Source organism: Pseudomonas sp. NBRC 111143 (assembly GCF_001320965.1).
In the GTDB taxonomy this organism is placed as follows: domain Bacteria; phylum Pseudomonadota; class Gammaproteobacteria; order Pseudomonadales; family Pseudomonadaceae; genus Aquipseudomonas; species Aquipseudomonas machongensis.
In genome coordinates this window covers 57,672-114,904 of the sequence record NZ_BCBT01000015.1, presented here as the reverse complement: position 1 = coordinate 114,904, position 57,233 = coordinate 57,672, and the positions used below count along the sequence as shown (strand labels likewise).

At 64.0% G+C, this 57,233-nt stretch carries 46 protein-coding genes and 3 tRNA genes (1 of these 49 only partly in view); 19 read left to right on the top strand and 30 right to left on the bottom strand.

Annotation, left to right across the window (positions count from 1 at the left end):
- Positions 1-37: 37 nt before the first annotated feature.
- Positions 38-1,198, bottom strand: coding sequence for an acetylornithine deacetylase (gene argE / locus APH44_RS11175; RefSeq protein WP_054892749.1), 1,161 nt, complete (start codon positions 1,196-1,198; stop codon positions 38-40).
- Entirely contained in the window at positions 1,191-1,868 is a 678-nt protein-coding gene (locus tag APH44_RS11170) for a DUF1028 domain-containing protein (protein ID WP_054892748.1), read from the bottom strand. The genes argE and APH44_RS11170 overlap by 8 nt, the downstream gene beginning before the upstream one ends.
- A gap of 281 nt (positions 1,869-2,149) precedes the next feature.
- Between APH44_RS11170 and APH44_RS11165 the strand changes: the two genes are divergently transcribed.
- The 4 genes from APH44_RS11165 (at position 2,150) to APH44_RS11150 (ending at position 12,155) form a co-directional block, all read left to right on the top strand.
- On the top strand, positions 2,150-3,469 hold the full coding sequence (locus tag APH44_RS11165; RefSeq protein WP_054892747.1) for an NAD(P)/FAD-dependent oxidoreductase: 1,320 nt from the start codon (positions 2,150-2,152) through the stop codon (positions 3,467-3,469).
- A complete protein-coding gene (locus APH44_RS11160) occupies positions 3,469-3,879 on the top strand; it encodes a RidA family protein (protein ID WP_054892746.1) in 411 nt (136 codons plus the stop codon). Before APH44_RS11165 ends, APH44_RS11160 begins: the two co-directional genes overlap by 1 nt.
- A gap of 224 nt (positions 3,880-4,103) precedes the next feature.
- A complete protein-coding gene (locus APH44_RS11155) occupies positions 4,104-11,810 on the top strand; it encodes an RHS repeat-associated core domain-containing protein (RefSeq protein ID WP_082420963.1) in 7,707 nt (2,568 codons plus the stop codon).
- 132 nt (positions 11,811-11,942) lie between these two features.
- On the top strand, positions 11,943-12,155 hold the full coding sequence (locus APH44_RS11150; protein ID WP_054892744.1) for a cold shock domain-containing protein: 213 nt from the start codon (positions 11,943-11,945) through the stop codon (positions 12,153-12,155).
- 165 nt (positions 12,156-12,320) lie between these two features.
- On the opposite strand, the gene APH44_RS11145 is transcribed toward APH44_RS11150, so the two are convergent.
- The 4 genes from APH44_RS11145 to APH44_RS11130 all read right to left on the bottom strand — a co-directional run bounded on the left by APH44_RS11145 (position 12,321) and on the right by APH44_RS11130 (position 17,298).
- Complete coding sequence (locus tag APH44_RS11145; RefSeq protein WP_054892743.1) at positions 12,321-13,226, bottom strand: LysR family transcriptional regulator; 906 nt, start codon at positions 13,224-13,226, stop codon at positions 12,321-12,323.
- A 151-nt stretch (positions 13,227-13,377) separates the two neighbouring features.
- The gene (locus APH44_RS11140) at positions 13,378-15,771 is read right to left on the bottom strand and encodes a TonB-dependent receptor (RefSeq protein WP_054892742.1); all 2,394 of its coding nucleotides are present in this window, start codon (positions 15,769-15,771) and stop codon (positions 13,378-13,380) included.
- A gap of 67 nt (positions 15,772-15,838) precedes the next feature.
- Positions 15,839-16,786 (bottom strand): FecR domain-containing protein, encoded by a 948-nt coding sequence (locus tag APH44_RS11135; protein ID WP_054892741.1) that lies wholly within the window; start codon positions 16,784-16,786, stop codon positions 15,839-15,841.
- Positions 16,783-17,298: a sigma-70 family RNA polymerase sigma factor gene (locus APH44_RS11130; RefSeq protein WP_054892740.1), complete on the bottom strand. Its 516-nt coding sequence runs from the start codon at positions 17,296-17,298 to the stop codon at positions 16,783-16,785. The genes APH44_RS11135 and APH44_RS11130 overlap by 4 nt, the downstream gene beginning before the upstream one ends.
- A gap of 212 nt (positions 17,299-17,510) precedes the next feature.
- Between APH44_RS11130 and APH44_RS11125 the strand changes: the two genes are divergently transcribed.
- Together APH44_RS11125 and APH44_RS11120 are read left to right on the top strand one after the other, a co-directional pair.
- Entirely contained in the window at positions 17,511-18,635 is a 1,125-nt protein-coding gene (locus tag APH44_RS11125) for a mechanosensitive ion channel family protein (RefSeq protein ID WP_054892739.1), read from the top strand.
- A gap of 190 nt (positions 18,636-18,825) precedes the next feature.
- Positions 18,826-19,314, top strand: coding sequence for a DUF1097 domain-containing protein (locus APH44_RS11120; RefSeq protein WP_054892738.1), 489 nt, complete (start codon positions 18,826-18,828; stop codon positions 19,312-19,314).
- Between the two features lie 84 nt (positions 19,315-19,398).
- Here the strand turns inward: APH44_RS11120 and APH44_RS11115 are convergent, their stop codons facing one another.
- From APH44_RS11115 to APH44_RS11075, 9 genes are all read right to left on the bottom strand, one after another.
- Positions 19,399-22,074, bottom strand: coding sequence for a TonB-dependent receptor (locus APH44_RS11115; RefSeq protein WP_082420838.1), 2,676 nt, complete (start codon positions 22,072-22,074; stop codon positions 19,399-19,401).
- Positions 22,075-22,169: 95 nt separating this feature from the next.
- Positions 22,170-23,111, bottom strand: coding sequence for a DUF4880 domain-containing protein (locus APH44_RS11110; RefSeq protein WP_054892737.1), 942 nt, complete (start codon positions 23,109-23,111; stop codon positions 22,170-22,172).
- Positions 23,108-23,617 carry a sigma-70 family RNA polymerase sigma factor gene (locus APH44_RS11105; RefSeq protein ID WP_054892736.1) on the bottom strand — a complete coding sequence of 170 codons (510 nt, stop codon included), beginning with the start codon at positions 23,615-23,617 and terminating at the stop codon, positions 23,108-23,110. Before APH44_RS11105 ends, APH44_RS11110 begins: the two co-directional genes overlap by 4 nt.
- Positions 23,618-23,700: 83 nt before the next feature.
- The gene (locus APH44_RS11100; RefSeq protein ID WP_054892735.1) at positions 23,701-24,579 is read right to left on the bottom strand and encodes an alpha/beta fold hydrolase; all 879 of its coding nucleotides are present in this window, start codon (positions 24,577-24,579) and stop codon (positions 23,701-23,703) included.
- Positions 24,572-25,783 (bottom strand): LLM class flavin-dependent oxidoreductase, encoded by a 1,212-nt coding sequence (locus APH44_RS11095; protein WP_054892734.1) that lies wholly within the window; start codon positions 25,781-25,783, stop codon positions 24,572-24,574. The genes APH44_RS11100 and APH44_RS11095 overlap by 8 nt, the downstream gene beginning before the upstream one ends.
- A gap of 8 nt (positions 25,784-25,791) precedes the next feature.
- A complete protein-coding gene (locus APH44_RS11090) occupies positions 25,792-27,411 on the bottom strand; it encodes an ABC transporter ATP-binding protein (protein WP_054892733.1) in 1,620 nt (539 codons plus the stop codon).
- Entirely contained in the window at positions 27,408-28,256 is an 849-nt protein-coding gene (locus APH44_RS11085) for an ABC transporter permease (protein WP_054892732.1), read from the bottom strand. The genes APH44_RS11090 and APH44_RS11085 overlap by 4 nt, the downstream gene beginning before the upstream one ends.
- Positions 28,253-29,245 (bottom strand): ABC transporter permease, encoded by a 993-nt coding sequence (locus APH44_RS11080; protein ID WP_054892731.1) that lies wholly within the window; start codon positions 29,243-29,245, stop codon positions 28,253-28,255. Before APH44_RS11080 ends, APH44_RS11085 begins: the two co-directional genes overlap by 4 nt.
- Positions 29,242-30,858, bottom strand: a complete 1,617-nt coding sequence (locus APH44_RS11075) for an ABC transporter substrate-binding protein (RefSeq protein WP_082420836.1) — start codon at positions 30,856-30,858, stop codon at positions 29,242-29,244. The genes APH44_RS11080 and APH44_RS11075 overlap by 4 nt, the downstream gene beginning before the upstream one ends.
- A gap of 300 nt (positions 30,859-31,158) precedes the next feature.
- Here APH44_RS11075 and APH44_RS11070 point away from each other — a divergent pair, with 300 nt between their 5' ends.
- The gene (locus tag APH44_RS11070) at positions 31,159-32,523 is read left to right on the top strand and encodes a tetratricopeptide repeat protein (protein ID WP_054892730.1); all 1,365 of its coding nucleotides are present in this window, start codon (positions 31,159-31,161) and stop codon (positions 32,521-32,523) included.
- Between the two features lie 52 nt (positions 32,524-32,575).
- Here the strand turns inward: APH44_RS11070 and APH44_RS11065 are convergent, their stop codons facing one another.
- Complete coding sequence (locus APH44_RS11065; RefSeq protein ID WP_054892729.1) at positions 32,576-33,574, bottom strand: P1 family peptidase; 999 nt, start codon at positions 33,572-33,574, stop codon at positions 32,576-32,578.
- A gap of 362 nt (positions 33,575-33,936) precedes the next feature.
- Between APH44_RS11065 and APH44_RS11060 the strand changes: the two genes are divergently transcribed.
- The 7 genes from APH44_RS11060 (at position 33,937) to APH44_RS11030 (ending at position 42,902) form a co-directional block, all read left to right on the top strand.
- Complete coding sequence (locus APH44_RS11060; RefSeq protein ID WP_054892728.1) at positions 33,937-36,372, top strand: TonB-dependent siderophore receptor; 2,436 nt, start codon at positions 33,937-33,939, stop codon at positions 36,370-36,372.
- A gap of 61 nt (positions 36,373-36,433) precedes the next feature.
- The gene (locus APH44_RS11055) at positions 36,434-37,771 is read left to right on the top strand and encodes an LLM class flavin-dependent oxidoreductase (RefSeq protein ID WP_054892727.1); all 1,338 of its coding nucleotides are present in this window, start codon (positions 36,434-36,436) and stop codon (positions 37,769-37,771) included.
- A complete protein-coding gene (gene surE / locus APH44_RS11050; RefSeq protein ID WP_054892726.1) occupies positions 37,768-38,706 on the top strand; it encodes a 5'/3'-nucleotidase SurE in 939 nt (312 codons plus the stop codon). The genes APH44_RS11055 and surE overlap by 4 nt, the downstream gene beginning before the upstream one ends.
- Positions 38,703-39,716 carry an LLM class flavin-dependent oxidoreductase gene (locus APH44_RS11045; RefSeq protein WP_054892725.1) on the top strand — a complete coding sequence of 338 codons (1,014 nt, stop codon included), beginning with the start codon at positions 38,703-38,705 and terminating at the stop codon, positions 39,714-39,716. The genes surE and APH44_RS11045 overlap by 4 nt, the downstream gene beginning before the upstream one ends.
- Positions 39,713-40,744: an LLM class flavin-dependent oxidoreductase gene (locus APH44_RS11040; protein ID WP_054892724.1), complete on the top strand. Its 1,032-nt coding sequence runs from the start codon at positions 39,713-39,715 to the stop codon at positions 40,742-40,744. Before APH44_RS11045 ends, APH44_RS11040 begins: the two co-directional genes overlap by 4 nt.
- Before the next feature lie 36 nt (positions 40,745-40,780).
- Entirely contained in the window at positions 40,781-41,776 is a 996-nt protein-coding gene (locus APH44_RS11035; RefSeq protein WP_054892723.1) for an LLM class flavin-dependent oxidoreductase, read from the top strand.
- Position 41,777: 1 nt separating this feature from the next.
- Entirely contained in the window at positions 41,778-42,902 is a 1,125-nt protein-coding gene (locus tag APH44_RS11030; protein WP_054892722.1) for an LLM class flavin-dependent oxidoreductase, read from the top strand.
- Here APH44_RS11030 and APH44_RS11025 read toward each other — a convergent pair.
- Positions 42,880-43,956 (bottom strand): sigma-54-dependent Fis family transcriptional regulator, encoded by a 1,077-nt coding sequence (locus tag APH44_RS11025; RefSeq protein ID WP_054892721.1) that lies wholly within the window; start codon positions 43,954-43,956, stop codon positions 42,880-42,882. The genes APH44_RS11030 and APH44_RS11025 overlap by 23 nt on opposite strands.
- 498 nt (positions 43,957-44,454) lie before the next feature.
- Between APH44_RS11025 and APH44_RS30675 the strand changes: the two genes are divergently transcribed.
- Entirely contained in the window at positions 44,455-44,865 is a 411-nt protein-coding gene (locus tag APH44_RS30675; RefSeq protein WP_177339341.1) for an autoinducer binding domain-containing protein, read from the top strand.
- A 182-nt stretch (positions 44,866-45,047) separates the two neighbouring features.
- Here APH44_RS30675 and APH44_RS11020 read toward each other — a convergent pair.
- From APH44_RS11020 to APH44_RS10965, 12 genes are all read right to left on the bottom strand, one after another.
- Positions 45,048-45,123, bottom strand: a tRNA-Gly gene (locus APH44_RS11020).
- Positions 45,124-45,127: 4 nt separating this feature from the next.
- A tRNA-Glu gene (locus tag APH44_RS11015) sits at positions 45,128-45,203 on the bottom strand.
- A gap of 92 nt (positions 45,204-45,295) precedes the next feature.
- Positions 45,296-45,371: transfer RNA gene (locus tag APH44_RS11010), tRNA-Gly, on the bottom strand.
- Positions 45,372-45,435: 64 nt separating this feature from the next.
- Entirely contained in the window at positions 45,436-45,996 is a 561-nt protein-coding gene (gene pgsA, locus APH44_RS11005; protein ID WP_054892720.1) for a CDP-diacylglycerol--glycerol-3-phosphate 3-phosphatidyltransferase, read from the bottom strand.
- Positions 45,997-46,029: 33 nt separating this feature from the next.
- Positions 46,030-47,853: an excinuclease ABC subunit UvrC gene (gene uvrC, locus APH44_RS11000; protein ID WP_054892719.1), complete on the bottom strand. Its 1,824-nt coding sequence runs from the start codon at positions 47,851-47,853 to the stop codon at positions 46,030-46,032.
- 6 nt (positions 47,854-47,859) lie between these two features.
- Complete coding sequence (gene uvrY, locus APH44_RS10995) at positions 47,860-48,498, bottom strand: UvrY/SirA/GacA family response regulator transcription factor (RefSeq protein ID WP_054892718.1); 639 nt, start codon at positions 48,496-48,498, stop codon at positions 47,860-47,862.
- Between the two features lie 63 nt (positions 48,499-48,561).
- Positions 48,562-48,951 carry a helix-turn-helix domain-containing protein gene (locus tag APH44_RS10990; protein ID WP_054892717.1) on the bottom strand — a complete coding sequence of 130 codons (390 nt, stop codon included), beginning with the start codon at positions 48,949-48,951 and terminating at the stop codon, positions 48,562-48,564.
- Between the two features lie 143 nt (positions 48,952-49,094).
- Positions 49,095-49,553 carry an N-acetyltransferase gene (locus tag APH44_RS10985; RefSeq protein ID WP_054892716.1) on the bottom strand — a complete coding sequence of 153 codons (459 nt, stop codon included), beginning with the start codon at positions 49,551-49,553 and terminating at the stop codon, positions 49,095-49,097.
- Between the two features lie 7 nt (positions 49,554-49,560).
- Entirely contained in the window at positions 49,561-49,959 is a 399-nt protein-coding gene (locus tag APH44_RS10980) for a DUF488 domain-containing protein (protein WP_054892715.1), read from the bottom strand.
- A 145-nt stretch (positions 49,960-50,104) separates the two neighbouring features.
- Positions 50,105-50,800, bottom strand: a complete 696-nt coding sequence (locus tag APH44_RS10975; protein ID WP_054892753.1) for a glutathione S-transferase N-terminal domain-containing protein — start codon at positions 50,798-50,800, stop codon at positions 50,105-50,107.
- 151 nt (positions 50,801-50,951) lie between these two features.
- Positions 50,952-51,449, bottom strand: coding sequence for a PaaI family thioesterase (locus tag APH44_RS10970; RefSeq protein ID WP_054892714.1), 498 nt, complete (start codon positions 51,447-51,449; stop codon positions 50,952-50,954).
- Between the two features lie 106 nt (positions 51,450-51,555).
- Positions 51,556-52,941 (bottom strand): amino acid permease, encoded by a 1,386-nt coding sequence (locus tag APH44_RS10965; protein WP_054892713.1) that lies wholly within the window; start codon positions 52,939-52,941, stop codon positions 51,556-51,558.
- 289 nt (positions 52,942-53,230) lie between these two features.
- Between APH44_RS10965 and gcvA the strand changes: the two genes are divergently transcribed.
- Positions 53,231-54,127, top strand: a complete 897-nt coding sequence (gcvA, locus tag APH44_RS10960) for a transcriptional regulator GcvA (protein WP_054892712.1) — start codon at positions 53,231-53,233, stop codon at positions 54,125-54,127.
- 110 nt (positions 54,128-54,237) lie between these two features.
- A complete protein-coding gene (locus APH44_RS10955) occupies positions 54,238-55,488 on the top strand; it encodes an aspartate aminotransferase family protein (RefSeq protein ID WP_054892711.1) in 1,251 nt (416 codons plus the stop codon).
- Between the two features lie 3 nt (positions 55,489-55,491).
- On the opposite strand, the gene APH44_RS10950 is transcribed toward APH44_RS10955, so the two are convergent.
- Positions 55,492-55,794, bottom strand: a complete 303-nt coding sequence (locus APH44_RS10950; RefSeq protein ID WP_054892710.1) for a hypothetical protein — start codon at positions 55,792-55,794, stop codon at positions 55,492-55,494.
- A 207-nt stretch (positions 55,795-56,001) separates the two neighbouring features.
- Between APH44_RS10950 and APH44_RS10945 the strand changes: the two genes are divergently transcribed.
- On the top strand, positions 56,002-56,430 hold the full coding sequence (locus tag APH44_RS10945) for a hypothetical protein (RefSeq protein WP_054892709.1): 429 nt from the start codon (positions 56,002-56,004) through the stop codon (positions 56,428-56,430).
- Between the two features lie 71 nt (positions 56,431-56,501).
- Positions 56,502-57,233, top strand: partial view of an elongation factor G gene (gene fusA, locus APH44_RS10940; protein WP_054892708.1) — the beginning only. 1,380 nt of this gene lie beyond the right edge of the window; the window shows 732 of its 2,112 coding nt (coding positions 1-732); its start codon is at positions 56,502-56,504; its stop codon lies beyond the right edge, outside the window.

The window sequence follows — 57,233 nt, the reverse complement described above, 5'->3', positions numbered from 1 at the left end:
CGATCTCATGGACGCTGAAAATCTTTCGGCAAGCACCTCAATTACCAACGAGATAATCACGCAAGCGCAGCAACATCGCATCACAACCCTGCAGTTGCACGACGCTGACAAACTCGTCCGGCTTGTGCCCCTGATCCATGCTGCCCGGCCCGCAGACCACGGTCGGGATCCCCGCCTGATCGAACAGCCCACCTTCGGTGCCAAAGGCCACGGTGCCAAAATCTTCAGAGCCACTGAGCAGCGCCACCAGGCGCGCCGCTTCGCTGTCTTCGGGCGTTGCCAGCCCAGGGTAGGCACTGAGCGGCGTGAGACGGATCTCGCTGGCATCACTGACGGCCCGCATGCGTGGCAGCAGGTCGGTTTCGGCGTAGGTCTGCAGGCGCTCGGCCACGACCTTGGCCTCGAAACCCGGCAAGGCACGCACCTCGAAATCGAACTCGCACTCCTCAGGCACGATGTTCAGCGCCCGCCCGCCCTTGATAACACCGGTCTGGACCGTGGAGAACGGCGGATCGAAGCGTGCGTCATGGTGCTCGGGACGGGCCAGTTCGCCGCCGATCTCGCCCAGCTTGCCGATCAATTGCGCTGCGTACTCGATGGCATTGACGCCATAGGGTGCATAGGCCGAATGACAGGCGGCGCCGTGCACCTGGCAGCGCATGGCCAGCTTGCCCTTGTGCCCGAGCACGGGTTTGAGCTCGGTGGGTTCGCCGATCAGGCACAGGCGTGGCTTGTTCGGGCGCTGTTCGAGCGCCTCCAGCATCGAGCGCACACCGAGGCAGCCGACCTCTTCGTCATAGGAGAATGCCAGGTGCACCGGCGTCTTCAGCGGCTGGGCGAGAAACGCCGGCACCGCCGCCAGCACCGAGGCGATGAAGCCCTTCATGTCGGCCGTGCCACGGCCATACAGGCGGCCATCGCGCTCGCTCAGGCGAAACGGCTCGACGCTCCAGGCCTGGCCGTCCACCGGCACCACATCGGTATGCCCGGACAGCACCACGCCGCCACGATCGGTCGGGCCGATGGTGGCGAACAGGTTGGCCTTGGTGCCCTCCTCGTTGAGGAACAGTTCGCTCTCGACCCCCAGCCCCGCCAGGTAATCGCGGATGAAACCGATCAGTTCGAGGTTGGAGTCGCGACTGACCGTGGCAAAGCCGATCAGGCGCTCCAGCACGGCGCGGCTAGTGAGATCACTCATCGCCCGGCACCCCGTAGCTGGGTGCGGTGGTCGGGTTCAGGGCGCGGGTGACGTAGTCCTGCATCTGTGGGCGATAGGCCTGCCACAGGCGGTCGAGTTCGCCGATCGGGTCGTGCTCGGCCCAGTCCACACGCAGGTCCACCAGCGGCCAGGTCAGCTCACCGGCGATCTTCAGGGCGGCCGAGTGCACAGGGCCTGCCTCGCCACCGGCGGCCATGGCCGCGTGCATCGCCGCCAGCAAGCGATCGGCCAGGTGCCCACCAGCCTGCTCGAACGCGTGCACCATCGCCTCGATCACCTGCGGCGAGGCCAGCAGGTTGCCCGCGGCTGCACACTGCTCGCCGGCGACCGCGTTATGTACGCCGAGTGCTTCTTTGCCGGTGAACAGCGCGACCTGGCCGTGGCTGTCGATCACCGTCACCTGGCGGTACTCGCTCCAGCCGTTGGCGCTGAGCACCCGGTCCAGCGCTGCGGCAGGCGGCAACTGGCCCTGCTCGAGGGCGTCGAGGATCTGCGGGCCGAGGGCCGGCAAGGTGATGTTCTGCGTCGCCACCGCCCCTACCCCGGCGCGCACCCACGGGCAGCGGGCACCGACGGCGATGCTGGACGAGCTGATGGCGATGCCGACCTGGCCGGTTTCCTGGCAGCGGCCGATGATGGAGAAGGTCATGGTGCAGCTCCTTTCTGGGTTTACCGGCATTCTCGGCAAGCCCTGGCGGCGGCGAAACGAGCATTTTGCTTGGCAATGGCGAGGAAAAAACTGGGCACCGCGGGTTTGCTGGGCAAATCTGCCGGGCTGCTCGCTGCAGCGCTGCCACCCTTCGCCAATTTATCGGCAAGCCCCAGCTAAATACTATTTTCGCGAAATTCCGTGCATCCCTAGTCTGGCCCCAGGTAACGGCGGTCCTCCAAAACCGACCTGACAAAAACCGCCTGAACAAGGGCTCGGACATGACACTGAACAATCTCGAAATCGACACCCTCGTGGTCGGCGCCGGCCAGGCCGGCGTGGCCATGAGCGAACACCTGAGCAAACTCGGCGTGCCGCACCTGGTGCTGGAACGCAACCGCATCGCCGAGGCCTGGCGCACTGGACGCTGGGACTCGCTGGTGGCCAACGGGCCAGTCTGGCACGACCGCTTCCCTGGCCTTGAATTCGACCTCGATGCCGACGCCTTCGCCGGCAAGGACCAGGTCGCCGACTACTTCGAGCGCTACGTGCGCAAGTACAACCTGCCCGTGCGTACCGGCATCGAAGTCAAGCGCGTGGTGCGCAACAGCGACCGCCCGGGCTTCACCATCGAAACCAACGAAGGCGTGATCCGCGCCAACCGCGTGGTCGCCGCCACCGGGCCGTTCCAGAAACCGGTGATCCCGGCCATTGCGCCAAAGGATGAACGCCTGCACCAGATCCACTCCGCCGCCTACTACAACCCGCAGCAATTGCCTGACGGTGCGGTGCTGGTCGTCGGTGCCGGGTCTTCCGGGGTGCAGATCGCCGAAGAGCTGATGCGCGCCGGGCGCCAGGTCTACCTCTCGGTCGGTGCCCACGACCGCCCACCACGCGCCTACCGCAACCGCGACTTCTGCTGGTGGCTGGGCGTGCTGGGTGAATGGGACGCGGAAATCGCCAAGCCAGGCCGCGAACACGTGACCATTGCCGTCAGCGGTGCCCGTGGCGGCCATACCGTGGACTTCCGCGCCCTCGCCCACCAGGGCATGACCCTGGTCGGCCTGACCCAGTCGTTCGAAGACGGCGTGGTGCGTTTCCAGGACAACCTGGCCGACAACATCAACCGCGGCGACGAGAACTACCTGGCCCTGCTCGATGCCGCCGATGCCTACATCGAGCGCAACGGCCTGGACCTGCCCGAAGAGCCCGAAGCGCGCCAACGCCTGGCCGACCCGGACTGCGTCAGCAACCCGCTGCTGGAACTGGACCTGGCCAAGGCTGGTGTCACCAGCATCATCTGGGCCACCGGCTACGGCGTGGACTTCAGCTGGCTGCAGGTCGACACCTTCGACGCCAACGGCAAACCCCAGCACCAGCGCGGCGTGGCCCGCGAGCCGGGGGTGTATTTCCTCGGCCTGCCCTGGCTGTCGCGCCGCGGCTCGTCGTTCATCTGGGGCGTATGGCACGACGCCAAGCACGTCGCCGGCCATATCGCCACCCAGCGCACCTACCTGGCCTACCGCGACCGCGACCAGCGCGCAGCGGATGAACAGCCACACACCTCGATCAGCAACGTCAGCACCCTCGGAGCCCACTGATGCCTACCCATACCCGCATCCGCATGTTCAACACCAAGGCCACCTACCCCAACCAGACCCTGGACAACGACCTCTGCCAGGCCGTGCGCGCCGGCAACACCATCTATGTGCGCGGCCAGGTCGGTACCGATTTCGAAGGCCGCCTGGTCGGTCTGGGTGACCCGCAGGCGCAGGCCGAGCAGGCGATGAAAAACGTCAAGCAACTGCTTGAAGAGGCCGGCTCCGACCTGTCGCATATCGTCAAGACCACCACCTACATTACCGACCCACGCTTCCGTGAGCCGGTGTACCGCGAAGTCGGCAAGTGGCTCAAGGGCGTGTTCCCGATCTCCACCGGGCTGGTGGTCGCGGGCCTGGCGCAGGCCGAGTGGTTGATGGAAATCGATGTGATCGCTGTGGTGCCGGAATAACTGTAATCGGCCAAATCAACAAGGGCCGCTGTGCGGCCCATTCTCAAGGCCGGGCTGAACAGCGCCCGGGAAGCTTTGCCCCTCCCCCTGTGAAAGAAGTCTATGTCACCTGACAACTTTGTCAGTTGTGGCCAGCGTCTGTGCGCCGTTCAATAGCCCTCGTCCCTCGAGCGCTCAGCGCGGCAGATCACCTGAGCTACATCCCTTCACAGAGGCCCTGTGACATGATTCAGACTTCAAATACTGATAAGTCGCACGTCCCTTACCTGATCTCCACCCAGCCCGACGGCGCTCTCCCCGACATGACGGATTTTTCGCTCGAGCGGGTGGGCAGTGTCAACGGCGGCTGGTGTACCAGCAGCACCCTCAAGTCAGGCCGCGCGCTGGCCGAGGGCGAAGTCTTGAGTGCGTTTGTCATCGATCGAGTCGACGGCGATATCCGTCGAGTCGATTATTCCGTACCGAAGGCCCAATGCCCGGCCAAACGGTGGCCAAAGGCTTTCGCCGATCACTTGGCCGCCGCCGGCGAGCCGATGACCGCCGGGAGCTGGAGCACGGACAACGTCTTTTCGACTGCCGCCGAACCCCTTCGACTGTGGAGTCCGGCACGCTACCGGGCCTTCAGCAACGCACCGTTCGCCGCCAACCTGGTGCAGGCACTGGCCTGTGACGACGCCTTCGACCTCTCGGCGGGTGGAACACTGTGCCTGCAAGTCCGCGACCTGACCTCTCAGACCCTGTACGAGCAGCATTTCTTCACAGCAACGGCCGAGCAAGCCGGCACGAACTGGTCTGAGGCGTTGTGCCAGCAGGTCAACCGCGACAGCCAAGTGCTGCGTGCGGGTGTCCTCGACGCCTGCACCGTAACCCCTGCCCAAAGCGGCAATGCCTTTTGGGTACCGCAGTGCGCCGAACTGTGCGTGACCCTCACCGAGGCGCATTGGTGGCAAAGCCAGACGATCGAAGGCGGGCAAGCCCTCGAGGAGGCTCAGCCGGTGCAGGCGTGGGTCTACGATGGGTTTTCGCATCGCCTGCTGGCGCACCATCACTGGACGCCCACCAAGGCCCAGTGCACTTCGGGCAAGTGGCTCGATGCCTGGGCGACCGCGTTGAATGCATCGCCGGTATCCGCCTTCCTGCGCGCATCGACACACAGCCCTCAGGAAGATCAGGCCGATGAGGCCGACAACCTGTCCCTTTGGCAACGCGGCGATGCGCTGCGCATTTTCACCACCCTGCCTGACGCCGCCGGTCGCCAGGCAGGCCCTCGCCTGTCCTCGGCCTGGAGGGCCGACGCCGGACATGCAGTGCTGATCACGATCCGCCATCCGTTCAGCCACAAGTTGCTGCACCGCGCCCTGTTCAAGCCCGAAGACACCGGTAAGGTCAGTGACCGTGCCAGTTGGTTGCAGGCCTTGGCCGACTTTCTCAGAACGCGAGCCTGGCCAGAACTGCGGGTCGATGCCAGCGACGAACCTCTGACCGTACCTCGCTTCAGCGAGCTGCAAGTGCATCTGGAGAACGTCGGTGATGGCAAAAGCTGGAGCGACGACGACTACGTCAAGTACCTGTTCGAGAACGACGACTGGCCTGGCCGTCAGAACGCCGAACAGGCTCGGTTCAAGCTGGCTGCCGGCGATGGCACCGTGCAGGTCGACATTCAGGCGCTCAGTGGGGAGCTGGAATTTCGCCTGAACGAGGCTGCGTACGACAAAGGCTATCGAGTCGCCGCCTGCGTGCCTCGCGCGGGTGAGCAACGGCTGTGGCCGGTGGAGGTGACCGACACCAAGGTCACCTGGGCGGGGCCAATCGACGAGGCGGTCTATGACCTGTATCTGACCTACCCGGAACCCGCGCGCGATAACACCACGCTGACCGTGGGCCATATCGGCGCCCTGCACCCCAGCCGCTTCTGGCACGACGTGCAGGCCGTTGAGTTCACGCCGCCGCCGGCAATGGACGGTTATGAAGCCATCAGCTTCCTGTGCGAAGACTACGGCAATACCAACCACTCCGAAGTTTTCGACACCAGCAATCACGACCACACCGGTGTCGACGAACGCAGCGGCCTGTTCCATGCCCATTACCCGATCGCCACCTTGCAGGGACTGCGTGGACTCGGTCCAGTATGCGACCTGACCTTGCACTACTCGGCACTGCGCGGCAACGAAGCCGGCCTGGGCGATGGATGGGCCTGGCGCTTCTCCAGCATCATCACCAGTTCCGTGCAAGAGGTCGATCATCGTCTGCTTACCCTCGCCGAGGGTACTCCGGTGGTGTTCAGCGCCGAGCAGTGGAGCCAGCTGGGGGCAGGCAGAGCCGTCAAGACCCCGTCCTGTCGAGTGACCAGCAACAAGGAGTACACCACGTTCACTGTGGAGTACCCCAGCGGTCGCCAGGAGATACTCAGTAAACCTTCAGCACCTGGCAGCGACGAAGTCGAGCCCAACGAAGCCTTTCGCAAAAAGGTGCTCGACGCCCTCAAAGCCATCAAGAACAGAAGCAAGCCGGACTTTCCGAAAGTCCCGAGTCACTGGACACAGTGGGCATTAATGGTGCTGACTCCCTCCGGCTATACAGGTGCAGCGATCGGCGATTACGAGGAAGCACTCAGCGCATGGTCTGGTCACGCCAACACCCAGGAGCTGGACAGGCGTATCGCAATGTACGAACGACCGTTCGTGCAGCTATTGCCTTCACGTATCGTCTCGCAATATGGCGAAGCGCTGGATTTGCAGTGGAAACGCCAGAACGGCCAATTTCTGCTGATGAGCATCAAGAGCGGCGAGTCCGAACTGTTCAGCGCGCAGTACATCAATCCCGAGGCCAAGACGGACAGTCAGGTGAAGATGCAGCTGTGGTCCGGCAGCCCGGAAGCATTCGAGATCGAACTCACGCTTGAGCATTACCTGCTGCGTACACTCAAGCGTGTGCAAAAGGGGGCGGTGTTGCAACAGGTGGAATGCGGCTACGACGATGACCCGACCCTGGACAGGGTGCTGTGCCGCCTGCAGGAGCAGGACGGTTCGGTGGAGTGCGTGCAGTACGTCAAGCAGGATGCCTTACTGAAGAACTCGCCTGCCTTGCCGCGGGTGGCCTTGCATGCGCTGCTGCCGGGTGCAGGTCAGCAGAACCATATAGACCGCTACACCTATATCGGTAGCTACCAGCATCCGGATGACCAGATGTTCATTGTCGCCGTACAAAGCGGCTCCCACGCGGAAATCGTGCATGACTTGCACGCCTTCGGATTGGATGCAGAAGGAAACCGCACACCGCTACTACAAGGTTCAGGCTCCGCACAGATGCATTGGCTCGAGTTTTCACTGGGCGATGCGCACACCAGGACCACCTTTCGCTACACAGGGTGGGGAGATGAGCTGGTTGAAATCATCGAGAATATCGTCATCAAGCTGACGTGGAATCGGATCGAGATTTCCGCCAACGCTTCGCCGACCGAGCGCAAGACAGCGGTATTGCACTTGCTGTGGCGCTATTCGACCCGTTATCGCAAGCAACTGGCTCGCGCAATCGACCATCTGCTGAGCCTGTCGCCGCAAACCCAGCGCGCACGTCTGGGCAAGACAGTAGACGCCACCACGGTCGTGACCAATGCTCAAGGCAATCCCCTGCGCCTGCAGGTCAAAGGCTCGCATTCCATCCACTACAGCTACTACGGGGCCCAAACGCAAAATCAAATCGCGCTGAGCGGCGTGCAAGCGCTAAGCACAGTGCCGAAGCTGGAATGCCCGTTCGTGCCGGCATACGCGAGTGCTCCTCTGATGGCCGAGTATCAATGTGACGGCCATGGGAATCCCCAGGGACTCAAACTGTACGGCTATCGGAAGGCCACCCGTGCTGGTCGCGATTACCTCGAGCTGGCCGAAGTGGTCGTTATAGAGGGCTTACGTGGCACGCTGTTCGCCGACACGCTCGACGAAAGCACTGAATGGAAGCTGATTGGAAAAAACGCCCTGTGGCATCAGATCAGCACACTGGCATCGGCACCGGCCAGCAAGAAAACGCCCAGCGAGCAGAGCAAGGTGTGGGAGTGGTCGATCACCAGCAAACAGACCACGCACGCTCACGATCAGCGCCTTGAGCTGACCAATGTTCAGACCTTCATCGATAACCCCACACTGCCCGGTATTCAGGTGATCGTCAGCGCGACTACCGCAGCAGGTACGGCTCAAGTGAGTAAAGAAGTTCGTTCACGCCATAGCCGGCGCACGCTGGAAAAAATCGAGAATGGCTTAGAAACGCATTGGGAGCGCGATGCCTCAGGACGGGTAACGAAGGAAACACGCTACCCGCTTCCATCGGCAACTGACATCAAGACCGCGGGGCGGGTAATGGACACGCAAACCACTTCAGTGTTCTCCGCCGATGGAAGACAGGTAGAACGCACGCACAAGGATGGGAGTCAGACTTACTCTCACCTCGATGGCTTGCAGCGATCCTGGCGTACGGCATGGCGCAGAGCCGCGACTGAAGTTTATGTCCCTATGGAAGAATTCTTTTTCTCGGGACTGGATGTCTCTTCCCCCTCAGAAAGCTGGGCATGGGATTACCTGCCAGGCGGACAGGCGGTACGCAAATGCAAGTCCATGCCGGTATCGAGGGGTGCTCAACCTTTGCTGGCACAAAGTTCGAGTAGCTTGACCCCTCACACAGATGCTGCTGAACCGGACACACTCACCGCCTTGAGGTATCCCGATGATTATGTGGATCCTGCCCCAGGCGAAGAAGAGTTACCTGAAGACTTTGTAGATCAAGTACTTGACATGCTGGCAGAAACAAATACCGATTCTCCACTTGAACAGATCGAGTCGGATTGGGGCGATGTGACGGGTCATGTCAATACCTTGGGCTTGGTGTACTTGAATATCTGCAGTATTTTGCCTAAGCATGGCGTGACAGTGTCTGACCACTTCCAATTGATGAAACAGATCCAGAGCATTATTGGGCTGGAAGGGAATGAGGGGGTGAAAGATGCCATTACCCGATTCGTACGCCCCATGGGAGACATATATGAAAACCCATTTAGCCACTCTCTGAAATTCCCGACTGTAGATGATCTCTCCCACCTTGTAGGGACCTCTGACCCGCTTGATCTATTTGAGCTGTTCACAAAATATGGAAGACCCTTTAATAGACGAGCATTAGAAAGTTACCTCAAGTTCACAGGCGAGCCGTCCGTCAGCCTTTCGACCACCAACGAACCACCCGTGCGGCTCACAGAACAACTCTCTATTGGCGCCCGGGCTCTTTCAAAACGCACCACTACCAGCACCGCAAAAACCAATGGTACCTTCCAACATTCCGTGCAATGGGCAGACGGCGCCGACCAGCAGCAACTGCAAGTCGATGAACACTACGACACCGACGGCCGCGTCATCAGCCATACGCGTGCCCTTGGCAACCAGACCCAGGCCTACACGCTCGAACGCGACGTTCTCGGCCGGGTCACCAAAGTCATTCGGCCCGACGCCACGACCATCGAGCGCGTTTATCAAGGTTTCAGTAACCGCGTTCACTCACTGTCCGTGGACGGTAAAGTTGTCGCTACGCAGACGATCAGCCCTGTGGGAACCCTCACCACACGCAAGATTGGCAGCCGAGAATATCGGTTCGATGAACAGGCCATCACCCTCCCCGACAAGACCAAACTGCAGCGCGTGATCGATGATAAAGGCGCGCGCTTGGAGGTCGACGGCAAGGCGCTGTACAGCCAAACCCACGCTGACGGTTCTACGGTACTCAATGCTGCGCCAGACTCACAAGCCAGTACCGCCTGGCTACACACCATTGCAACCGCACGAGTACCGGGGCGCAGGCAAATCACGGAAAAAACTCCACGCGGTACTATCAAGACCGCCGAGTGGCAGAGTCTGCGGGGGCAGCAAGTGGCTGCGCTGCGCGCCGACGGCTGCATGCGGCGAACGTTCCTCGACGGAGAAGGAAGGCTGTTGCGCAGTTGTCAGGCGCACGAGGACGTGCTCTACCGCCATGACGAGCTTGGCCGCCTGCAATCGCGACAAGCTCATGCCCTGACCGGCGCCGGTCAATGGCAGGTCAACAGTGAACACGATGGTTTCGACCGGGAAGTCGTGCGGACCTTCCTGCGCAATGGCGCACCCTGCTTCAGCCAGCACATGAACTGGCGCGGCGACGGCCGCCTGGCCAGCAAAGCCAGCTACCAGCTCGGGAAGCTGCTGCGTACGGAGCGCTTTACCTATGACTTGCTCGACCGCCTCGAAAGTTACGCCTGCGACGCCGCAACAGCGGCGCTCTGCCCGCAGGATCGCAACGGTACCCCAATCAAGGCGCAAACCTTCAGTTGGGACAGCCTGGACAATCTGACCCGATGCATCAGCACGCCGTTCCAGGGCGAAGCGGTAACGCAGACCTTCAATTACGAGACGCCGTCGGACCCCACGCGCCTGACCTCGGTGAGCAACGGCACGCAAAAGACATCACTGACGTGGAACAGCAACGGCCAGTTGCAGATGGACGTCCAGAACCGGGCGCTGACCTACACTGGCGCCGGTCAGCTAGGCAGCATCAAAAATGACGAAGGCACCCTGCTCACGCGCTATGAATACGACGGCCTGCAACGCCTCGCGGCGCAATACGATGAGCAGCAACAAACCACCCAGGAGATGCGCTATGACGGCGACGAGTTGATCGGCCAGGTGTGCTTCGACAAGACTGGCAAAGCTACGGGCAGCCTCCACATTTCTCCAGGCCTTGCGCAATACGACGGCGACCAAGTGCGCTGGCTGATCGATGATCCCCAGGCAGGCATCGTCGGCCAAGTGTGCGATACCGATCTGCAACTGGCGCCCCTGCTGCCCTTTGGCGAAGGTGCGGTGCTCAAGGATCTGGTCAGTGGCTACAACGGCATGCGCCGCGATCCGGTGACCGGTCACTATCACGCAGGCAATGGCTACCGCTGCTACGACCCGACCCTGCGCCGATATGCCCAGCCTGACTGGCTGAGCCCATTCGGTGAAGGCGGCATCAACGACTACGCCCACTGCCCGGACCCGGTCAACCTGCACGACCCCAGTGGCGCGATCATGCTCAGCCGCTGGGGACAGGATCAGGAACTGGCCAACTATGCGCAGGTGCTGCGCGAGATCAAACCTATGCCGGTCGGCGGACGCTGGCGAGGCCTTGCGCTGTCGGCCGCGCTGACGGTCGTCGGTATCGCAGCCTCGGTGATGACCGGAGGGGCCACTTCGGTATTTTTCATCGCGATGACCATCTGTGCAGTGCTCTCGTTCGGCTTCGAGGTCGCGTCGGTGCTGACCGAAGACGTCAACCCCGAGCTCTCCAGAAAGCTGGGCTATGCGTCGCTGGCGTTCGGGGTGCTGTCGCTGTACGAAAGTGCTTTGGGTTTGATCAAGAAGGTACCGAGCCTGATCAAAGGTGCGATGCGCTCCGCTCGCCAGTTCGGCAAGAGGCTCTTACGTCTCAAACCCGGTACGAGGCTGTCACACAGCGCGGTGAGGCCTATGGAGTACGCCAGGCAACAACTGGGTAGTCTGGCGCCAGCGAACAGTGCGCGTCCGGGCGCGTTGGCCACGGTCAAAACTGCCGGCCAGAAGATTATCGATTACCTGGCTGAGGCGCCCCACATGAGCCTGAACAACCCACGCTACGCCCGTATGGGCTTGTATGGGAAAATGCTGCGACAGGCCCATCGGCTCAATAATTTCGCAACTGGCTCACGCAAACTGAGCGCCGGGGCCTGGATACTGGGCAAATCGATCGAGGTGAACTTGACGCGCGGTTCGATCGACGCCTTGATCGCCATGACCCTCGATGATGCCTCGGGGCCCATCACGCCGTGGGGACGTTACTCCGTTCCGCTTAACGACCAGTACCGCTGGAATCACGGAGGCGGCGGGCACTTGTTGGCATGACGCTGCAACATGGGCCGGTTATTGCACTTTCTGCGACAATCGGCACCTGATAAATATGCCAGTGTTCGCGTGCTGAGAAACTCGCTAGTGTGGTTCTGCCACCGTGGCATATTTTCAATCAGGAGCTGAACCATGAGCGAAGTGAAAGTTGCAAAGGTCAAATTGTATAACGAAAAGTTGAAAACAGGTTTTCTTGATCACGAGATTGATGATGACGACGTTATTCTGCCAACCGAGGCTGTGGGATCGTTGAGCTTGAAGAACGGCGACGAAGTGTCTTTCGAAGTGCTTCAAAAGGGTGATAAGCACTACGCCACCAATGTAAAAATCGTCAAACCGAAGTGACCACGTTAAAAAATCAAATGAGGTCGCACAGCTGCATCCGAACGGTGACGACTCACAGATCTGGTCAACTCGCGCGGCTTGCATAGGCACGACCGTTATCGCTGTTGTGGTAAGCCTATGCAAGCAGTGCGCTGCTGTTCACGCTTCCAGCTCTCTATTACACGTTCAGAGCTTCGCCAACTCTTCGCGACAGAACTCGACGAACAACTGCGCAGGCTTGGTCAATTGCACACGCTTGAGGTGCGCCGCCGCCAGCCCCGACAGCGCCACCGGCTCGGCGATATCCAGTGTCACCAGGCGCTTGCCATCGTAGGTGAAGGGTGAATGCGGCCGGGTCACCAGCAGCGAAAAACCGAACCCCTGCCCTACCATCCCGCGCACCATCTCGATCGATGGCGAACTGAAGACGATGTTCGGCGTCAGCCCCATCTCGTTGAACAGGCTGACGAAGTAGGTACGGCTCGGCGCAACGTCGAGCAGGATCATCGGCTCCGGGCACAGGTCGCGCAGCGAAACCTGGGCCTGGCTGGCGAAGCGGTGCTTCTCGGGCAGCAGCACATAGGGCTTCTGCGGCGGCATCAGCGGCTCGGCCTCGATGGTGCCGTCCAGGTCGTGGTCGTAGAGAAACGCCAGGTCGAAGGTGCCGGCGGTCAGCCCCTGGATCAGCTCCTGCTGCTCACCGTCACGCAGGCGGATGTCGACACCGGGGTAGCGCTCGCGAAACCCTGCGATCAACCGTGGCAGATAAAGCGGCGCAACGGTCTCGAAGCAGCCAATGTCGATCTGCCCGGCCACCGTATCGTTGTCGGCCAGGGCGTTCTGCTCGAACTCGTGGGACATCTGCAGCAACGCCTTGGTCTTGGCGTAGAAGCGCTTCCCGCTGGGGGTCAGCGACACGCCCTGGGCGTGGTGACGAATGAACAACTGCACACCGAAGCTCTCTTCCAGGCTCTTGATCGCGGTGGAGATCGACGGCTGGGCGATGTACAGCTGGCGCGAAGCCTCGGCAACACTGCCAGCCTCCACGGTGGTGACGAAGTACTTGAGTTGTCGCAAGGTGTAGGAAGCCATGGGCACCTCTGGGGCGCCGTGGGCGGCGCGCGGAATTTTCCTCTCACCTTACCTTAGTGGCTGGCGTGCGTGCGGCCAGTGCAGCCTAGGATTTGCCTGGGGGCTGAGCATATTTTTGCTCGCTTGTTGCCCGCCCCCGGGCAACGGCCCCTCAGAACCCGACCGTCGCCGACAGCAGCCAGGTTCGCGGGGTCGACAGGGTCAGGCCGGTGGCGGTGCCGTCGGGGACGTTGGCCGAGGCCCAGTAGGTCTTGTCCAGCACGTTCTCGACGCTGGCCCGCAGGGTGACGTCCTTGTCTCCGAGCTTGAGCGCGTAGCGCGCACCCAGGTCATAACGCTGCCAGGCGTCGACCTTTTGCCGGTTGGCAGCATCCAGGTACTGGTTGCCGGTATGGATGACACGCGCGCTCAGAGTCAGCCCGTCGATGGCCGGCAGGTCCCACTCAACGCCAAGGTTGGCATTGACCACCGGCGCGCCGATGGCCCGGTTGCCATCGTTGCGGCCATTGGCCGTGCGTGTCTGCTCGGCATCGAGGAACATCGCCCCGCCCAACACCCGCACCCCGTCCAGCGGTTCGCCGAACAGGCTGATTTCCAGGCCCTGGTTGCGCTGCTCGCCGTCGGCGCTGAGGTTGTTCTGGGCATCGGTGAAGTACGACGGTTTCTCGATGCGGAACAGGCTGACCGTGGTGCTGAAACGCCCCATGTCGTACTTGGCGCCGACCTCCAGTTGCTTGCTGCGGTATGGCGCGAAGACCTTGCCGGCGTTGTTCGCCGTTTCCGGTGCCACCTGGCCCTGGGTCAGGCCCTCCATGTAGTTGAAGTACAGCGACAGCTGCTCGGTGGTGCGCCACACCAGGCCCATGGCCGGCGAGGTGGCGCGCTCGTCGTAGCGCTGGTCGGGCTCGCCGGGCTCGGAGCTGTCGACCTCGACACGCTGAAGGCGCGCGCCGAGGGTGAGCAGCACGGTGTCGTCAGCGAAACTCAGGGTATCGGCCAGGGCCAGGCTCGACAGCACGGTGTTGGTGTGGGTCGGGTTGTCGTCGGCCAACGGCGCGCCCGGTGCGGGCAAGGTCACCGGGTCGAACAGGTTGCTGACGCCGTTGGCATAGCGCGCACCGCTGTTGTCGAAGGTCAGGTCGAAGCGATTGAGGCTGATGTTGAGGGTATGGCCGACCGCGCCGGTGTTGAACCAGCCGCGCACGCCGACGGTGCCGGTAACCACGTCTTCCTCGCGTTGGAAGGCGCGCGGGCTGACGGTGAAGCGACCGGCTTCGTTGACCACCTGCACGGCATGGCGCATGAAGTCGTAGTCGCCCTTGCGCGCCCCCAGGGCGCCCAGCAGCATCCAGTTGTCGCTCAGGTCATACTCGCCGCGCACGGCGCCGAAGGTATCCTTGGCCCGCGAGTAGCTCCAGGGCTGGGCGAAATTATGGTGAACATCCTTGGCATCCGGCACCTTGAGCCCTGCGGCAAGGCCCACACGCTCCATTGGCGCATCCACGTCACGCGCCTGATGGCCGATATCCAGCGACAGGCGAGTGCGCTCGCCTTTCATATCCAGGCCCAGCACGGTCGCCTCGCGGTCCATATGCTGGTGATCCCATTCGGTGTCGCCGGCCTGGCGCACCGCATTCAGGCGCACGCCAAAGCGTTGATCGTCACCGAAGCGTCGACCGATGTCCAGATGACCGCCCCCTTGTCCCGCCGAGGCGTACAGCGCGGTGAACTCGGTCAGCGGCGTCTCGCCAGCGCGCTTGGGCTCGATGTTCACCCCGCCGCCAATGCTGCCGTTGGGCGCCAGGCCGCCAAGCAGCGCACCTGGCCCCTTGAGGATATCGACCCGCTCGACCATCTCCATGTCGATCGAGTAGGTCGGCAGCACGCCATACAACCCACCGTAGGCGACATCGCTGTTGTACAGGCTGAAGCCGCGCACGGAGAACTGTTCGAAGCGCCCGCCTGCCGGGTTGGTGCTACGCACCGAGGGATCGTTGGCGACGACATCGGCAAGGGTACGGGCCTGCTGGTTCTGCAATATCTCGCGGGTGTAGGAGGTCATGCTCAGGGGCGTCTCCATGTAGTCACGCTCGCCCAACATGCCGAGGCTGCCCCGTCGTGACACCTGGCCGCCGGCATAGGCGTCTGCTGCCGGCGCGGCGCCCTGGCCATGGACATTGATGTCGGGCAGCACATGCGCGCCCTCGACCGGCACGGCCTGGCGCACCAGGGTGAAGCTACCGGGCCCTGCCGAGACCAGTATCAGGCCCGAGCCCTGCAGCAAGGCGGCGAAGCCCTCCTCGACCCCATATTCGCCTGCAAGCCCCAAGCTGCTGCGCCCGGCGACCAGCGCCGGGTCCACCGACAAGCTGACCCCAGCCTGGCCAGCAAAGCGTGTCAGCACCGCACCCAGGCTGCCGCCCGGCACCTGGTAGCTGCGCCGCGCTTCATCGGCCCAGCCAGACGCGGGCAGCCCCAGCGCAAGCAGCAGGCCAGCGCGCATCAGGTGCAGGGATAACGGGCGAAGCAAAGGGGTGCGGGACATCCGGAACGCTCTCAGATCAGGGGTGGATACCCTTGATGACAAGCGGGCGCCAGAAAAGGGACAGCGGTCAGGCAATTTTCTTGCGCGGGGTCAGCGACACCCAATAGCGGGTGCGGTAATGCACCTGAAGCGGCAGGCTCGCCGCCAGCAGGGCCAGAATGCGGTCGGTGTCGTCGAGCTGGAAGGTGCCGGTCACCGCCAATTGCTCCAGCACCGGGTCCCAGCGCAACAGCCCGGGGCGGTAGCGATCCAGCTCACGCAGCAGATCGCCCAGGGGCTGGTCGTCGACGATCAACAAGCCCTGCTGCCAACCGGGCAGTTGGGCGTCGAACGGCTGGCTGGCGGTCACCCCGAAGGCGCTCAGCGTCGCCCGCTGACCGGCCTCCAGGCGAATCGCTGGCCCGGCCAGCGGTTGCAGGCTGACCTGGCCACGTGTAACCGACACCACACAGTCCTGCGCACGCTCACGTACGCACACCCCAGCCCCCTGCACGCGCACCAGGCCGTCGCGGGTCTGCACCTGCAGCGGGCCAACGGTGTCGAGGGCAATCTCCCCCTGCACCAACTGCAGCCAGTGGCGACCTTCGGCGAAGTCCAGATTGACCGCAGTCGCGGTGTTTAGCTGCAACCGGCTGCCATCCGGCAAGGTCAAGCCGCGGCGCTCGCCCGTGGCGGTACGCAGGTCGGCACGCCAGCCGTCCAACGGCAACTGCCGATAACTCAGCCAGGCCAGCGGCAGCAGCGCGCCAACACCCAGCATCTGCCCCAGCACGCGGCGGCGATCTGGATCGGGGCGGTCCAGGCAAGCCACCGCCAATGGCGCCGGTACCTGGGCGAAGCGCTGGCGCAGCCCCTCGGCCTTCTGCCACAAGGCTTCATGGACGGCACTGCGGGCTCGCCAGCGTTGCAGCGCAGCAGCCTGCTCCGTGTCGAGCGGGCCGGCATCCTGCAAGGCCAGCCACTGCGCTGCCTCACGGGCCAACTGGCGTGCGCCGACCTCCGCCGGGGCGCTCACAGGTCCACCAGCAGGCAGTGTTCGTATGCCTTGACCATATAGCGTTTCACCGTACGCTCGGACACCTCCAGTCGCGCGGCGATGCTGGCGTAGTCCAGCCCTTCGAGCTGCGACCAGAGAAAGGCCCGGCGTACCACGGCAGGCAGGCCATCGAGCAGGTCATCCAGGGCCTGCAAGGTTTCCAGCAGCAACCAGCGCTGCTCCGGTGACGGTGCAAGCGCCTCGGGCAGGTTGGCGAGGGCGTCCAGGTAGGCCTGCTCGAGGCTGCGCCGCTTGTAGTGATTGACCAGCAACCGACGCCCGACCGTCAGCAGGTAGGCCCGTGGCTCGCGCAGGCTCGGCACGGCCTTGGCCTGCTGCGCCGCGAGGACCCGCAGGAAGGTGTCGTGGGTCAGGTCCGCCGCCGTCCAGGCATCGCCCAGGCGCCGGTGCAACCAGCCTTGCAGCCAGCTGCGATGGTCGCGATAGAGGGTGTTGAAGCTGGGTTCGGGTGCCGCGGCGGGGTCGGACATTCGGAGGCACACTGGGGAGGGATGAGATACGAATGCGAGTGATTCTAATTATTTCTCATGCGCTCGCCAAGGTGCTCTGCTGTGATCCACCCGCGAAGCGGCGGCAAGAGCCACCGGCAAAATCCGATTAAACCCTCACCTACCTCCCCCTTCTAAACAGTTTGTGCCCCACGGCACACCCTGCAATCAACATCACCTCGGAGGGGGACCCGATGGACGAACGATTTCTGCAGTTGCTGACCACCACCACGGTATTCGGCATCTCCATCCTCAACCTGCTGCTGGCCCTGACGGTGACCGTGATCACCTTCCTGGTGACGCGCTGGGCGCTGAGTTTCCTCAAGCGCCGCGCTCGCCAGTGGTCCAGCCATGACGGGCAGCTCAGCAAGCTCATCACCCAGGTACTCGAAGGCACCAGCAACTTCCTGCTGATGCTCGCCTCGCTGCTGGTCGGCCTTGGCGTGCTGGACCTGCCGGAACGCTGGCTGGACCGGGTCGGCAGCCTGTGGTTCGTGGTCGCAGCCTTGCAGATCGGCCTCTGGGCCAACCGCGCCATCGCCATTGGCCTGACCCGCTACTTCGCCCGCCACGACACCGGCAACACCTACCGTGGCAGCGCGCTGGCGACCCTGTCGGGCTGGGGCGCGCGGGTGTTGCTGTGGTCGGTGGTGCTGCTGGCGATGCTGTCGAACCTGGGCGTGAACATCACCGCCTTCGTCGCCAGCCTTGGCGTCGGCGGCATCGCCGTGGCCCTGGCGGTGCAGAATGTGCTGGGCGACCTGTTCGCCTCGCTGTCGATTGCCGTCGACAAACCGTTCGAGGTCGGCGACTTCATCGTCATCGGCTCGCTCGCCGGCACCGTGGAGAACATCGGCCTGAAGACCACGCGCATCCGCAGCCTCGGTGGCGAGCAGATCGTCATGGCCAACGCCGGCATGATCAGCAGCACCATCCAGAACTACAAGCGCCTGCAGGAGCGACGCATCGTCTTCGAGTTCGGCCTGTCGTACGACACGCCCACGGAGGCGGTGAAAAAGGCCCCGGCGATCGTCGAAGAGTCGATCAAGGCCCAGGGCCAGGTGCGCTTCGACCGCGCCCACCTGCGTGGCTTCGGCAAGGAGGCCCTGGAGTTCGAGGCCGTCTACATCGTCCTCGACCCCGGCTACAACCTGTACATGGATATCCAGCAGGCGATCAACTTCCAGTTGCTCGAGCGCTTCGCCAAGGTCGGCGCCAAGTTTGCCGTCGGCGCGCGGTCGATCAAGGTGACGGGCTTGCCGGAGGCCTCGAATCAGTTGGACCAGGTAACTGCTCATGCACGGGCAAGGGACGTCTGAATGATCGGGGGACGCATGGAGTCCCCTGCTTCTACCGAGACATGATTTTTTACATAATCATCAACAAACAATTTATTACACTTTTATTGTTATCAAGAATGGAATTCATAAACCGACGCATCGCTGATTATCCCGCCAGGGAAACGGACCAGAATCCTGCTCCGTCAACCCCACCCACAGGAATCAGACGATGTCCCAACGCCACGCCTCACGCAGCAGCTTCCTGACCGTCACGCTGGTCGCCGCAGTCACCGCCGCCCTGGCGAGCGCCGTCGCACTGGCTGTACAACTTCCGGTCTGGGCCATGTTCATCGGCTGGATCGCCTTCTTCACCCGTGGCCTGACCACGCGTTCAACGCTGGAAAACCTCGGGTGCGTCTGGCTCGGCCTGATCTTTGGCGCACTGGCAGCCACCAGCGTCGGCCTGCTCGCCCCGACCTTCGGCACGCTGCTGGCCATTCCGCTGGTGGTCTTCGTGGTCGCGTTGATCGTGGTCAGCCTGCGCGGCCTGCCGGTGATGAACAACCTGCTGTGCTACTTCCTCGGCCTGGTGGCCTGGTTCGCCGCACACTTTGAGCCGTCGCTGGAGAGCCTGGCGCACATGGCCGGCGCCAGCACCCTCGGTTCGCTGGCAGGCTGGATCTCGCACTACAGCCCACGCAAGATCTTCGTGGCCTGACCTGGCCCGGGAGCCAGAGGCAGAGCGCGCGGTGTCCTGTTCGCGGGCCGGCGCCCTCCTGCACGGGGTTCGTGCTGGCAGGCCTCACCATGCATAGGTCAGGCGCGCATAGTAGAAGGCCCCGCTGTAGCCATACGGCGAGAACGTCGAGTACTTGAGGTTGCCACCCGAGCTGTTGGCGAAATCCAGCTTCTCGGGTACCTGGTTGGTCACGTTGTCGCTGCCCACGGTGAACAGCCAGTTGTCATGGCTGTAGTCCAGCGCCAGGTCCAGCACCCACTGCGCGGCGAAGGTCTGGTCCGGGAAGCTGGTGTCGTTCTGGTAGCTGGTATAGCTGCCATAACGCACCAGGTTGCTGCGCAGTGTCCAGTTGCCAAGGTTGAAGTCGTTGCCCAGGGTCAACTTGTGCTCGGGCGTGGTATCGCCCAGCAGGCCGAGGCGCTCGCGACGCTCCAGCAAGGAGGTGGTCGGCAACCCCAGCTGGGCGAGGATGGCCGGGTCTTCCTTGGTGTCGGTGACCTTGGTGTGGTTGTAGTTGTAGCCCGCCGTGGTGTTCCAGCGCACACCGTTGTCGAACTGGTAGCGATAGCTGGCCACCAGGTCCACGCCGGTGGTGCGGGTATCCGCGCCATTGGTGAAGTAGCGGGCGCTGGTGTAGTTGATATCGCCCACACCACCGGCCCGTAGGTAGTCGATGGCCGTCTGGTTCAGGCGCAGGTTCGACGACAGGGTGATGCGGTCGCGGATATCGATCCGGTAGACGTCGGCGGTGATCTGCAGGTCGTCGGCCGGGCGCAGGACCAGGCCGAGGCTGTAGTTACGCGACTTTTCCGCCTTCAGTTCGTCTGCCCCGAGCAGGCGCGAAACCGGCGCATCCACCGGGAAGATCCCTGCCTCCTGGATCACCCCGTCGACCAGTTGCGAGGAGGTCGACGCGAAGTGCTGCTGGGCCAGTGATGGTGCGCGAAAGCCCGTGGACAGGCTACCGCGCACCGCCACCGCCGGGGTGAAGTCGTAGCGCGCCGAGAGCGAGCCACTGACGTTCGAGCCGAAGTCACTGTAGTCCTCGTGACGGGCGGCGGCGGAGACACCGAGCTTGTCGCTGAACTTGGTTTCCAGGTCCAGGTACTGGGCGAAGTTCTGCCGGGTCCAGTGCCCGGCATCGGCATCGCGGAAACCGGCGTAGCCCTGGCTGCCGCTCTTGTAGTAGGAGGCCGGCTCTCCGGCGTTGACCTCGTAGCCCTGGTGCAGGTACTCGGCCCCCACCGCCACCGACACCGGATAAGGCAGCCAGCCCAGTTCGACATCGCGGGCCAGGTCCAGGGTCACTTGTTTCTGCTCGCTGGTCAGGCGGCCATTGTCGAAACTCAGCGGGGTGCTGCCGGTGTCGTTGAACAGCGCGCGGTTGAGCGTGCGGGTATTGATGCCGTAGTCGTTGCGACCGTAGCTGGCCGAGAGATCGTAGCGCCAGTCCTGGCCCAGGTCGCCGCGCAGGCCGGTGGTCAGCGAGGAATCCTCCAGTGTGCCGTTGATCAAGGGCAGGAAGCCATTCGGGTAGAGGCTCTGCACGTTGCCGGAGTTGTTGCTGGCGCGGTAGAAGGCCGCCGTCTGGCCGTGGGTCTTGCGGTAGCCGCCAAAGGCATAGAGCTGGGCCTGTTCGTTGAGGTCGAGCTGGCCATTGAGGAAGAACTTGAGGTTGTCGTTGGCCGGCTCGCCCTGGCGGAACACCTGCTGGCCGTAGGTGGTGGAGCCAAGGCTGCCGGGGCGCAGGTCATCACCGGCGCGGTTGGTGTAGTCGTTGTCGCTGCCCTCGGCGGACAGGTTCAGCCAGCCCTTGTCGCCCAGCGCAAGACCGGTGTTGGCCGACGCTTGGCGCTGGATGCCATCGCCCTTGTTGTATTGACCGAAGCGGGTACTGACCGAACCTCCGCTGGCATCGTGCTTGAGGATCACGTTGATCACCCCGGCGATGGCGTCGGACCCGTAGCGCGCCGACGCACCGTCGCGCAGCACTTCGATATGGTCGATCGCCGAGATCGGGATGGCGTTGAGGTCCACCGGCGCCGAACCGCGCCCAGCGGCGCCGCCGAGGTTGACGAACGCCCCGCTGTGCCGGCGCTTGCCGTTGACCAGTACCAGCACCTGGTCGGGCGACAGACCGCGCAATTGCGCCGGCCGCGCCAGCTCGGCACCGTCGACCAGGCTCGGCCGCGGGAAGCTGATCGAGGGAATCAACCGCGCCAGCACTGCGCCCAGTTCCTCGGAGCCGGTGGCGCCCAGGCTTTCGGCGGAAATGATGTCGATCGGCGACAGCGACGCGCTGGCCGTGCGCTCCTGGGCACGGGTGCCCGTGACGATCACCTGCTCCAGGCGGACGTCCTGGCTGGCACCCTGAGCGCGGGCTTTACCTGCCGCAGCGGAGGCGGCAGGTGCAGCGGAAATCACCACGCCGTCCTCGCCCTGGCGATATCCCAGGCCACTGCCCTGGAGCACCTGTTCCAGCGCCTGGTCGCTGCTGTAGCGCCCTTGCAGTGAGGGTGCGCGCAGGCCGGCGACATGCTGCGGGTCGAAGGCAATCGGTACGCCGCTCTGGCGTGAGATCTGCACCAGGGTCTGGCCCAGGTCGCCAGCCGGCAGGGCGTAGTCGACCAGGGGCTCGGCAGCCAGTGCGTGGCTGCCAGGCGCCAGCAGGCTACTGCCCAAGGCGACGGCGAGGGCAAGGCAGGAGTGGCGGAACGTGGCGTGAATCGGGTTGGGCATGGCGGGCCTTTTCTGCAGTGGGATTTGCGCTAATGAGCAACCAGTGGGCGAAACCTGCAGAAAAGGCTTGGATCGATTGGTGCTTAGCTTATGCATCACGCGAGGTCGATACTCACCCACAGCGCCCCCACGCTCGCCAGCCGAATCGGCAAGGCGGCGGCGATCAAACGCAATGCCCGCGCGCTGTCATCCAGTGGAAACAACCCGCTGATCTTCAACTTCGCCGCCTCGGGTGTAATCCTGAGCACGCCGTGCCGGTAGGCACGCAAGGCCTCGACCACCTCACCCAGCGTACTCTCGCGCGCCTCGTACAGCCCGCTGAGCCAGGCGCTCGCCGCAGGGTCCGCACGCCCCAGCCAGGGCGCCTGCCCGGCGATCAGACGTGCCTGTTGCCCCGCCCTCACCCGCAGCGCATCGCCCTGGCGCGTGCGCACCACGCTCTGGCGCGCAAGCACCGTGAGTCTGACCTCGCCGTCGAAACGCTGCGCAAGCAGCAGCGTGCCGCCCTGCTCCACCTCGATGTCGGCAAGCGCAGTCTCAAGGGTGAGAGACGGGCCGCTGCACTCGAGTTGCAAGGCGCCCTGGTGCACGTAGAGCGTGCTTGGGGGGCGCGGGCTCACCCGCGTCTGCGCATCGAGGGTAAGGCGGCTGCCGCCGTCGAGTACGAAGCTGCGGCGCTCTGCGGTCAAAGTCAGCAGATCACCCGGCGCCCAGATGCGCTCGCCAACGGTCTTGGCTGCCAGTGCCGCCACACCGAGGCCCCCCAGCGCACCCAGGCTGTTCCTGAGAAACCGGCGGCGCCCGGAGGGAAGCTGCAATGCCGCGATCACCTGCTCTTCGGGCAGGCGCTGCAAGCCTGGCCGCTTGGCCTCGCCCAGCCCCTGGCTCATGCGGCGAAATACCTGGGCATGCATGGCATCGCCGTCGTGCCAACGCTGGAAGGCGGCGGCATCCTCCTCGCTCAGGTGCCCCGAGTGCAGCAGCGCCATCCACTGCGCCGCCTCGTCGATCACCTGGGCCATGGGCTGCTCGCTCATGTGTCCAGCGCCTGGTAGCACAGGCGAAACGCTTCGCTCATGTACTGCTGTACGCGGCTGACGGAAATACCCAGCCGATGGGCGATATCGCTGTAGGTCATGCCACCGAGCTGACTGTGGATGAACGCCGCCTTGCCCTGGCCGGGCAAGCCGTCGAGCACACGGTCCAGGTGCAGCAGGCTGTCGATCACCAGGTGCGCCTCTTCCGGAGAAGGCTGCACCTGCGCTGGCAAGTCGCGAACCCAGCGCACATAGGCACGTTCGAGGTCGCGGCGGCGCCAGCTCTCTTGCAGCAGGCGCTGGGCAATGGTCGTGAGCATCGCCCGCGGCTCGCGAATGGCCGCCGGATCCGGCAGGCCGAGGATGCGCACGAAGGCTTCCGAGGCGATGTCTTCGGCGCTGTGCGGGCACGCCATGCGGCTGCGCAGGCGAGCGCAGAGCCAGGTGTAGTTCTGCGCGAACAACTGCCCGAGCAGCTGTTGGGTCGATGACGGCCGCAAATCCATATCCAACCTGCCAAGCTAAAGGCTGGCACTGTGCCTCAAAGTGGAAATCCGAAAAAGGAATATAAAATTAGATAAATATTCCTTTATGAAATAACCAGCTTGTCGTCACGCTTCACCTCCCTCAACAGACGCTCAAACGCCTCCAGCACCTCTGCCGGACGCTCAAGCATCAACTGATGGCCGCACTGGGCCAGCACCTGGAACTGTGCGCGCGGCAACTGTCGCGCCAGGGCTTCTCCGCCACTGGCGGGCGTCAGCCCATCACTGTCGCCAGACACCACCTGTACCGGCAGGTCGAGCCCGGCAAGCGCCTCGGGCTCAGGCCAGCTCGCGCTGTTCATCAGCGCCTTGAACACATCCAGGCGGTTGCGCTGGGCCAGGCCCTCCTCGTACTCGATCAGCGCCGGGTCGGCCAGCGGATGCCAGGCCCGCGCACGAAAGTCCTTGGCCAGGATCGGCCGCAACAGCTTCAACAACCAGGTCGGCAGGCCCAGCAAGCCACCGCGCCCCGCAGGCCGCTGCAACAGACTGCCCAGCAACAACGCGCCGTCGATACGCACGTGCGGCAGCTGACGCGGCAGCTCGAGCAACGTGCTCATGGCCAGGCCGCTGCCATAGGAGTGCCCCACCAACAGGTTACGCCGCCCGGCATGGCGCTGCAGCAATGCCACCTGGTCGGCCACCAGCGCCTCCCAGGCATAGGCACTGGTGTCATGCGGCTTGTCGCTGTCGCCGTGGCCGAGCAGGTCCCAGGCCACCAGGGTGTAACCCTGCTCGCGCAGGCTTGGCCACAGTTCGCGCCACTGATCCTTGTTGCCACCACTGCCATGCCCGAGAAACACCACGGTGTCGGGCTCATGACTGCCGGGCAGCACAGCCACGCTCAGCCGTCGCCCGGGGCGCACTTCGATGAGTTGGCCGCGCACCCGCGGCAAGTCGGCGAATCGGTTCGGGTCAGCCATGGGCACCTAGGGCCTCCTTACAGGCAAATGAATCGGGACGGGCCAAGCCCAGGTGGTCGCGCAAGGTGCTCCCCTGATAGGCACGCCGGAACAGCCCTCGGCGCTGCAGCTCAGGTACCACCTTGTCGACGAAGGCCCCCAGGGCATCGGGCAGATACGCCGGCATCACATTGAAACCATCTGCGGCGCCCTCGGTAAACCATTGCTCCATCTGGTCGGCAATCTGCCGGGCGTCACCCACCAGCACCAGATGGCCACGTGCTGCGGCCATGCGCAAGTACAGTTGACGGATGCTCAGCCGCTCCTCACGGGCCACGCGGATCAACAGCTCACGGCGGCTGACGCCGGACTCGGTGCCCGGCAGATCAGGCAACGGCCCGTCGAGAGGATACGCCGAAAGATCGACACCCCCGGCAATATCGGCCAGCAACGACAAGCCGACTTCAGGCTGCACCAGTGCCTGCAACTGCTCGAACAGCGCCTGGGCTTCGGCGCGCGAGTCGGCCACGATCGGCAGCACCCCCGGCATGATTTTCATCTGCTCGGCACTGCGCCCGAAGCGCGGTAGCAGCGCCTTGAGTTCGCGATAGAAACGCTGGGCACCGGCCAGTTCCGGCTGTGCGGTGAATACCACCTCGGCATGGGCTGCCGCCAGCTCGCACCCCGCCCGTGAAGCGCCGGCCAGCACTTGCACGGGCGTCACCCCAGCGCTTGCCCAATGACGCTGCAACTGTTCGAGAAAACGCCGGGCCAGCTCATAGCGCCGGGCGTGTTCGAAGTGCCCGTCACGCCCGAAGTTGAACGCTTCCTGGGCATTGCTCGAAGTCACCAGGTTCCAGCCGCTGCGCTGCCCACTCAAGGCCTCGAGCGAGGTGAAGGCCTGCGCCAGGGTCTCGACCTGGTTGTAGGAGGTGGTCACCGTCGCCACCAGGCCGATGCGCTCGGTAACCGCCGCCAGCGCTGCCAACAGGGTCAGCGGCTCGAAATGCTCGGTGCGTGCCATGCGGCTCAACGCCTCGCGATCGCCCGGCAGCATGGCCAGGGTGTCGGAGAGGAACAGGGCATCGAAGCAGCCGCGCTCGGCGGTACGTGCCAACTGCCTGTAATGGGCAAAGTCCAACCCGCCATCGGCCTGGGCATCAGGGTGACGCCAGCCCGCGACATGGTGCCCGGTGGCCATGAGAAAGGCGTTCAGGCTCATCATCCGCCGGCTCATGGGGTGGCCTCGGCCACTGGCGCCTGCACCGCGAAGTCCTGCAACAGCCTGCGCGTGTAGGGATGCGCCGGCCGTTCGAGCAAGTTGCGGGTCGCGCCCTGCTCCACCACCTGGCCAGCCTGCATCACCGCGATGCGGTCGCACAGCCGCGCCGCCACCCGCAGGTCGTGGGTGATGAAGACGATGCTCAGCTTCAGGCGCCGCTGCAGGTCTTCGAGCAGTTCGATGATCTGCACCTGGATCAGCGCATCGAGTGCCGACACACACTCATCGGCAATCAGCACCTTTGGCTCCACCGCCAGCGCCCGGGCAATGCCGATACGCTGGCGCTGACCACCGGAGAATTCATCGGGGTAGCGTGCCAGCGCGGTGGCCGGCAGCCCGACCAGGGCCAACACTTCGCGCGCCTTCTGCGCCGCCTCTACCTGGCTGCGCCCTTGGGCCAACGGCCCGGTCATCAATTGCGTGCCGATACGCTGGCGTGGATTGAGCGAGGCGAAGGGATCCTGGAAGATCATCTGCACCTGGCCACGCAAAGGCCGTAGCTGCGCCTCGGGCAACCCTGTCACATCACGTCCGTGCCACTGCAGGCTGCCAGCATCGCTGCGCAGCAGGCGCACCAGGCAGCGGCCCAGGGTCGACTTGCCCGAGCCGGACTCGCCGACGATCCCCAGGGTTTCGCCCTCGCCCAATTGCAGGTCGACACCCGCCAACGCCTGGGTCGTGCGTCGGCCCCACCAGCCGATGCGGCGGCTGAAGTGTTTTTCCAGTTGTCGTGCCTGCAACGCCAGCGCCCCTTGCCCCAACGGCGGCCGTGGATGGGCCGGCACGGCACCGGCGGCAGCGATCAGTTGTCGGGTATAACGCTGCTGCGGCGCGCTCAGCACCTGGGTACAGCTGCCTTGTTCCACCACATGGCCCTGCTGCAGCACCAGCACGCGATCGGCGATGGCCTCGACCACGGCAAAGTCGTGGGTGATGAACAGCATGGCCATGCCGTGCTCGTGCTGGATGCGGCGCAGCAGGTCGAGGATCTGCCGTTGCGTGGTCACATCCAGCGCCGAGGTCGGCTCATCGGCGATCAGCAGCTTCGGCGCGAACGCCAGGGCCATGGCAATCACCACTCGCTGGCGCTGCCCGCCAGACAACTCGAAGGGGTAGGCATGACGCAAGCGCTCGGGATCGGGCAGCCCCACATAGCCCAGCAGCTCGATAACCCGCGCGCGACGCTGGGCAGCGTTCTTCATGCCGTGGGCCTGGAGTGTCTCGTCGATCTGTCGGCCCACGCCGAGCAGCGGGTTGAGTGCACTCATCGGCTCCTGGAAGACCATGCTGATGTCGCGCCCGCGCAGCGCGCGCATGGCCGCATCGTCCAGTGTCGCAAGGTCATCACCGCGCCAGCGCAGCGTGCCCTGCTCCACCTGCACAGGCGTCGGCAGCAGGCGCAGCAGGGCCTTGGCCAGCATCGACTTGCCCGAGCCGGACTCGCCTACCACACACAGGCACTCGCCTTCGCGCACCTGCAACGACAGGTCGTGAAGCGCATGGCTGCGATCGCCGCCTGCTGGCAGTGCGATACGCAGGTGCTCGATATCGAGCAGGATCGGCTGGTTCATGACGACACTCCTGTTCGCCGGGCAGGTTCGAACGCGATACGCAGGCCTTCACCGACGCGGTTGACCGCCAGCACGCTGAGCAGGATCGCCAGCCCCGGCAGCAGGCTCATCCACCAAGCTTCGCGCAATACACCACGCGAGGCGTTGATCATGTAGCCCCAGCTCATCGCCTCTGGATCGCCCAGGCCGAGAAACGCCAACGCCGCCTCGGTGAGAATCGCCGTGGCCATGACGAAGCTGAGCGTCACCAGCAGCGGCGCCAGGGCATTGGGCAGGATCTGCCGGAACACGATCGCCAGCGGCGACTGCCCCAGCACCCGCGCTGCCTGGACGAACTCACGCTGGCGCAGGCTGAGGAATTCGCTGCGCACCAGGCGCGCCACACCCGGCCAGGCGACCAGGGCGATGGCCAGCACGATGGTGCCCAGCGACGGCTCCAGTACCGCCACCAGGATCACCGCCAGCACCAACTGCGGAATGATCTGGAAGAACTCGGCCACGCGCATCAACAGCGCATCCAGCCAACCGCCGAAGTAACCCGCGAGTGCACCGACCAGCAAGCCGACAAGCAACGTGGCCAGGCTCGCCAGCGCCCCCACCGCCAGTGACACCCGGGCGCCATACAGCAGCCCCGTGGCCAGGTCGCGCCCCAGCAGGTCGCTGCCCAACCAATGCTGGGCTTGCGTGAAGGGCGCGAGCATCGGCGTGGTGTTCATTTCCCAGGGAGACCCCTGGCCAATCCAGGGCGCGGCCAAGGCCAGCAGCCCCAACAGCAGCAGGAATACCGCGCCGGCCAGTGCCGCGGGTTGCCCGAGAAAACGTTGCCACACGCTTGAATCCCTCATCGTACTGCCCCTCCCGCTGCGATCCGCGGGTCGAGCAGACGGCAGGCCAGGTCAGTGAGCAGGTTGAAGCCGACCACCAGGATCGAGATCAGCAGAAAGCCGCCCAGCAACACGCCGTAGTCGCGCTGGGACAGGGCGTCGTACATCAGTCGGCCGATGCCCGGCCAGGAATACACCACCTCGATCAGCAAGGCGCCGCTTGCCAGTTGCCCCAGTTGCAGCCCGGCGAAGGTCACCACCGGCAGCAGCGCGTTGCGCAGCACATGGGCGAAGACGATGCGCGCCGGATGCAGGCCCTTGGCGCGCGCCGTATAGACATGCTCCTGGCGCAGTGCTTCAAGGGTGGACGCGCGGGTCAGGTGCACGTAGAGGGCGAGGAACAGAAAGCTCAGCGACAGGCATGGCAGCACCAGGTGACGCAGCCGGTCCGCCAGCCAGGCGACGCCGTGCAGGTCGCGGGCAACGGTCTGCATACCGAACGCCGGCAGCCAGTCGAGGTGGACCGAGAACAACAGGATCAGCAGCATCGCCAGCCAGAACGGCGGCGTGGCGAACAACAGCAACGCACCATTGGCGATCAGCCCGTCCAGCCAGGGTCGGCGCTGGCGGTTGAACGCTGCCAGCGCGCCCAGGCCGACCCCGAGCACCGACGAGACGAGAAACGCAGCGCCCATCAGGCTCAGGGTGGCGGGCAGGCGCTCGGCTAGCAGGTCCCACACCGGTGCCTGGTTGCGGTAGGAATAACCCAGGTCCAGGTGCGCCACCTGGCCCAGGTAACGCCACAACTGCTGTGGCAGTGGCTGGTCCAGGCCCATGTCGCTGCGCAGCTTGGCAACGTACTCGACATCGTCGATCCCGGCCTCGCCGGCCATCAGCAATGCCGGGTCGCCAGGCGCCAGGCGCACCAGCAGAAAGCTCAATACCAGCACCCCAAGGATCATCAGCAGCGCACGCCCCAGGCGCCCACCGAAAGACCTCAACCCGCTCATGGCGCCGGGGCGTCCAGGTAGACGCTCTCATAGTCTTCGTTGAGGCTGGTGGCCGTCTGCAGCAGGTTCTTCACCTGGCTGTGGAACAGCGTCGGGTAGCGCATCTCGAAGATCGGCGCGACCGGCAGCTCGTCGTTGAGCAAGTGCTCGAGCTGGCTGTAAAGGCGGGTGCGCTCCGCGCCCTCGGGCGTATCGGCGACCTGGTTCCACAAGCGGTCGGCCTCGGCATTGCGGTAGCCGCCGACGTTGGCGAAGGGCGACGTCTTGACGATGTAGTCGGAGCGGTACAGGTAGGCATTGACCAGATAGGGATCGCCGATCTGGAAAATGAAATTGTAGGTCAGGTCGAAGTCCCAATCGCTGACACGCTGGAACCAGGTGGCCGCATCGGAGGTCACCACTTGCACCTTGAAGCCCAGCGGCTGCAAGGCCTGACGGGTGTATTCGGCAAGCCGTTCCCAGGCCCCGCCCTTCTCGCCGTTGAGCAGGCGGATCCGCACGGCGCCCACATCCACCCCGGACTCGGCGATCAGCGCCTTGGCCTTGGCAAGGTCGTAGCCGTACTGCGGCAGTTGCGGGTCGTGGTAAGGCGAACTCGAAGCGAAGGCGCCCGGCGCGACCTTGCCGGCACCGAAGAAAATGTTGTCGACGATGAACGGGCGGTTCAAGGCATAGAGGATCGCCTGGCGCACCTTGGGGTTGTCCAGTGGCGCTTTGCGCGTGTTGAACTGCAGGAAGGCCAGGCCCGAATACAGCTCCCAGCCCTGCTCGGAGGCGTGTACCCCCGGTAACGCTGCGAGACGTTTGAGGTCGGCATAGTCGGCATCGCCGCTGCGCAGCACCTGCACGTCATCGCGCTCGAAAGCGGCCGCGCGCGATGAGCCATCGGGGATCACGTGGAAGACGATGGCATCCAGGTGCGGCAGGCCCTTTTTCCAGTAGTCGGGGTTTTTCACCAGCTTGATGTAGGCGCCTCGCTTCCACTCCTGGAACACGAAGGGCCCGGTGCCCACGGGCTTGAGGTTATAAGGGTTGCTGCGAAAGTCGGTGCCGGCATACAGGTGCTCGGGCACCACCGGGCGCAGGCCGCTGCCGAGCAACGAAAGGAACGGAGCGAAAGGCTTCTTCAGATGAAAGACCACCTGTTGCGGATCACTGGCGTCGATGCTGTCGACGTACTCGGCGAACACGCTGCCGACGCGCTTGTCGACTTCCGGGTAGAAGGTGCCAAAGCTGAACTTCACATCGGCCGCCGTGAAGGGTTGGCCATCATGCCAGTGCACATCGGGTTGCAGCGTGAAGCGGTAGGTCAGGCCATCCGGCGCAACGCTCCAGCTACGCGCCAATACCGGTTGGGGCTTGAGCGTGGTGTCGAAGGTCAACAACCCTTGCAGGATCTTGCCGCTGACGTACTGGGTGGAAACGTGGGTGACCACCCCGTGCATCAGCGACGGCGGCTCAGGTTGGGCGATCAGGTTCAGCACGCCACCGTCGCGCGGCGCGGCATGGACGCTGGCGGCAAGAAGCGCGGCACCGGCCAGCAGGCCCAGGCGTTTCAGGGCAAGACGCAGCGGCCCGGGGTGAGGCGGACGGCGGTGGGCTTGATGGGGCATGCGGACTCCTTGGCGATGATTGCACGGGGCACAGGCCCCTCTGCCAGGCATTTTTGCAAGGGGTGTGCCACTGCGCGCAACGCCTGCCCACGGGCGCCGCAGGGGCTCGTGACGCAACTTCACTGATGAAAAATCCACAGCGCGCGGCGTGAGTGTGGAAAAAGCAACAGTGTGCCCGGCGATGCATCGCTTTCCACGGCTGCGTCCAGCCGCGCCGCACCGCGCATGAGGTGCGCGCAAGCCAACTGGCACAGCCCTTGCCCTGCTTGTCAGATCGACAATCCACCGGACACTCGACCCATGTCACAGGACTACCTCGGCAACCCTCTCGATACCGAACACCCCCAGGCCCGCAAGGCGCTGGACGATTTCATCGGTGGCTTTCTCGGCTACCACCCGCGCGCCGAAGCCATCCTCGCCAGCGCCGAGCGCCACCCCGAATCAGCGCTGAGCAATGCCCTGGCCGGCATCCTGCTGATGTTCAGCGAATCGCCCGAAGGCCCGGCCCTGGCCGAGCGCTATCGGCAGGTCGCCGCTCGGGTGAACGCACCGCATCCGCGGGCGGCGTTGTACCTGGCGCTGCTGCAGGCCTGGATGGACGAGGACCTGGACCAGGTGCTGCAGCTCAGCGAAACCCTGCTCGAGCACTACCCACGCGACCTGTTCGCAGCCAAGCTCAACCAGTATGTGCAGTTCAATCGCGGCAACTGGCCGGCCTTGCTGCGCATCGCGCTCAAGGCAGTCGATGGCTGCGGGGATGTCGCCCAGAGCCACGGCATGCTGGCCTTCGCCTACGAGCAGTGTCATTTGCTCGAGGAAGCCGAGGCCAGCGCACGCCAGGCCCTGGCACTGCAGCACGACGAACCCTGGGCGCAGCATGCGCTGGCCCATGTGATGCTGACCCAGGGGCGAATCGAGGAAGGTATCGCCTTTCTTGAGCGCGTAAGCCCACATTGGCAAGGGCTCAATTCGTTCATGTACACCCACAACTGGTGGCACCTGGCGCTGTTCTACCTCGGGCGTGGCGACCAGGCGCGGGTGCTGGAGATCTATGACCGGCATGTGTGGGGTGTGCTGCCCGCCTACTCGCAGGACCAGGTCGGCGCCGTGTCGTTGCTGGCCCGGCTGGAACTGGCGGGCGTCGACGTGGGCGAGCGCTGGCAAGCGTTGGCGCCCTACCTGCAACAGCGCCACGACGACACGGTGCAGCCGTTTCTGAGTGTGCAATACCTGTATGGGCTGGCGCGCGCCGACAAGCCCGAGGCACAAAGGCTGCTGCAGGCACTGCGCGAACGCGCACGCGAGGCACCGTCGTTCAGCCGGGCGGTCTGGGCCGAGGTGACAGTGCCGCTGGCCGAGGGTTTGCTGGCCCATGCCCGTGGCGAACATACGCTGGCGTTGGCGCGGCTTGGCGTGGCCCTGCCACGGCTGAACGAGATTGGTGGAAGCCATGCCCAGCGGGATCTGTTTGCCCAGATCGAGCTGGACGCGCGGCTGGGGGCGCAGGATTGGGCCGGGGCGCAGCAGGTGCTGGAACTGCGACGGCGCTACGACGGGCTGGACGTCCCGACCAATCGAGCGCTGGCGCGGGTGTATCGAGCCTTGGGGTTGCCAGGGCTGGCGCAGGCTGCGGTGGCGCGCGTCGAGGAGGTGCTCGGGCGCTAGCCGGGCGACGGCAAACATGCTCCCCGAACACCGGCAACGCCGGTGTCTGCCTCTACCGCGCGCGCCGCGCCTCGTACACCCCCCGGGCGATTGCGCGGGCCACGCAACTGGCCGCCGCCGCGCCGATGCGGCCGACATCCACCTGCCGCCGCGCCCCACTGCTCAATTCGACCTCGCCGCTGGCCAGGGCGAACACGGTGTCGCCATCGAATGGCAGGTGCGCCGGACGCACCGCCATGGCAATGCCATCCTGCCCCATGATCGCCACACGCTTGCACTCGGCAGTGCTCATCCGTGCAGTGCTGGCGATCACCACCAGCGTGGTATTCGCCCCAGCCTGAAGACGCCCCATCGAGTCCAGCCGTGACAGTTCGGGCATCGGGTCGCTGCAATCCTGATCAGCGCGAGGGCGAACACCACCGGCCTCGCCATCGATTTCCCACGGCCAGGCCCAGAAGGTTTCGCCATCGGGCATGTACACCGAACCGATAGGGTTCGCTACCACCAGCGCCGCGACCATCACGCCATCGCCCAGGTCCAGCGATGCCGACCCCAGGCCCCCCTGCAGCACACCCGCCATCGCACCACGCCCGGCGCCCGCCGCGCCAAGGGCGAAATCGGCGGTGCAGTTGCCCAACGCCTCGATCCCCAGCCGCCGGTAAGGCGGCTCCATCCCCCAGCGCTTGTCGCCGCCATTGGCCAGGTCATGCAGCACAGCGGCTGGCACGATGGGAATGGCCGGTGCGCCGGCCTTCAGATGCAAGCCCACACCCTGCGCAGACAAAGCGGCAGCCACCCCGTCCGCCGCGCCCAGCCCGAACACCGAGCCGCCGGCAAACACCAGGGCATGCAACTGCCCCACCATGTTTTCCGGTTCCAGCGCCGCAGTTTCACGCCCACCCGGGCCGCCACCCCGAATATCGACGCTGGCCGTCCATGGGCGTTCGGTACGGATCACCGTGACGCCAGTGGCGACACACTCATCGAGGGCGTGGCCGACCAGCAGGCCAGGGATGTCGGTGAGCAAGTTGCGCGGTCCGGGGCGTGGCATCGAATGAATTCCTTGAAAGAGGGTCCGTGCCCCGGAGCAAGTGGTGTGCCAATGCCGGCGGTGCTGCCTGGCATCCCATGGCCAGGACGACGTCACTGCGCAAAAACCAACACCTTGGCCAGGCGCTGCTACAAAAACACCAGTCCACGCCTCGCCCTGATCCCAAACCCTTGTCCAGAAAGGCCTTTTCAGCCTGGCACAGCCCTTGCTCCAGGCTCCGCCACCAGAGCTTGAGACCGGAGCCACGCGCATTCGGCAACAAGCCGCCTCTGATCTTTTCGCGACGCAGAGACGTCGCCTTACTCGACAAGGTTGGCCACCCAGCAGGGCGCGAACCGGGGAACACACTGGAGCCTTCGTACATGACTTCTTCACGCCTTACCGGTTTGCGCAGGCCGCGCAAGACCTTCGCCCACAGCCTGCTGTTCCTCGCCCTGTGCGAGGCCGCTGGCGCCGGCAGCCCATTGCTGGCCGCCGAGAGCAAGAGCGACAACCCGCTGGACACCGTGGTGGTGGTCGGCAACCGCGGCCAGGCGCGCACCCTGGCCGAAAGCCCGGCACCGGTGGATGTCATCTCGTCCAAGCAACTGCTGGCCACCGGGCAGCCTGACCTGACCCGCGCCCTGAGCCGCGTGCTGCCCTCGCTTAACCAGCCTGCATCGTCCGGCTTCGGCTCCACCTCGGTGGTGCGCCCCATCAGCCTGCGTGGCCTGAACGGCGACCAGGTGCTGGTGCTGGTCAACGGCAAGCGTCGCCACAACAGCGCCTTGCTCAATAACGGGACCTACCTCAACTCTGGCTCGCAGCCGGTCGATCTCGACATGATCCCCACCGCCCTGGTCGACCACGTCGAAATCCTGCGCGACGGTGCCTCGGCGCAATACGGGTCGGACGCTATCGGTGGCGTGGTCAACATCGTGCTCAAGCAGACCGACCACGGCGGCAGCCTGAGCACCAGCTATGGTCAGAACTACGAGAACGGTGACGGCGAAACCGTACGCCAGACCGGCAACGTCGGCCTGGCCCTGCCCAACGACGGCTTCATCAACCTGGGCGTGGACATCAAGCACCAGAAGATATCCGACCGTTCCGACAATGCGCCTTACACCGACAGCGCCGGCAACACCAGCCTGCAGCACACCTACTACGGCACGGGGTTGCCCGAAGCGCGCAACTTCAGCCTGGGCTACAACGCCGAACTCCCCGTGAGCGATGCGCTGACGCTGTACTCGTTCTCCACCTACACCCGACGCAACTCGGAAAAGCCCCTGGCCTTCCACCAGCCATCGACCTTCGATGGTATCGCCACGCCCTTCCCCGAAGGCATCGAAGACACCCTGCGCTTCATCGAAAACGACTTCCAGGTGGCCTTCGGCGGCAAGGGCAACGTCGCCGGCTGGGACTACGACCTGTCGAGCACCTACGGCCAGGATCACGCCGAAGCGACCCTGCGCCATACCTACAACCTGAGCTACGGCCTCGACTCGCCCACCTCGGTGGACACTGGCGTGAAGACCTTCAGCCAGTGGACCAACAACCTCGACCTGACCCGCGCCTTCGACCTCGGCCTGGCCAAGCCGACGCAGATTTCCTGGGGACTTGAACAGCGCTACGAGAACTACAAGATCGGCAAGGGCGACTACGCCTCCTACGCCAGCGGCCCGTTCACCACCGGCGCCAGTGGCAACCCGATCGCACCGGGCACCATCTCCGGTGCCGGCACCACACCCGCCGACGCCGCCGAAAAAGGCCGCACCAGCCTGGCCGGCTACGGCGAGATCGGCCAGGACCTGACCGACAAATGGCATGTCGACCTGGCGGGTCGCTACGAGCACTACAACGATGGTTCAGGCACCACCACCAACGGCAAGTTCGCCACCCGCTACCAGCTGACGCCGATTCTCGCTGTGCGCGGCAGTTTCAGCACCGGTTTCCGCGCGCCCTCGCTGGCCCAGCAGATCTACAGCTCGACTTCGCAGAGCAACGTCAACGGCAACCTGTTCGACTACCGCAACGTGGCGGTCGACTCGGCCGTGGCCAAGGCTCTGGGGGCCAGCACCCTCAAGCCCGAGAAATCCACCAACTTCGGCCTGGGCCTGACCCTGCAGCCGACCGATGCCACCAGCATCACCCTCGATGCCTACCAGATCAAGATCAAGGACCGCATCGCCCAGACCGGCTACCTTGGCGGCACCCCGCAGATCACCGCGATCCTCGCCGCGGCCGGGCTGCCCACCAACCAGTCGGTGACCTACTTCACCAACGCCCTGGACACCACTACCCGCGGCATCGACCTGGTCGGCGACTACCGCCAGGCGCTGGGCGCCTACGGCAGTGTGCGCTACACCCTGGGCTTCAACTGGAACACCACCGAGATCGACGATATCCACGCCTCGCCGGTGGCCCAGCAGGCCCTCGGGCCTACCGGTGGCTATGACCGTCAGCGTCAGGGCAACCTCAAGCACGGCCTGCCCGAATCCAAGCTGCTGCTGGGCGCCACCTGGACCATCGACAAGTTCGAGATCGGCCTGAACCTGACCCGCTACGGCGAGTACACCCAGTACGGGACTACCGAAGCCTTCGACCGCACCTTCTCGCCGACCTGGATCACCGACCTGAACCTGGACTATCACCTCACCTCCAGCCTGACCCTGACCGCAGGCGCCAACAACCTGTTCAACGTCTACCCGGAACGTACCCACCTGCCCAGCAGCTCCGGCGCCTTCCCCTATGGCAACTTCTCGCCCTATGGCACCACCGGCGGCTACTGGTACACCGGCCTGACCTACAACTTCTGACCCACCGCCCTGTCGCCCCGCAGGCGGCAGGGCCCTGCCGAACGCTTGCACGGAGGCTGTCATGACCCGTCGCACCGACCAGCTCAAGCTGGGCGCATTTCTCGCCAACAGCGGTCACCATGTGGCCGCCTGGCGCCACCCCCTGGCCCAGGCCGACGCCAGCCAGGACTTCGAACATTTCAAGGCCATCGCCCGCAGCGCCGAACGGGGCAAGTTCGATGCACTGTTCATTGCCGATGTGGTGGCGCTCTGGGGCCATCACCTCGATGCCCTGAGCCGCACCGCGCGCGCCGAGCACTTCGAGCCGCTGACGTTGATGTCGGCACTGGCGGCGGTCACCGAGCGCATCGGCCTGATCGCCACCGCCACCACCAGCTACAACGAGCCGTACCATATCGCCCGCAAGTTCGCCTCCCTCGATCACCTGTCCAAGGGGCGCGCCGCCTGGAACCTGGTAACTTCGGTGGTTGCCGACGAAGCCTGGAACTTCGGCCGCGAGCAGCACATCGACCACACTGACCGCTACCAGCGCGCCGAAGAGTTCCATGACGTGGTCAAGGGCCTGTGGGACAGTTGGGACGACGATGCCTTCGTCCGCGACAAGGCCAGCGGCCGCTACTTCGACCCGGACAAGCTGCACACCCTGAACCACAAGGGCGCACACTTCTCGGTGCGTGGCCCACTGAACGTGGCTCGCCCACCCCAGGGGCACCCGGTGCTGGTGCAGGCCGGCGCCTCGGAAGCCGGCAAGGCCCTGGCGGCGCGGGTGGCCGAAGTGATCTTCGCCGCACACCACGAGCTGCCCGCCGCCCAGGCCTTCTACCAGGACATCAAGCAGCGTGCTGCAGCCCTGGGCCGCGATCCCGAGCACATCAAGATCCTGCCTGGCGTCACTCCTTTCATCGCCGATACCCGCGAACAGGCCCAGCAGTTGTTCGAACAGTTCCAGGCCCTGATCGATCCGGTGCTGGGCCTGCGCCTGCTGGCCGACACCCTGGGTGAAGACATCGACCTCTCCGGCCACGACCTCGACGGCCCGTTGCCCGACACCCCGCCCGGCCAGCGCGGCAGCCGCCGAGACCAGGTGCTGCAACTGGCCCGGCGCGACAATCTCAGCATCCGCCAGCTGTACCTGCGCCTGGCTGGTGGCAACCCGGTGATCGGCACGCCGAGCGATATCGCCGACAGCTTCGAGCAGTGGTTCCAGGCCCGCGCCTGCGACGGTTTCAATGTGTTCTTCCCCTACTTTCCCGGCGCCATCGACACCTTCGTCGACCAGGTGATCCCGGTGCTGCAGCAACGTGGACTGTTCCGCCTCGACTATGCCGGCAGCACCCTGCGCGAACACCTGGGCCTGCCGCGCCCGGCCAACCGCTTCAGCACGCGGGCCCCGGCATGAAGGCCCTGGCCGGCCTGGTGCTGGCGGCGGGCGTGATCAGTGCATCGCCTGCCCTGGCCCTGAATATCCTGCTGAGCAACGACGACGGCTACCAGCATCCGAACATCCGCGCGCTGTACAGCACCCTCAAGGCCGCCGGACACACCGTGCGCATCGCCGCTCCCAAGAGCGAGCAAAGTGCGCGCGGCGGTGCCTTCTACTACGGACGCGAAGTCAGCATCGGGCGCGACGACGACCCCGCCTACCCCGACAGCTACTTTCTCTCCACCCACGAGCAAGGCCCCTGCACCAGCCCGATCTGTGCCGGCCAGAGCGTCAGCATCGAGATCAGCGCAACACCGGTGATGGCCGTGCTCATGGGCCTGAAGAAGGTCATGCCCGACCCGGACCTGGTGATCGTCGGCCCCAACCCCGGCAACAATGTTGGCGCGATCAACCTCGCCTCGGGCACCTTCAACGCCGCCAGTGCGGCGCTGCAGACCGGCGTGCCGACCCTGGCGGTAAGTACCGACCTCAAGGATCACGACCCTCAGCGCACCGCACGCTTCGTGCTGCGCCTGGTGCAGGCGCTGGAGCAACAGCGCCCGGCCGACGGCAAGCTGCTGCCCGCTGGCATCGGCCTCAACATCAATCTACCCGCCGGCAGCGAGGTCAAGGGCATTCGCCTGACTCGCATCGGCCGCTACGTGGGTTTCGACACGCGATACACCGACGACCTGGGCAGTTTCGGCGCAGCGCTTTCCGGCAAACCCGGCATCGGCTTTACCCGCAGTGCGCCCGCCAACGTCACCGAACAGGACGACGAAGCCGTGTGGTTGGCCAAAGGTTACCTGACCATCAGCCCCTTCAGCGGCCTGCTGCAGTCACCTGCCGCCACACCCGCCCTGCAACGGCTCAGCGCCCTGCCCGCCCCCGACCGAGGACAGACACCATGAGCGGTGGTTTTTCACTGGGTTTTCTCACCCGCGTCTACCAGCCGCGGTTCGACGCCAAGGTCTACCGCGAGACCCTGGAGCTATTCCGCGTTGCCGAGGAACTCGGCTTCGACAGCGGCTGGGTGGCCCAGCACCATTTCGCCAGCGAACAGGGGCGCCTGCCCTCGCCGCTGGTGCTGCTGTCGGCCATCGCCCAGCGCACCCGGAGAATCCGGCTGGGCACGGCGATCATCGTCCTGCCCCAGGAGCCGCCGCTGCGCCTGGCCGAAGATGCCGCCGTACTCGACCTGCTGGCCGACGGGCGCGTGGAATTGGGCCTGGGTGCCGGCTTTGACCCAGACACGTTCAGCGCCTTCGGGCTGAACCCCGAGCAGCGCCACGGGCGCTACGAAGACCACCTGCAACGCTTGCACGATGCCCTCGGCAACGCCGCGCTCAACGACCAAGGGCTGCAACTGCGCCCTGCGGCTCGCGGGCTTGGCCAGCGCCTGTGGGAGGCCACCTCACGGGTGGAGCAGGTGGCCGCACGTGGCAACGGTCTGATCATGGCGCCCAACCCGCACCTGCCGGTCGAGGCCGGCGTGGAACTGGTGCAGCGCTATCGTCAGGGCTGGCGCAGCGATCACCTCACGGCCCCGCGCGTGGTGCGGGTGCAAGCGGTATTCCCCGAGGGTGGCGACGACACCGCGCTGCGCCAGGACATCCAGGCCTATGTGCGCCGCCAGCAAACCATCGGTGTGCTCGACGCTTCCCTGGGCGGCGATCTGGGTGCAGTGCTCGAACGCCTCGGCGTGCTGCATGGCAGCTCGGCACAGATCGTCGAGGGGCTGCGCCGTGGCCCACAGCTGGGCGTGCACGACCAACTGGTGCTCCAGGTGCAGACCACCAGCACGCCGCTGCGCGAGGCGATCCGGGCCCTGGAAATCCTGCGCCAACACATCGCCCCGGCGCTCGGCTGGCGCCCAGGCGTCGCCGCAACCGGACCTATCCTGGAGCCTGTGCAAGCATGACCTTACCCGCGCAAAAACCCTTCAAGCTGGGCTTTCTCAGCCACGCTTTCGGCGAGGACCCACGGCAGGCCTATCGTGACCTGCTGGAGCAATTCGAAGTGGCCGAGGCCCTGGGCTTCGACGGCGGCTGGATCGCCCAGCACCACCTGAGCAGCGGCTTCGGCCAACTGCCCTCGCCCCTGGTGTTGCTGGCCGCGGTAGCCGAGCACACGCGCCAGATCGAGCTGGGCACCGGCGTCATCGTGCTGCCCTTCGAAGACCCGATCCGCCTGGCCGAAGACGCCAGCGTGCTGGACAGCCTCAGCGGCCAGAGGGTGCAACTGGGGCTGGGCAGCGGCGGCGCCAACCTCGACAACTTCACCGCCTTCGGGCTGGATCCAGCACAACGCCAGGCGCACTTCGAAGCCCGGCAACAGCAGTTGCAGCAACTGCTCGAAGGCGCGCCCCTGCACGCCGACCTGCACCTGCAACCGCCCGCCTGCGGCTTGCGCCAGCGCCTCTGGCACTCCCACGGCAGCGTCGCGGGTGCCGCGTATGCCGCCCGGCAAGGCAACGGCCTGCTGCTGGGCACCGCCACCCACGACCCGCTGACCGTGCAGAAGCCCCTGGCCGACGCCTACCTGCATGCCTGGCGCGATACAACCCGAGCGCCACGTATCGGCGTGGTCCGTGCAGTGTTTCCCGCACACGACCGGGCCAGTGCCCAGGCGGAACTGGCCATCGACATCGAACGGCATGTACCGCGCCTGCGCCGTGAAGGGTTGATCGACGAGGCGCTGGACCTGGACGCGCATCTGCGCCTGATGAACGTGCACCACGGCGCCCCCGACGACATCGTCCACAGCCTGCGCCAGGACCCGGCGCTGCTGGGCTACGTCGACTACCTGATCGTGGTCACCCAGGCCGAAAGCTCGACCCAGGCCCAGGTGCTCGAACGCCTGCGCATCATCGCCGAAGACATCGCCCCCGCGCTCGGCTGGCGAGCGAAGCACGGGCTGGCTACTCAGCCGCAGGCGACGGTGGGATGATGGTGACCTCTTTCTGCCGCCCGACGGAGCGTGGTCATGGCCCTTGAATTCAGCTGGCAACTGCCGCTCTGCGGCCCGGCTGCGGCGCCCGGCGGCGTGACAGGCCCCGGGCACTGGATTCAACTCGCCCAGGCGGTCGAATATGCCGGGCTCGATGGCCTGTGGATTCCCGGTGGCGCGCAGTGCCTCGACAGCCTGGGCATAGCCGCAGCACTGTGTGCACACACCCGCCATGTGCGCTTGACCGTCAGCATACCGCCGCAAGTGATGCTGCCAGCAGCGCTGGCCAGTACAGTGCAGAGCCTGCAGTCGATCAGCGCCAACCGCGTGCGCCTGCACCTGCCAGACGGCGAACAGAACAGCCTGCGCCAGGCGTTCGGCGACTGGCTCAACCGCGACCAGCGCAACGAGCGTATTGGCGAATACCTGGAAATCCTCGGGCGCCTGCTGCGAGGCAGCGACCCGGGCTTCACCTACAACGGTCGCTATTTTCAGCTGGAGAACGCAGGCTTCGCCTGGCGCGACCTGCCCGCACCGCCCATCGTCCTCGACGACAGCCAAAGCCCTGCGCTGATCGCCAGCCACGCCCAGGCCTGCCTGCTACGCCCGGCGCCACCCGCCTGGCTGCGCCAGGCCATTGCCCGACAGCGCGACGCCAGCCCCGAACCGGCGTTGGCACCGACGTTCGCCTGCACCCTCGGCCTGATACTTGCCGACACGGAAGCGCAAGCCTGGGAAGCCGCCGCCCGCCAACTGCCTGCACCACCCGCCGACCGCGCTGACAGCGTGACGCGGTTGCAACGCGATGGCCACCCGCTACGCCGCTTCGAGGTGCACCCCAACCTGCTGCAGCAGGCCCCCGATCAACCGCTGTACCTGGTCGGCACCGCGCAGCAACTCGCCACCCGCCTGCAAGAGCTGCACGGCGTAGGGATCGAGCATATCGTCATCCAGGGCCAGCCAGCGGTCAGCGAGGTGCTGCGCTTCGGCGAGCAAGTCCTGCCCCTGCTGACCCGCAAGGAGAGCGTCTGAGATGTACAAGCCCGCGCACCGGCCGATCGAGATCGACTGGTTCCTGCCCACCAATGGCGACGGCCGTCACCTGACCAGCAGCGGCCTGCCCAAGGTCGGCCTGTTCCAGCAGGGTGAACGCGCGCCGACCCTCGACTATTTGCGCCAGGTGGTACGCGCCGCCGAGCTCGGCAACTTCGACGGCATCATGGTGCCCACCGCCAGCGGTTTCGAAGACCCTTGGCTGATCACGGCCGTGCTGGCCCAGGAGGTACAGCGCCTGCGCTTCCTGCTGACGGTGCGTCCGGGGCTCGAACTGCCCGCCTACAGCGCCCACCGCGCCGCGACCCTGCAGTTGCTCAGCAACGGGCGCCTGGACCTGCATGTGGTCAGCGGATCGAGCCGCTTCGAGCAACGCTCGCTGGGGGATTTTCTCGAGCATGACGAGCGTTATGCACGCACTGCCGAGTTTCTCCAGGTGTTCCAGGCCGTCTGGAGCGGACACGGTCAACCCCATCACGGACGCTACTACCGCAGCGGGGGCGGCAGCCCGATCGCACCTCAGGCAGCAGCACCGGCGATCTATTTCGGCGGCGCATCCAACGCCGCCGAACAGGTGGGCGCAGCCCACGCGCAGACCTACCTGATGTGGTGCGAACCGCCGCAGATGATCGCCGAACGCATCCTGCGCATGCGCGAACTGGCCGCAACACGCGGGCGCACCTTGCGCTTCGGCTTGCGTTTGCACGTGTTCGCCGCGCCCACCGATGAGCAAGCCTGGGCGCATGTGGAGCGCTTGCTGGAGGAGATCCCCAAGGAAGCCATCGAACAGGCGCAACTGCAGATGGCCGCCTACGAGTCGGTCGGCCAGTCGCGCCAGACCGGGCTGGTCAAGGGACGTGGACGACGGGCGCGTGAGCTGGAGGTTTCACCCAACCTCTGGGCCGGGGTCGGGCTGGTGCGGGGGGGCGCCGGCACTGCGCTGGTGGGCAGCTACCAGCAGGTCGCCGATCGGATCGAAGCCTACAGCCAACTGGGCGTGGAGTGTTTCGTGCTGTCGGGCTTCCCGCATCTGGAAGAGGCGATTCACCTGGGGGCCGAGCTGGTGCCGTTGTTGCGGCGGATCAGCCCGGCGTGCGGCCCTTGAGCATGCCGTGATTGACCAGCAAGGTGCGCATGGCATTGCGGGTGATGCCCAGCAACGCCGCCGTGCGCAGTTGGTTGAAGCCGCAATAGGCAAACGCTTCGCGCACGATCAGGTCTTCGATGTCGTGCAGCAACGCCTCTCCAGGGACCTCGAACAAGCGCAGCAACTGTTCGCGCATCACCTCCTGGGGCAGCGTGTGCACGTTGCCCGCACTGGCCCTGGCCACACTCAGCCCAGCGGAAAACTTCAGGTGTTCCGGGCGGATCGGCTTGTCGCCGGCCACCAGCAATGCCAGGTGCACAACGTTTTCCAGCTCACGGATATTGCCCGGCCAGGGATAGTCGAGCAGCGCCTGGGTCGCCGACTCGGAGAGCATCGGTTCACTGATGTTCAAGCGCGCGCTGTAGAGCCGCCGAAAGTGTTCCACCAACGGCAGGATGTCGAGGGGCCTTTCGCGCAGTGGCAACACGGCGACCTGGGCGACGTTGATGCGATAGAAGAGGTCCAGGCGAAAGGTGCCCGCCTCCACCGCCTGCTCCAGGTCGACGTTGGTGGCGGTGACCAGGCGAATGTCGATCTTCACGGGCTTGCGCGAACCGACCCGCACCACCTCCTGCTCCTGCAGCACGCGCAACAGCTTGACCTGCAGCGCTAGCGGCAGATCGCCAATCTCGTCGAGAAACAAGGTGCCGCCGTCAGCCTCCTCGAACCAGCCGGCACGACGGCCCGCGGCGCCGGAAAAGGCCCCGGCCTCATGGCCGAAGAATTCGCTTTCGGCCAGCGTTTCGCTGATCGCCCCGCAGTTGACAGCCACGAAGGCGCCACGACGGCCGCTGGCCGCATGCAGGTAACGGGCGACCAGCTCCTTGCCGGTGCCGGTCTCACCGTTGATCAGCACGGGCACTTCACTCGGTCCGACCCTTTGCAGAAACTCCAGCAGTTGGCGCGAACGCGGATCGGCGAAGACCAGGGCCTTGGCCCGAATCGACAGGGGATCCTTTTCCCCTTGGGGGAAGGTCAGGATCGGGCTCGAATGTCCCTGGGGGCCGCTCATGGCAAGGAGTTCCAGCGTAGGTGGCGATCGGAAAGTGACGCTACTTTAGCGAGCCGCGGTTATAACCAGAAATATTTAAAAAGCATTACCACAAAACTTTTGTTTCTGAGCAGTGGGCGGGATGAAACAGGTGCTGGCGAGCGGCAAAGATCAGGTGCGGTGAATGGGTAGCGAATTGAGCCCGGAGCGAAAAAAGACGCCGAAGCGTTTTACATCCGCGCACCTTTCAGGCTCTACAAAGGCCGTTGGTTTATGCACGGAATGTGCTGGCAGAAAAAATGAAAAATGGAAGTAAACGCTATGTTTATTTAGTCGTATATATTTCCCACTTTATAGTGGAAAAAATTACTCGGAATTCGGGCAACGCTTCCACCCGCCGCCCCGCAGTAGCGTCAATCAGGAGCGACACCACAAGGAGGTTCGATGCTCAACCGAACAGCGGAGGACTGGCAACGTCTGGGCCACCTCCCGACGCTACTCGAAGCCTAGCCCGCGCTGGTGCGCGAGCTAGGGTTTCGCTACTACCGTTTCAGCTTTGCAAGCTGCACGCATGCGATCAGCGCAGGCAATCTGGTAACGGGCTCGGAAGCGATTATTCAGGCCGCGCTGGATTTGCGAGCCCATCACCTGCAGCGCTCAAACATCCCGTTGATCTGGGAGCCCAAGGCCTTCGCTACAGCGCCCTCGCTCTGGGCCCAGGCCCAGCGCCTCGGTCTTCGCCACGGGTGGCTACAGCCTCTGCATGAAGGCGTTGCCCATAGCTGCCTGGCGCTGTTGCGGCCTCACGTCAGCGTGTCTGCTGCAGAGCATTATCAGAACGCAGCATCAGCGCTCTGGCTGGGTGAATTCCTCCACCGCACGGCAGCGCAAAGTGATGCAGCGCTCAAGTCCAATCGCGGGTGCGTTTGAACATCCCGCATACACGCGAGATGAGCGCGACCGCGCAAGTCCGGATTTCATGGACTAATTTCTGGACTCAATTAGTCCGAATGCCCATGGATCGGAGTGGCGTTGACTGAAACGAAAAAAGACGCCGAAGCGTCTATTTTCAGGTATCTACAGACTTCCATGGAACTCTGTAGATCGATATTTGGAGCGGGAAACGAGACTCGAACTCGCGACCCCGACCTTGGCAAGGTCGTGCTCTACCAACTGAGCTATTCCCGCTAAATGGCGTCCCCTAGGGGACTCGAACCCCTGTTACCGCCGTGAAAGGGCGGTGTCCTAGGCCACTAGACGAAGGGGACATACCCAACGCTTTTCAGCGCACCAGCTATAAAGCCTTGCGGCTTGCACTGGATTTATTTCCCAGCCCTGCCTCAGGCAGCACCGTGAAAATTGGAGCGGGAAACGAGACTCGAACTCGCGACCCCGACCTTGGCAAGGTCGTGCTCTACCAACTGAGCTATTCCCGCGTCGTGATGGGTGCCATTCTAGCGAACTGCCAGGGAAGGTCAACCCCTTGATTCAAAAAAAGTTTTACTTCTGCTCGGAGCCTTCGCGCAGGTGCGGCCAGGCCGCCAGCAGGTAATGCACCATCGACACCAAAGTCAGGCCTGCGGCCACCAGCAACAGCCCGTAACCGAGTGCGACCCAGAAGGTCAGCACCGGCGGATTGCCCAGCAGAATGACCAGCGCCAACATCTGCGCGGCGGTCTTCCACTTGCCCAGGTTCGACACCGCCACATGCGCCCTCGCCCCCAGCTCGGCCATCCACTCGCGCAGAGCCGATACCACGATTTCACGCCCGATGATCACCGCTGCGGGCAGCGTCAGCCAGAAGTTGGCGTGCACCTGCACCAACAGTACCAGCGCCACGGCAACCATCAGTTTGTCGGCGACAGGATCCAGAAACGCCCCGAACGGCGTGCTCTGCTGAAGACGACGGGCCAGATAGCCATCGAGCCAGTCAGTTGCGGCGGCGATGGCGAACACGCTGCTGGCGGCTACGTAACTCCAGTGATAAGGCACGTAGAACAGCAGAATGAAGATCGGGATGAGCAGGACGCGTAGAACGGTGAGCAGGTTTGGAATATTCATCGGTACGACTGGCTGCGAGTTGAACCCGGCATTCTACTCGCTATGCAGGCTCGCATAAATCGACTCGGCAAGCTTTTTACTGATGCCGGGTGCCTTGGCAATCTCGTCGACACTGGCGCGGTTGAGCTCCTGCAGGCCGCCGAAATGTTTCAGCAAGTCTCGACGGCGCTTCGGTCCGACCCCTGCAACGTCTTCGAGGCTGGACGTACGGCGGGCCTTGCCGCGACGTGCGCGGTGGCCAGTGATGGCAAAACGGTGCGCCTCATCACGAATCTGCTGAATCAGGTGCAGTGCCGGTGAATCGCCCTTGAGGGTGAATTCGTGGGCCACATCGTTGAGATACAACGTCTCGAAGCCGGCCTTGCGGGTCACCCCCTTGGCCACCCCGAGCAAGGTAAGGTCACTCAGTGCCAGCTCCTGCATGACTTCACGGGCCATGTTCAGCTGCCCCTTGCCGCCGTCGACCAACAGCACATCGGGCAACTTGCCCTCGCCGTCCTTGATTCGCCCGAAACGGCGAGTCAGGGCCTGGTGCATGGCAGCATAGTCGTCACCGGCGGTGACACCTTCGATGTTGAAACGGCGGTAGTCGGACTTGAGCGGTCCCTCAGGGCCGAACACCACGCACGAGGCCACCGTAGCCTCGCCGCTGGAGTGGCTGATGTCGTAGCACTCCAGGCGCTGCGGCACCTCCGGCAGGTTGAGCACCTGAGCCAAGGCCTCGAAACGTGCGGCCATGTGCTGGCGGTTGGCCAGACGAGCGTTGAGCGCCTGCTCGGCGTTGGTCACGGCCAGTTGCTGCCAGCGTGCCCGAGTCCCTCGGACTCGGTGGCTGATGGCCAGGTCGCGACTGCGCAAGGTCTGTACTGCTTCAGTGATGGCCTGAAAGTCCTCGTGGACCACATTGACGATCAGCTCTCCTGGCAGTTCTCGCTCGGCGTTGCCCAGGTAGTACTGGGAAAGGAAGGCCGCCATCACTTCGGACACCTCCTCCTCGATACCCACCTGCGGGAAGAAGTTCTTGCTCCCCAGCACGCGCCCGCTGCGGACGCTGATCAGGTGCACGCAGGCCCCGCCTGGGTTGACGAAGGCGGCGATGACATCGACGTCACCGGAGCCGCCTTCCATGTACTGCTGGTCCTGGACGCGACGCAACAAGGCGATCTGGTCGCGCAGCTCGGCGGCCTTCTCGAAATTCAGCGCCATGGCGGCCTGCTCCATCTCGGCGTTGAGCTCGTTGCCCAACTGCTGGCTACGCCCCTCGAGGAACATCACCGAATGCCGTACGTCTTCGGCATACTCCTCGGGCGTGACCAGGCCGACGCACGGTCCCTTGCAGCGCTTGATCTGGTATTGCAGGCACGGCCGGGTGCGGTTGGCGTAATAGCTGTCCTCGCACTGACGCACCGAGAAGGCTTTCTGCAGCAGGCTCAGGCTTTCACGGATCGCCCCGGCGCTGGGATAAGGGCCGAAGTAGCGGCCCTTGGCTTTTTTCGCGCCACGATGTATGCCCAGGCGTGGGAAATCGCCGTCGGAAAGAAAGACGTAAGGGTAGGATTTGTCGTCCCGCAACAAAATGTTGTAGGGCGGACGCCACTCCTTGATCAGCGTCTGCTCGAGCAGCAGCGCCTCGGTCTCGTTCGCGGTAATGGTGGTTTCGACCTGAGCGATGCGCCCCACCAGGGCGGCCGTTTTCGGCGCCAGGCCAGTCTTGCGGAAGTAGCTGGCCAGACGCTTCTTGAGGTTCTTGGCCTTGCCCACGTAAAGCAGCCGGGACTCGGCATCGAACATCCGGTACACGCCTGGGCGACCGCTGCAGGTCGCCAGGAACGCGCTGGCATCAAAGAGTTGGGACATGGGGGATTACAGGCTTGCGTCAACCATACCGTGGCGAACGGCCAGCAATGTCAGTTCGACGTCGCTGGTGACCGAGAGTTTTTCGAAGATCCGATAACGGTAAGTATTGACGGTCTTGGGGGACAGACACAACTTGTCTGAGATGATCTGCACTTTCTGGCAGCCGACAATCATCAGGGCAATCTGGATTTCCCGCTCCGACAGCGCATCGAACGGTGACCCCTGGGGCTGGAACGATTTGAGCGCCAGCTGCTGGGCGATCTGCGGGCTGATGTAGCGCTGCCCCGCGAAGGCCAGGCGGATAGCCTGGACCATTTCGTCGAGCCCCGCGCCCTTGGTCAGGTATCCTGCGGCGCCTGCCTGCAGCAAGCGCGTGGGAAACGGGTCTTCCTCGCATACGGTGACGGCGACCACTTTGGTATCCGGGTGACTGCGTAGCAATTTGCGCGTGGCTTCCAGGCCACCGATTCCGGGCATCTTGACGTCCATGAGGACTACGTCAGGTTTCAGCTCACGGGCAAGCTTGAGGGCGGCTTCGCCCGAATCCGCCTCGCCGACCACTTGCAGCCCATCGATATCGGCCAGCATGCGCGTGATACCGGTACGCACCAGATCGTGATCATCGACCACAAGTACCCTAATCAAGCAGACACCTCGTCATGGGGGCGATTGGATCCGGCCACCTTAACAAAAAATTTCATCACGAACCTAGCGCAAAGCGTCATTGGCATATGCCTGGCGGTCTGCCCTTCGCAGGCGAGTCTTTTCGTAGCTTTCGTTATCTGCCGCCAGACGCCCGAGCAGGTGCCAGATCGCTGCCCGATCGGCTGAAGTCAGCCGTCGCAACATACCCAGCACGCGGCTCTCATCGCCACTGAGGCATTCCAATGGCGCTGGCGTGCGCAGGCCGCTGAGTACGTACGCAGCATCGACGCCCTTTGCGGCGAGCGCCGCCAGATAATCGATGCGTGGCGTGCGCTCCCCACTTTCGTACTTGCCCTGGGCGTTGGGCTCGACACCCCCGATGTCACCGAACACTCGCTGGGTCAATCCCAGCCGCTCGCGCTCTTCCCTCAAACGCAGACCGAATCCTTTCATTCGACTCCCTTCCTCTCTCGATCAGATACCCCTGGGCGCGTCCGGCACCCAGGCGAATAGCCACGAATCCAGTTGGCACTATGCACATTGGATCCAACCAATACAAGCTACTATTACGCCACTTGTCTAAACCTGTACCGACATCATGACCTCGCGCCCGCGACCATGACATTGCGCTGCATACGAACGAAACAGTCGTCCTCCCCTATTTCAACAAAGCCCGAGCGTGCATAGAGTCGCCTGGCCGGGTTACTGCGAAACACCATCAGGCGCAGTAACGGCAAACGACGTTGCGCTGCCCATCCGGCCAACTGCCCCAGCACCCAGGATCCAACGCCGTGCCCGCGGTGCTCGGGCAGCAGGTGCAGTTCGCGGATGAACAAGGCCTGGCGGTCCTGACTGAGGCTGCAGAAACCCAGCACTTGCTCACCCGCCTTCACCAGCCACTGCTCGCGCCAGCTCCAAGCTTCGTCAAATGCCTCTTCGATCCACAACAGGTCGAACTCGCGGTAGTACGGGAGCATGGCGCGTCGCGTCAGGTCGCGGGCGAAGGTACGACAGCCTGCGGTGGCCGGAACGAGTTCAAGTGATAGTTGAGTCATTGCATCGCTATCCGCCTGGCTCCTGGGCATAACACACCGGCGAACTGCCCGGCCCCCTTCGATCGAGCTCTTCTTCCAGCCAGTCGGCGAGCACCTGGGCATTGTTGTGCGCAGTATCCTTGCCTGCGAACAATAGGGTCAGGGTCCCCTTGGCCGCCAGATCCAGCAGCGGATACCAATGCTCAGGATGGGCCGCCAGTTCGGCACGGTAATGCTCGGAAAAACCGGCGAAGTCCATATCCCCGGCATGAAACGCCCTGCGCAGCGCATCCGACGGTGCAACGTCGCGCAACCACTGGCCGTGCAAGGCATCCTTGCGCATATTGCGTGGCCACAAGCGATCGACCAGCACCCGCTGTCCGTCCTCAGGCGAAACCGATTGATACACGCGTTTGCAACAGATCATCGAATTTTCCGGCGCTATTTTCACCTTCAGCCTACGACCTACATTGACCAAGGTCACGCGACAGCCATTCGATCAACACCAGACAGCGGCTGCGCAACCCTCGCCCGGGGCAAAAAAAGAGGCCGCGCGGGCGGCCTCGATCAAGTCAGCCCGGAATTTTCAGCCCACGCTGCACCGCAGGACGCTCCAGGAATTTCGCCAGCACTCGCTGCACTTCCTTGAACGTCTCAAAGCCCACCAGATCACGGGCGTCGTAGCGGTCCACCAGATTGCGCACCCAGGGGAAAATGGCGATGTCAGCGATGCTGTACTCATCGACCATCCACTCACGGCCCTTCAGGTGACGATCGAGCACACCGAGCAGACGCTTGGATTCGTTGACGTAGCGATCACGCGGACGCTTGTCCTCGTAATCCTTGCCAGCGAAGAAATGGAAGAACCCCACCTGGCCAAACATTGGCCCAATGCCGCCCATCTGGAACATCAGCCACTGCAAGGTCTGATAGCGCTGCGCGGGGTCCTGGCTGAGCAACTGGCCAGTCTTCTCCGCCAGGTACTGGAGGATCGCCCCTGACTCGAACAGCGGCAATGCATGCCCGCCGGGACCGTCGGGATCGAGAATCGCAGGGATCTTGTTGTTGACGCTGAGCGAGATGAACTCGGGCGTCAGCTGATCATTGGTCTCGAAGCTGACCTTGTGTACCTCATAGGGCAGGCCGATCTCTTCGAGCATGATCGAGACCTTGACGCCATTGGGTGTGGCCAGCGAGTAGAGTTGCAGGCGCTCGGGGTGCTGCGCCGGCCACTTCTGTGTGATGGGAAAAGCGGACAGATCGGTCATGGTCGATTCCGAATGCGAAGGGATCATCACTCTAGAACCAACGTCAAGGTTTGACCATGGCCTTCCAGATATCGAAAGTGACGCCCCCACACGGGTGCGCCACTTGTCGCTGGATCAATAGCGTGGCAGGAATGGCTACCGCCCCCAGGGTTCAGCTACGCTCGTGCGCCTGCCGCTTGAGCTTTTCGGTGTCGACACGCACGAACACCGAATCGGCGCTGACGGTCAGCACGTCCCCGGCCCAGACCTCACAGAGGACCCGGCTCTTGCGCCCGACCTCACCTTCGACCCTGGCCTTGAGCAGCAACTCGACACCCATGGGCGTAGGTTTGAGGTAGGTCAGGCTGAGGGTGCCGGTGACACAGTCAATACGCGGCAAGCTGCCCGGCTCGCGCCCTTCGGCCCGGTAGTGGTAGGCCATTGCGGTCCAGTTGGAATGGCAGTCCACTAGCATCGCCAACAGGCCACCGTAGACCAATCCGGGCCAGCCGATGAAGCCGCTGTCAGGTGAGTGCCGGCACAGCAGGTGCACGCCGTCGCTGTCCCAGTGGCTCTGGATATGCAGGCCACTGGGGTGGGAACAACCGCAGCCATAGCAGGAGCCTTCGGGCGCCGCCAGTTGCTGGAGGGAGAGTGCTTTCTCGTTCATACGCTTCCTGTGCTTGTTGGAATGGGAAGGATGGCGGGAGGATGGTAGCGCTCCCCCCCTTCCTTGTGCACTCACCTGCAGCGGCAACACAGGATGAGCGCAAGCCTCAAACGACTTGCACCCGACCAGCCCTCTCTCGCCGCCGTGTCACGGAAATCAGCAGGATCACCGCGGTAACCCCGGCCGTCATCAGGGTTTCGTAGCGATAGGCATCGCTGAACAGCATGTACCCCAGCACCAGTACGATAGTCCCGATCACCAGCCAGGTGAGCCATGGGAACAACCACATGTTCAATGCAAGCTCCGTCCCCTCACGCTCAGCCCGCGCACGCATGCGCAGTTGCGAAACAGCAATCACCAGGTACACCAGCAGGGCGATGGCCCCCGTGGTCGACAACAGGAAACCGAACACCTTGCCCGGGAACACATAGTTGACGAAGCAGCCGGCGAAACCCGCCAACGTCGAAAGGATCACTGCTACGGTCGGCACACCAGCCCCGGAAATACGCCGGGTCATGCTCGGCGCCTCACCGCGAGCGCCCAACGAATAGAGCATCCGCGAGGCCGTGTAGAGCCCGGAGTTCATGCAACTGGTCACCGCCACCAACACCACCAGATCGACCACCAGCTTGGCGCCCGGCACATTGAGCACCTCCAGGACGCGCTGGAACGAGCCCACGGCCTTGAGCCCCGGATCGTTCCAAGCTACCAGCGACACCACCAGGAAGATCGACGCCAGGTAGAAGATAGCGATGCGATACACCACAAGGTTGGTGGCACGACGGATCTTCTCCTTGGGGTTGGCGGTTTCATCGGCGGCAATGGTGACGATCTCGGCACCGAAGAACGAGAAGATAGTGATCAGCACGCCCCCCAGCACCGTGCCAAAGCCATTGGGCATGAAGCCTCCGTTGGCCCACAACTGGCTGACGCCGGAGACCTTGGCCAACGGCCAGACGCCGAACAGTGCCAGGCTGCAGATGATGATGAAGGCGAGAATGGCGACCACCTTGATCAACGCGAACCAGTACTCGAAGGCGCCGAAGTTCTTCACGCTGACCAGGTTGGTCCCCGACAGCAGTACCATGATCAGGAAGGCGAATAGCCAGGACGGCACATCGGGAAAATAGGCATGGAGGATATCGGCGCCAGCGATCGCCTCGACCGGGATGATCAATACCCAGAACCACCAGTACAGCCAGCCGATGGTGAAACCGGCCCAAGGTCCGATGGCCTCGGTGGCGTAGGTGGAAAACGAACCGCTGTTGGGGTTGGCGATGGCCATTTCGCCAAGCATGCGCATCACCAGCAGCACCAGCAGGCCGGTCATGGCATAGGAAATGAGGATCGCCGGGCCTGCCGTGGCGATGGCGTTGGAGGAGCCGATGAACAGACCGGCACCAATGATGCCTGCTATGGAAATCATGGACACCTGGCGCGAAGTCAGGCCGTGCTGCAGCGAACGCTGTTTCTTTTGTTGTGACGATGCCATGGGGAACCCTCTGATGGGTCGGCCGCCGCAAAAGGCGGCGATGAGTCTGAGCAGATTTTGTTGTAGGTCTGTGCTGTTGTTTCTTGTTGTTGTGCAGTTTTCGCTGTCACTGCGCACAGGACAGGAAGTTGGAGTAAGGGGTGTTTTTTCTCTTGCCTCTCCATCGGGTTGTAATCGTTGATCCAGGTCAGTATTAATCTATAGGCGTGGCTCAACAAACGACCTTTTAGAAACACATGATTCCGTTTTGGAATGCATTTCTTATTTTTCCTGCCTGGTAACGCCTGTCATGTCCAAACGCCTGATGCCCTCCACCACCGCCCTGCAATGCTTCGAGGCAGCCGCCCGCCACCTGAGCTTTACCCGTGCGGCGCAGGAGTTGCACCTCACCCAGAGCGCGGTGAGCAAACAGGTCGCACAGCTCGAGGACATGTTGTCCCACCCGCTGTTCCAGCGTATTCGCCGACGCCTGCACCTGACCCCGGCAGGCGCGCTGTACCTCACGGAAGTGAACAAGATCCTCACCCAGATCGACATCTCCAGCCGCTACATCCTCAGCTACGGCGACGAGACCGAAGTCCTGCGCATCGCCACCCAGCCCACCTTCGGTGCCCGCTGGCTGGTGCCACACCTCAAAGGTTTCGGCGAACGCCATCCGCGCATCCACCTGGACGTGCGTAACGAACTGGAGCCATTCGACCTCGTGCAGGCCAAGGTCGATATCGCATTCTTCTTTGGCCAGGGCACCTGGCCCGGCGCCACCTGCCTGGAACTGTTCAGCGAGGAAGTGGTGCCCGTGTGCGCACCACAACTGTTGCAGGCACATGCTTTCGACAGTGCCCAGTCGCTGACCGAGCACCGTCTGCTGCAATGCGCATCGAGGCCCGAAGCCTGGCACGAGTGGTTCCTTGGGCTGGGGCTGCACAGCCAGAATAGCTACCACGGACCACGCTTCGACACCTTCTACCTGTGCATCCGCGCAGCCATCGCAGGCTGCGGAATTGCCCTGATTCCGCGTTATCTGGTGGCCGAGGAACTGAGCGAAGGCAAGCTGGTGGTGCCGTGGAATCATCCGGTGGCGAGCAATGGCCGGCACTTCATGGCCCATGCCGAGCATGCGGCCGAGGTGCCCAAGGTGAAGGCCTTCGTGGAGTGGATCCTGGAACGGGCAGCTGAAGAGGGTTAAAAGTCGAACTTCGAGAATCCAAGGAATGATCCCAATCGAATAATTCGTTTGCCGAACACACATTCATCGCGCTTGGATAATAAGAAATTCGAACAAGGTTCCGTGCGTCCATGAATCAGGAAAGTATCAGCCAGTCCATCGCCATCGTTCACCCGATCACACTTTCCCATGGCCGCAACGCCGAAGTATGGGATACCGACGGCAAGCGCTATATCGACTTCGTCGGCGGTATCGGCGTGCTCAACCTGGGCCACTGCAACCCGGCAGTGGTCGAGGCCATTCAGCACCAGGCCGCCCGCCTAACCCACTACGCCTTCAACGCAGCGCCCCATGCGCCTTATCTTGCCCTCATGGAGCAGTTGAGTGCGTTCGTGCCAGTGAACTACCCGCTCGCCGGCATGCTCACCAACAGCGGCGCCGAAGCCGCAGAGAACGCGTTGAAGGTGGCCCGTGGCGCCACCGGCAAGCGCGCGGTCATCGCCTTCGACGGCGGCTTCCATGGCCGCACCCTGGCCACCCTCAACCTCAACGGCAAGGTCGCCCCCTATAAGCAACGCGTGGGTGAGCTGCCGGGGCCGGTCTATCACCTGCCCTACCCCAGTGCCGATACTGGCGTGAGCTGCGAACAGGCACTCAAGGCCATGGAACGGCTGTTCAGCGTCGAGCTCGCGGTCGAGGATGTCGCAGCCTTCATCCTCGAACCGGTGCAAGGCGAAGGCGGCTTCCTCGCGCTGGACCCCACCTTCGCCCAAGCCCTGCGCGGCTTCTGCGACCAACATGGCATTCTCATCATCATCGACGAGATCCAGTCCGGTTTCGGACGCACCGGCCAGCGCTTCGCCTTCCCACGCCTGGGCATCGAACCGGATCTGCTGTTGCTGGCCAAGAGCATCGCCGGCGGCATGCCGCTGGGTGCAGTGGTCGGCCGACGTGAACTGCTGGATGCCCTGCCCAAGGGCGGGCTTGGCGGCACCTATTCAGGTAATCCCATCGCCTGTGCCGCGGCCCTGGCCAGCCTGGCGCAGATGAGCGACGAGAACCTCGCCACCTGGGGCGAGCGCCAGGAGCAGGCCATCGTGAGACGCTTCGAACACTGGAAGGCCAGTGGCCTGTGCCGTTACCTGGGGCGCCTGACCGGCGTTGGCGCGATGCGAGGGATCGAGTTCGTCAACCCCGACGGCAGCCCGGCGCCTGCGCAACTGGCCAAGGTAATGGACGCTGCACGAGCCAAGGGGTTGCTGCTGATGCCCAGTGGCAAGGCCCGCCACATCATTCGCCTGCTGGCACCGCTGACCATCGAGGAGGATGTACTCGAGGAAGGGCTGGATATCCTCGAGCAGTGCCTGGCCGCACTGGACTGAGACTCAGAGCCCCAGTTCTTCTGGCGTGAGCATGTCGGACTCGAAGGCGATCCAGCCGCCTTCGAGCTCGGCATGGCCGTTGACGATCGGGCCGTAGTAAGTCAGGCCGTTCTCAAGCGTGACACAGATATGCGTGGCCGACTTTTCAGGAGCCGCGAGCGTACCGACGAAATGCACCTTCTTCAGCGTTTCGGTCACCGCCTCGAGACCAACGCGCATGCCTGGGTTTTCCGAGGCTTCGGTATCGCCTCCGCGGTCTTCGGCGCTGACGGTCACGGTGGCGGTGTAGGGGTACTTGGTGCTCAAGCGGGGTTACCTCGAAAGGATGGTCGTGTGGGCGCGTAGAGTACGGCAGGTGATCCCTGTTGTCTCTAAGGGCCTGTTCACGGGTCAACCGCAGCGACGAAGCGCGGTGGACTCGCCTGCGACGCGCTAGGCCTGCAACAGGTGATCTGGCCCCGTCGATCTGTTAGGGTGCCGGGCGATGCACGCCATACCAGACGAGGACACCACGTGAGCGCCGAAGAACCCCTGATCGCCGACCTGTTCGAGGTCGACAAACGCCTGACCCTCAAGCCCGTCGTGGACTTCAACACCTACCTGCGCAACGCCTTTGGCGACGGCGTCTGTCGCTGTCATCGCTGCGTCGAGCTGAACGGCGACGAGACCAGCTACAGCCACCGCCACACCTACGAGTTCGATGGCCGCCCGATGCACCGGCGCTTCGCCAACACCGCAGGCAGCGATGTATTGCAAGCCTTGAAGAAAGCCTGGCTGTCATACACCAAGAACGACCTGCCTCTGCTCGGCCAGCTCGATCTGAACACCCTGCGCACCTTCACCGAAACGAACCTGCATGAGCGGCTTCTGGCCCTGCTCCCGGCCAGCGGCCTGGCGCGCGAGGTCGACGGCACTTGGGTACTGCAAGCCCAGGCCGACTGACAGCCCGGCGGCGCAGCAGGATTCTCCCGGTCTGCTACCGTGGGAGAATCCTCACCTGCAGGTGACCTGCCATGGCCCGCACTACACCCATCGAGCTGTACCGCAATATCGGCATCGTCGCCCACGTCGATGCCGGCAAGACCACCACAACGGAACGCATCCTGTTCTACACCGGGGTCAACCACAAGATGGGCGAGGTCCACGATGGCGCCGCGACCATGGACTGGATGGCCCAGGAGCAGGAGCGCGGCATCACCATCACCTCGGCGGCAACCACGGCGTTCTGGCAAGGCTCGACCAAGCAGTTCGCCGACAAATACCGCTTCAACATCATCGACACCCCCGGCCACGTCGACTTCACCATCGAGGTGGAGCGCTCGCTGCGCGTGCTCGATGGCGCGGTGGTGGTGTTCAGCGGCGCCGACGGGGTCGAGCCGCAGTCCGAGACGGTGTGGCGCCAGGCCAACAAGTACCACGTGCCACGCTTGGCCTACATCAACAAGATGGATCGCCAGGGGGCAGACTTCCTGCGCGTGGTGAAGCAGATCGATCAGCGTCTGGGCCACCACCCGGTGCCCATCCAACTGGCCATCGGCAGCGAAGAAAACTTCATCGGCCAGATCGACCTGGTGAAAATGAAGGCCATCTACTGGAACGACGCCGACCAGGGCACCAGCTACCGCGAAGAACCGATTCCCGCCGAACTGCAGGCCCTGGCCGACGAATGGCGCGCGCACATGGTCGAGGCCGCAGCCGAAGCCAATGACGAACTGACCCTTAAGTTTCTTGAAGGCGAAGAGCTG

Excerpts from the sequence above, each read along its gene's own strand:
- argE (WP_054892749.1), bottom strand. The coding sequence starts at position 1,198 with ATGAGTGATCTCACTAGCCGCGCCGTGCTGGAGCGCCTGATCGGCTTT.
- APH44_RS11170 (WP_054892748.1), bottom strand. The coding sequence starts at position 1,868 with ATGACCTTCTCCATCATCGGCCGCTGCCAGGAAACCGGCCAGGTCGGC.
- APH44_RS11165 (WP_054892747.1), top strand. The coding sequence starts at position 2,150 with ATGACACTGAACAATCTCGAAATCGACACCCTCGTGGTCGGCGCCGGC.
- APH44_RS11160 (WP_054892746.1), top strand. The coding sequence starts at position 3,469 with ATGCCTACCCATACCCGCATCCGCATGTTCAACACCAAGGCCACCTAC.
- APH44_RS11155 (WP_082420963.1), top strand. The coding sequence starts at position 4,104 with ATGATTCAGACTTCAAATACTGATAAGTCGCACGTCCCTTACCTGATC.
- APH44_RS11150 (WP_054892744.1), top strand. The coding sequence starts at position 11,943 with ATGAGCGAAGTGAAAGTTGCAAAGGTCAAATTGTATAACGAAAAGTTG.
- APH44_RS11145 (WP_054892743.1), bottom strand. The coding sequence starts at position 13,226 with ATGGCTTCCTACACCTTGCGACAACTCAAGTACTTCGTCACCACCGTG.
- APH44_RS11140 (WP_054892742.1), bottom strand. The coding sequence starts at position 15,771 with ATGTCCCGCACCCCTTTGCTTCGCCCGTTATCCCTGCACCTGATGCGC.
- APH44_RS11130 (WP_054892740.1), bottom strand. The coding sequence starts at position 17,298 with ATGTCCGACCCCGCCGCGGCACCCGAACCCAGCTTCAACACCCTCTAT.
- APH44_RS11125 (WP_054892739.1), top strand. The coding sequence starts at position 17,511 with ATGGACGAACGATTTCTGCAGTTGCTGACCACCACCACGGTATTCGGC.
- APH44_RS11120 (WP_054892738.1), top strand. The coding sequence starts at position 18,826 with ATGTCCCAACGCCACGCCTCACGCAGCAGCTTCCTGACCGTCACGCTG.
- APH44_RS11115 (WP_082420838.1), bottom strand. The coding sequence starts at position 22,074 with ATGCCCAACCCGATTCACGCCACGTTCCGCCACTCCTGCCTTGCCCTC.
- APH44_RS11110 (WP_054892737.1), bottom strand. The coding sequence starts at position 23,111 with ATGAGCGAGCAGCCCATGGCCCAGGTGATCGACGAGGCGGCGCAGTGG.
- APH44_RS11105 (WP_054892736.1), bottom strand. The coding sequence starts at position 23,617 with ATGGATTTGCGGCCGTCATCGACCCAACAGCTGCTCGGGCAGTTGTTC.
- APH44_RS11100 (WP_054892735.1), bottom strand. The coding sequence starts at position 24,579 with ATGGCTGACCCGAACCGATTCGCCGACTTGCCGCGGGTGCGCGGCCAA.
- APH44_RS11095 (WP_054892734.1), bottom strand. The coding sequence starts at position 25,783 with ATGATGAGCCTGAACGCCTTTCTCATGGCCACCGGGCACCATGTCGCG.
- APH44_RS11090 (WP_054892733.1), bottom strand. The coding sequence starts at position 27,411 with ATGAACCAGCCGATCCTGCTCGATATCGAGCACCTGCGTATCGCACTG.
- APH44_RS11085 (WP_054892732.1), bottom strand. The coding sequence starts at position 28,256 with ATGAGGGATTCAAGCGTGTGGCAACGTTTTCTCGGGCAACCCGCGGCA.
- APH44_RS11080 (WP_054892731.1), bottom strand. The coding sequence starts at position 29,245 with ATGAGCGGGTTGAGGTCTTTCGGTGGGCGCCTGGGGCGTGCGCTGCTG.
- APH44_RS11075 (WP_082420836.1), bottom strand. The coding sequence starts at position 30,858 with ATGCCCCATCAAGCCCACCGCCGTCCGCCTCACCCCGGGCCGCTGCGT.
- APH44_RS11070 (WP_054892730.1), top strand. The coding sequence starts at position 31,159 with ATGTCACAGGACTACCTCGGCAACCCTCTCGATACCGAACACCCCCAG.
- APH44_RS11065 (WP_054892729.1), bottom strand. The coding sequence starts at position 33,574 with ATGCCACGCCCCGGACCGCGCAACTTGCTCACCGACATCCCTGGCCTG.
- APH44_RS11060 (WP_054892728.1), top strand. The coding sequence starts at position 33,937 with ATGACTTCTTCACGCCTTACCGGTTTGCGCAGGCCGCGCAAGACCTTC.
- APH44_RS11055 (WP_054892727.1), top strand. The coding sequence starts at position 36,434 with ATGACCCGTCGCACCGACCAGCTCAAGCTGGGCGCATTTCTCGCCAAC.
- surE (WP_054892726.1), top strand. The coding sequence starts at position 37,768 with ATGAAGGCCCTGGCCGGCCTGGTGCTGGCGGCGGGCGTGATCAGTGCA.
- APH44_RS11045 (WP_054892725.1), top strand. The coding sequence starts at position 38,703 with ATGAGCGGTGGTTTTTCACTGGGTTTTCTCACCCGCGTCTACCAGCCG.
- APH44_RS11040 (WP_054892724.1), top strand. The coding sequence starts at position 39,713 with ATGACCTTACCCGCGCAAAAACCCTTCAAGCTGGGCTTTCTCAGCCAC.
- APH44_RS11035 (WP_054892723.1), top strand. The coding sequence starts at position 40,781 with ATGGCCCTTGAATTCAGCTGGCAACTGCCGCTCTGCGGCCCGGCTGCG.
- APH44_RS11030 (WP_054892722.1), top strand. The coding sequence starts at position 41,778 with ATGTACAAGCCCGCGCACCGGCCGATCGAGATCGACTGGTTCCTGCCC.
- APH44_RS11025 (WP_054892721.1), bottom strand. The coding sequence starts at position 43,956 with ATGAGCGGCCCCCAGGGACATTCGAGCCCGATCCTGACCTTCCCCCAA.
- pgsA (WP_054892720.1), bottom strand. The coding sequence starts at position 45,996 with ATGAATATTCCAAACCTGCTCACCGTTCTACGCGTCCTGCTCATCCCG.
- uvrC (WP_054892719.1), bottom strand. The coding sequence starts at position 47,853 with ATGTCCCAACTCTTTGATGCCAGCGCGTTCCTGGCGACCTGCAGCGGT.
- APH44_RS10990 (WP_054892717.1), bottom strand. The coding sequence starts at position 48,951 with ATGAAAGGATTCGGTCTGCGTTTGAGGGAAGAGCGCGAGCGGCTGGGA.
- APH44_RS10985 (WP_054892716.1), bottom strand. The coding sequence starts at position 49,553 with ATGACTCAACTATCACTTGAACTCGTTCCGGCCACCGCAGGCTGTCGT.
- APH44_RS10980 (WP_054892715.1), bottom strand. The coding sequence starts at position 49,959 with ATGATCTGTTGCAAACGCGTGTATCAATCGGTTTCGCCTGAGGACGGA.
- APH44_RS10975 (WP_054892753.1), bottom strand. The coding sequence starts at position 50,800 with ATGACCGATCTGTCCGCTTTTCCCATCACACAGAAGTGGCCGGCGCAG.
- APH44_RS10970 (WP_054892714.1), bottom strand. The coding sequence starts at position 51,449 with ATGAACGAGAAAGCACTCTCCCTCCAGCAACTGGCGGCGCCCGAAGGC.
- APH44_RS10965 (WP_054892713.1), bottom strand. The coding sequence starts at position 52,941 with ATGGCATCGTCACAACAAAAGAAACAGCGTTCGCTGCAGCACGGCCTG.
- gcvA (WP_054892712.1), top strand. The coding sequence starts at position 53,231 with ATGTCCAAACGCCTGATGCCCTCCACCACCGCCCTGCAATGCTTCGAG.
- APH44_RS10955 (WP_054892711.1), top strand. The coding sequence starts at position 54,238 with ATGAATCAGGAAAGTATCAGCCAGTCCATCGCCATCGTTCACCCGATC.